This is a genomic window from Anoxybacillus sp. PDR2, assembly GCF_009834045.1.
Classification (GTDB): domain Bacteria; phylum Bacillota; class Bacilli; order Bacillales; family Anoxybacillaceae; genus Anoxybacteroides; species Anoxybacteroides rupiense.
In genome coordinates this window covers 3,292,844-3,350,514 of the sequence record NZ_CP047158.1, presented here as the reverse complement: position 1 = coordinate 3,350,514, position 57,671 = coordinate 3,292,844, and the positions used below count along the sequence as shown (strand labels likewise).

At 41.2% G+C, this 57,671-nt stretch carries 51 protein-coding genes, 1 other RNA gene and 6 pseudogenes (2 of these 58 running past the window's edge); 51 read left to right on the top strand and 7 right to left on the bottom strand.

Going from position 1 to position 57,671, the window contains the following annotated elements; translation table 11 throughout:
• The 31 genes and pseudogenes from tpiA to GRQ40_RS16020 form a co-directional block, all read left to right on the top strand.
• On the top strand, nt 1-12 hold the final stretch of the coding sequence (gene tpiA / locus GRQ40_RS16165; RefSeq protein WP_159720370.1) for a triose-phosphate isomerase. It extends 750 nt beyond the left edge of the window; the window shows 12 of its 762 coding nt (coding positions 751-762); its start codon lies off the left edge, out of view; it ends in the stop codon at nt 10-12.
• The gene (gpmI, locus tag GRQ40_RS16160) at nt 5-1,540 is read left to right on the top strand and encodes a 2,3-bisphosphoglycerate-independent phosphoglycerate mutase (RefSeq protein WP_159720369.1); all 1,536 of its coding nucleotides are present in this window, start codon (nt 5-7) and stop codon (nt 1,538-1,540) included. Before tpiA ends, gpmI begins: the two co-directional genes overlap by 8 nt.
• A 20-nt stretch (nt 1,541-1,560) precedes the next feature.
• Entirely contained in the window at nt 1,561-2,853 is a 1,293-nt protein-coding gene (eno, locus tag GRQ40_RS16155) for a phosphopyruvate hydratase (protein WP_044741431.1), read from the top strand.
• 155 nt (nt 2,854-3,008) lie between these two features.
• The gene (gene secG / locus GRQ40_RS16150; protein WP_044741429.1) at nt 3,009-3,242 is read left to right on the top strand and encodes a preprotein translocase subunit SecG; all 234 of its coding nucleotides are present in this window, start codon (nt 3,009-3,011) and stop codon (nt 3,240-3,242) included.
• 72 nt (nt 3,243-3,314) lie between these two features.
• The gene (locus GRQ40_RS16145) at nt 3,315-4,055 is read left to right on the top strand and encodes an alpha/beta hydrolase (protein ID WP_044741428.1); all 741 of its coding nucleotides are present in this window, start codon (nt 3,315-3,317) and stop codon (nt 4,053-4,055) included.
• A gap of 18 nt (nt 4,056-4,073) precedes the next feature.
• Nucleotides 4,074-6,365, top strand: coding sequence for a ribonuclease R (rnr, locus tag GRQ40_RS16140; RefSeq protein ID WP_159720368.1), 2,292 nt, complete (start codon nt 4,074-4,076; stop codon nt 6,363-6,365).
• Between the two features lie 88 nt (nt 6,366-6,453).
• A complete protein-coding gene (gene smpB / locus GRQ40_RS16135; RefSeq protein ID WP_044741426.1) occupies nt 6,454-6,921 on the top strand; it encodes an SsrA-binding protein SmpB in 468 nt (155 codons plus the stop codon).
• A gap of 107 nt (nt 6,922-7,028) precedes the next feature.
• Nucleotides 7,029-7,382: a transfer-messenger RNA gene (gene ssrA, locus GRQ40_RS16130) on the top strand.
• Nucleotides 7,383-7,561: 179 nt separating this feature from the next.
• Nucleotides 7,562-12,850, top strand: coding sequence for an RHS repeat-associated core domain-containing protein (locus GRQ40_RS16125; protein ID WP_236546350.1), 5,289 nt, complete (start codon nt 7,562-7,564; stop codon nt 12,848-12,850).
• Nucleotides 12,850-13,083, top strand: coding sequence for a hypothetical protein (locus tag GRQ40_RS19080; RefSeq protein ID WP_080862786.1), 234 nt, complete (start codon nt 12,850-12,852; stop codon nt 13,081-13,083). The genes GRQ40_RS16125 and GRQ40_RS19080 overlap by 1 nt, the downstream gene beginning before the upstream one ends.
• Nucleotides 13,084-13,121: 38 nt before the next feature.
• Complete coding sequence (locus GRQ40_RS16115) at nt 13,122-13,658, top strand: SMI1/KNR4 family protein (protein ID WP_080862784.1); 537 nt, start codon at nt 13,122-13,124, stop codon at nt 13,656-13,658.
• Nucleotides 13,659-13,703: 45 nt separating this feature from the next.
• Entirely contained in the window at nt 13,704-14,069 is a 366-nt protein-coding gene (locus tag GRQ40_RS16110) for a thiamine transporter (RefSeq protein ID WP_159720367.1), read from the top strand.
• A gap of 173 nt (nt 14,070-14,242) precedes the next feature.
• Nucleotides 14,243-14,962, top strand: a pseudogene (locus GRQ40_RS18365) (RHS repeat-associated core domain-containing protein); the annotation flags it as partial.
• Nucleotides 14,963-15,202, top strand: coding sequence for a hypothetical protein (locus GRQ40_RS16100; protein ID WP_044743717.1), 240 nt, complete (start codon nt 14,963-14,965; stop codon nt 15,200-15,202).
• A gap of 250 nt (nt 15,203-15,452) precedes the next feature.
• Nucleotides 15,453-15,698 (top strand): hypothetical protein, encoded by a 246-nt coding sequence (locus tag GRQ40_RS16095; protein WP_044743719.1) that lies wholly within the window; start codon nt 15,453-15,455, stop codon nt 15,696-15,698.
• A gap of 308 nt (nt 15,699-16,006) precedes the next feature.
• A complete protein-coding gene (locus GRQ40_RS16090; RefSeq protein ID WP_159720366.1) occupies nt 16,007-16,603 on the top strand; it encodes a hypothetical protein in 597 nt (198 codons plus the stop codon).
• A gap of 108 nt (nt 16,604-16,711) precedes the next feature.
• Nucleotides 16,712-17,719 (top strand): annotated as a pseudogene (locus tag GRQ40_RS16085) (RHS repeat-associated core domain-containing protein); the annotation flags it as partial.
• Between the two features lie 572 nt (nt 17,720-18,291).
• Nucleotides 18,292-18,584 (top strand): annotated as a pseudogene (locus GRQ40_RS18655) (transposase); the annotation flags it as partial.
• Between the two features lie 125 nt (nt 18,585-18,709).
• Nucleotides 18,710-19,363 carry a hypothetical protein gene (locus GRQ40_RS16080; protein WP_159720365.1) on the top strand — a complete coding sequence of 218 codons (654 nt, stop codon included), beginning with the start codon at nt 18,710-18,712 and terminating at the stop codon, nt 19,361-19,363.
• A 380-nt stretch (nt 19,364-19,743) separates the two neighbouring features.
• Nucleotides 19,744-20,424 (top strand): hypothetical protein, encoded by a 681-nt coding sequence (locus GRQ40_RS16075; protein WP_159720364.1) that lies wholly within the window; start codon nt 19,744-19,746, stop codon nt 20,422-20,424.
• 188 nt (nt 20,425-20,612) lie between these two features.
• Nucleotides 20,613-22,184: pseudogene (locus GRQ40_RS16070) on the top strand (RHS repeat domain-containing protein); the annotation flags it as partial.
• Between the two features lie 19 nt (nt 22,185-22,203).
• Complete coding sequence (locus tag GRQ40_RS16065; RefSeq protein ID WP_080859627.1) at nt 22,204-22,542, top strand: Imm8 family immunity protein; 339 nt, start codon at nt 22,204-22,206, stop codon at nt 22,540-22,542.
• A 280-nt stretch (nt 22,543-22,822) separates the two neighbouring features.
• Nucleotides 22,823-24,235 carry an RHS repeat domain-containing protein gene (locus GRQ40_RS16060; protein WP_236546464.1) on the top strand — a complete coding sequence of 471 codons (1,413 nt, stop codon included), beginning with the start codon at nt 22,823-22,825 and terminating at the stop codon, nt 24,233-24,235.
• Between the two features lie 15 nt (nt 24,236-24,250).
• A complete protein-coding gene (locus tag GRQ40_RS16055) occupies nt 24,251-24,820 on the top strand; it encodes a hypothetical protein (protein WP_159720362.1) in 570 nt (189 codons plus the stop codon).
• A gap of 116 nt (nt 24,821-24,936) precedes the next feature.
• Nucleotides 24,937-25,869, top strand: a pseudogene (locus GRQ40_RS16050) (RHS repeat-associated core domain-containing protein); the annotation flags it as partial.
• A gap of 133 nt (nt 25,870-26,002) precedes the next feature.
• A complete protein-coding gene (locus tag GRQ40_RS16045) occupies nt 26,003-26,431 on the top strand; it encodes a WapI family immunity protein (RefSeq protein WP_044744790.1) in 429 nt (142 codons plus the stop codon).
• A gap of 212 nt (nt 26,432-26,643) precedes the next feature.
• Nucleotides 26,644-27,354, top strand: a complete 711-nt coding sequence (locus GRQ40_RS18650; RefSeq protein ID WP_236546463.1) for an RHS repeat-associated core domain-containing protein — start codon at nt 26,644-26,646, stop codon at nt 27,352-27,354.
• A 1,604-nt stretch (nt 27,355-28,958) separates the two neighbouring features.
• On the top strand, nt 28,959-29,465 hold the full coding sequence (locus GRQ40_RS16035) for an inorganic diphosphatase (RefSeq protein ID WP_370514176.1): 507 nt from the start codon (nt 28,959-28,961) through the stop codon (nt 29,463-29,465).
• Between the two features lie 101 nt (nt 29,466-29,566).
• Nucleotides 29,567-29,803: pseudogene (locus GRQ40_RS16030) on the top strand (IS701 family transposase); the annotation flags it as partial.
• Nucleotides 29,804-30,448: 645 nt separating this feature from the next.
• Nucleotides 30,449-31,042 carry a TetR/AcrR family transcriptional regulator gene (locus GRQ40_RS16025; protein WP_159720360.1) on the top strand — a complete coding sequence of 198 codons (594 nt, stop codon included), beginning with the start codon at nt 30,449-30,451 and terminating at the stop codon, nt 31,040-31,042.
• Between the two features lie 87 nt (nt 31,043-31,129).
• Nucleotides 31,130-32,506, top strand: a complete 1,377-nt coding sequence (locus GRQ40_RS16020; RefSeq protein ID WP_159720359.1) for an MFS transporter — start codon at nt 31,130-31,132, stop codon at nt 32,504-32,506.
• Between the two features lie 284 nt (nt 32,507-32,790).
• On the opposite strand, the gene GRQ40_RS16015 is transcribed toward GRQ40_RS16020, so the two are convergent.
• Nucleotides 32,791-33,354 carry an FAD-dependent oxidoreductase gene (locus tag GRQ40_RS16015; RefSeq protein ID WP_159720946.1) on the bottom strand — a complete coding sequence of 188 codons (564 nt, stop codon included), beginning with the start codon at nt 33,352-33,354 and terminating at the stop codon, nt 32,791-32,793.
• 652 nt (nt 33,355-34,006) lie between these two features.
• On the opposite strand from GRQ40_RS16015, the gene GRQ40_RS16010 reads away from it, so the two are divergent.
• The 9 genes from GRQ40_RS16010 (at nt 34,007) to GRQ40_RS15970 (ending at nt 43,919) form a co-directional block, all read left to right on the top strand.
• The gene (locus tag GRQ40_RS16010; RefSeq protein WP_159720358.1) at nt 34,007-34,846 is read left to right on the top strand and encodes a histidine racemase CntK family protein; all 840 of its coding nucleotides are present in this window, start codon (nt 34,007-34,009) and stop codon (nt 34,844-34,846) included.
• Between the two features lie 27 nt (nt 34,847-34,873).
• Nucleotides 34,874-35,668 (top strand): nicotianamine synthase family protein, encoded by a 795-nt coding sequence (locus tag GRQ40_RS16005; RefSeq protein ID WP_066148758.1) that lies wholly within the window; start codon nt 34,874-34,876, stop codon nt 35,666-35,668.
• A gap of 30 nt (nt 35,669-35,698) precedes the next feature.
• Entirely contained in the window at nt 35,699-37,009 is a 1,311-nt protein-coding gene (locus GRQ40_RS16000; RefSeq protein WP_159720357.1) for an opine metallophore biosynthesis dehydrogenase, read from the top strand.
• 311 nt (nt 37,010-37,320) lie between these two features.
• The gene (nikA, locus tag GRQ40_RS15995) at nt 37,321-38,943 is read left to right on the top strand and encodes a staphylopine-dependent metal ABC transporter substrate-binding lipoprotein (RefSeq protein ID WP_159720356.1); all 1,623 of its coding nucleotides are present in this window, start codon (nt 37,321-37,323) and stop codon (nt 38,941-38,943) included.
• Between the two features lie 239 nt (nt 38,944-39,182).
• Nucleotides 39,183-40,115, top strand: coding sequence for a nickel/cobalt ABC transporter permease (gene opp1B / locus GRQ40_RS15990; RefSeq protein ID WP_159720355.1), 933 nt, complete (start codon nt 39,183-39,185; stop codon nt 40,113-40,115).
• Nucleotides 40,116-41,018, top strand: a complete 903-nt coding sequence (opp1C, locus tag GRQ40_RS15985; RefSeq protein WP_159720354.1) for a staphylopine uptake ABC transporter permease subunit CntC — start codon at nt 40,116-40,118, stop codon at nt 41,016-41,018.
• A complete protein-coding gene (locus GRQ40_RS15980) occupies nt 40,999-41,805 on the top strand; it encodes a staphylopine uptake ABC transporter ATP-binding protein CntD (protein WP_159720353.1) in 807 nt (268 codons plus the stop codon). The genes opp1C and GRQ40_RS15980 overlap by 20 nt, the downstream gene beginning before the upstream one ends.
• A 2-nt stretch (nt 41,806-41,807) precedes the next feature.
• Nucleotides 41,808-42,542 carry an ABC transporter ATP-binding protein gene (locus tag GRQ40_RS15975; RefSeq protein ID WP_159720352.1) on the top strand — a complete coding sequence of 245 codons (735 nt, stop codon included), beginning with the start codon at nt 41,808-41,810 and terminating at the stop codon, nt 42,540-42,542.
• 177 nt (nt 42,543-42,719) lie between these two features.
• Nucleotides 42,720-43,919, top strand: coding sequence for a staphylopine family metallophore export MFS transporter CntE (locus GRQ40_RS15970; RefSeq protein WP_066148770.1), 1,200 nt, complete (start codon nt 42,720-42,722; stop codon nt 43,917-43,919).
• A 416-nt stretch (nt 43,920-44,335) separates the two neighbouring features.
• Here GRQ40_RS15970 and GRQ40_RS15965 read toward each other — a convergent pair whose 3' ends face one another.
• Nucleotides 44,336-45,238, bottom strand: coding sequence for a MerR family transcriptional regulator (locus tag GRQ40_RS15965; RefSeq protein ID WP_159720351.1), 903 nt, complete (start codon nt 45,236-45,238; stop codon nt 44,336-44,338).
• A gap of 664 nt (nt 45,239-45,902) precedes the next feature.
• On the opposite strand from GRQ40_RS15965, the gene GRQ40_RS15960 reads away from it, so the two are divergent.
• A complete protein-coding gene (locus GRQ40_RS15960) occupies nt 45,903-46,166 on the top strand; it encodes a DUF2573 family protein (RefSeq protein ID WP_066148773.1) in 264 nt (87 codons plus the stop codon).
• 99 nt (nt 46,167-46,265) lie between these two features.
• On the opposite strand, the gene GRQ40_RS15955 is transcribed toward GRQ40_RS15960, so the two are convergent.
• On the bottom strand, nt 46,266-47,354 hold the full coding sequence (locus GRQ40_RS15955) for a GGDEF domain-containing protein (RefSeq protein WP_159720350.1): 1,089 nt from the start codon (nt 47,352-47,354) through the stop codon (nt 46,266-46,268).
• A 485-nt stretch (nt 47,355-47,839) separates the two neighbouring features.
• Between GRQ40_RS15955 and GRQ40_RS15950 the strand changes: the two genes are divergently transcribed.
• On the top strand, nt 47,840-49,573 hold the full coding sequence (locus GRQ40_RS15950; RefSeq protein ID WP_080862769.1) for an ABC transporter ATP-binding protein: 1,734 nt from the start codon (nt 47,840-47,842) through the stop codon (nt 49,571-49,573).
• 156 nt (nt 49,574-49,729) lie between these two features.
• Nucleotides 49,730-50,290, top strand: a complete 561-nt coding sequence (locus GRQ40_RS15945) for a nitroreductase family protein (protein ID WP_159720349.1) — start codon at nt 49,730-49,732, stop codon at nt 50,288-50,290.
• A 231-nt stretch (nt 50,291-50,521) separates the two neighbouring features.
• Here the strand turns inward: GRQ40_RS15945 and GRQ40_RS15940 are convergent, their stop codons facing one another.
• Nucleotides 50,522-50,689 (bottom strand): hypothetical protein, encoded by a 168-nt coding sequence (locus GRQ40_RS15940; protein ID WP_156450527.1) that lies wholly within the window; start codon nt 50,687-50,689, stop codon nt 50,522-50,524.
• A gap of 83 nt (nt 50,690-50,772) precedes the next feature.
• Here GRQ40_RS15940 and GRQ40_RS15935 point away from each other — a divergent pair, with 83 nt between their 5' ends.
• Entirely contained in the window at nt 50,773-51,360 is a 588-nt protein-coding gene (locus GRQ40_RS15935; RefSeq protein WP_066148780.1) for a CotO family spore coat protein, read from the top strand.
• A gap of 158 nt (nt 51,361-51,518) precedes the next feature.
• Here GRQ40_RS15935 and GRQ40_RS15930 read toward each other — a convergent pair whose 3' ends face one another.
• The 3 genes from GRQ40_RS15930 to GRQ40_RS15920 form a co-directional block, all read right to left on the bottom strand.
• Complete coding sequence (locus GRQ40_RS15930; protein WP_044742782.1) at nt 51,519-52,001, bottom strand: CotY/CotZ family spore coat protein; 483 nt, start codon at nt 51,999-52,001, stop codon at nt 51,519-51,521.
• A 312-nt stretch (nt 52,002-52,313) separates the two neighbouring features.
• The gene (locus GRQ40_RS15925; RefSeq protein ID WP_044742781.1) at nt 52,314-52,808 is read right to left on the bottom strand and encodes a spore coat protein; all 495 of its coding nucleotides are present in this window, start codon (nt 52,806-52,808) and stop codon (nt 52,314-52,316) included.
• A gap of 101 nt (nt 52,809-52,909) precedes the next feature.
• Nucleotides 52,910-53,191, bottom strand: coding sequence for a hypothetical protein (locus GRQ40_RS15920; protein WP_044742780.1), 282 nt, complete (start codon nt 53,189-53,191; stop codon nt 52,910-52,912).
• 604 nt (nt 53,192-53,795) lie between these two features.
• On the opposite strand from GRQ40_RS15920, the gene GRQ40_RS15915 reads away from it, so the two are divergent.
• From GRQ40_RS15915 to GRQ40_RS15885, 7 genes are all read left to right on the top strand, one after another.
• Nucleotides 53,796-54,155: a DUF1360 domain-containing protein gene (locus GRQ40_RS15915; RefSeq protein ID WP_066148782.1), complete on the top strand. Its 360-nt coding sequence runs from the start codon at nt 53,796-53,798 to the stop codon at nt 54,153-54,155.
• Between the two features lie 679 nt (nt 54,156-54,834).
• Nucleotides 54,835-54,990: a hypothetical protein gene (locus GRQ40_RS15910; RefSeq protein WP_156450528.1), complete on the top strand. Its 156-nt coding sequence runs from the start codon at nt 54,835-54,837 to the stop codon at nt 54,988-54,990.
• Nucleotides 54,991-55,123: 133 nt separating this feature from the next.
• Complete coding sequence (locus tag GRQ40_RS15905) at nt 55,124-55,447, top strand: hypothetical protein (RefSeq protein WP_044742778.1); 324 nt, start codon at nt 55,124-55,126, stop codon at nt 55,445-55,447.
• A gap of 109 nt (nt 55,448-55,556) precedes the next feature.
• Entirely contained in the window at nt 55,557-55,910 is a 354-nt protein-coding gene (locus GRQ40_RS15900; protein ID WP_044742777.1) for a hypothetical protein, read from the top strand.
• 378 nt (nt 55,911-56,288) lie between these two features.
• On the top strand, nt 56,289-57,059 hold the full coding sequence (locus tag GRQ40_RS15895; RefSeq protein WP_370514175.1) for an SDR family oxidoreductase: 771 nt from the start codon (nt 56,289-56,291) through the stop codon (nt 57,057-57,059).
• A complete protein-coding gene (locus tag GRQ40_RS15890; RefSeq protein WP_044742775.1) occupies nt 57,046-57,519 on the top strand; it encodes a hypothetical protein in 474 nt (157 codons plus the stop codon). Before GRQ40_RS15895 ends, GRQ40_RS15890 begins: the two co-directional genes overlap by 14 nt.
• On the top strand, nt 57,506-57,671 hold the 5' end (the start) of the coding sequence (locus GRQ40_RS15885) for an alpha/beta fold hydrolase (RefSeq protein ID WP_159720347.1). 875 nt of this gene lie beyond the right edge of the window; only the first 166 of its 1,041 coding nucleotides appear in the window; the start codon lies at nt 57,506-57,508; its stop codon lies off the right edge, out of view. Before GRQ40_RS15890 ends, GRQ40_RS15885 begins: the two co-directional genes overlap by 14 nt.

Here is a 57,671-nt window from a genome sequence, read left to right as displayed (position 1 = left end):
CATCATGAGTAAACAACCTGTGGCATTAATTATTTTAGACGGATTCGCTCTTCGCGAAGAAACGTATGGCAACGCGGTCGCACAGGCGAAAAAGCCGAATTTTGACCGCTATTGGAACGAATATCCTCATGCTACGCTCACGGCGTGCGGAGAAGCGGTCGGTCTTCCTGAAGGGCAAATGGGAAACTCGGAAGTCGGCCATTTAAATATTGGCGCTGGCCGGATTGTGTATCAAAGCTTAACGCGCGTCAATATTGCGATTCGTGAAGGAGAATTTGACCGTAACGAAACATTTTTAGCCGCAATGAATCATGTAAAAGAAAAAGGCACGAATTTGCACCTTTTCGGTCTTCTGTCTGATGGCGGTGTGCACAGCCATATCAACCATTTATACGCATTATTAAAATTAGCGGCGAAAGAAGGCGTGAAAAATGTATATATCCACGGCTTCTTAGATGGCCGAGATGTTGGGCCACAAACGGCGAAAAAGTACATTCATGAATTAAATGAACAAATGGCCCAGATGGGAGTCGGTGAAATTGCGACATTGTCTGGCCGCTACTATTCGATGGACCGTGACAAGCGCTGGGAGCGCGTTGAAAAAGCATACCGCGTCATGGTTTATGGCGAGGGCCCGGCTTACCGCGATCCATTAGAATGTATTGACGATTCGTATGCCCATGGCATTTACGACGAGTTCGTGTTGCCGTCTGTGATGGTGCGTGAGGATGGAACACCTGTGGCGACAATCCAAGACAACGACGCCGTGATTTTCTATAATTTCCGTCCCGACCGGGCGATTCAAATTTCTAATACGTTCACAAATGATGATTTCCGCTCGTTCGATCGCGGACCAAAGCATCCGAAAAACGTATTTTTCGTTTGCTTAACTCATTTCAGTGAAACCGTAAAAGGATACGTAGCATTTAAACCAACCAATCTCGATAATACGATTGGAGAAGTGATAGCGCAGAACGGTTTAAAACAGCTGCGCATCGCTGAAACGGAAAAATATCCGCATGTGACCTTTTTTATGAGCGGCGGACGCGAGGAAAAATTCCCTGGAGAAGACCGGATTTTAATCAATTCGCCGAAAGTGGCGACATATGATTTAAAACCGGAAATGAGCGCCTATGAAGTGACTGAAGCGCTGTTAAAAGAAATTGCCGCAGATCAATATGATGCCATCATTTTAAACTATGCGAATCCGGATATGGTCGGCCATTCCGGAAAGCTCGAACCGACGATTCGGGCAGTCGAGGCTGTTGACGAGTGCTTAGGAAAAGTCGTTGATGCGATCATCGCCAAAGGCGGTGTGGCGATTATTACAGCCGATCATGGAAATGCGGATGAGGTCTTAAATCCAGATGGAAGTCCGCAAACGGCTCATACGACGAATCCAGTTCCCGTCATTGTCACAAAAAAAGGAATCGTGCTTCGTGACGGCGGAATTTTGGGAGATTTAGCGCCAACGATGCTAGATTTGCTTGGATTAGAACAACCAAAAGAAATGACAGGAAAAACTTTGATCGTAAAATAAGAAAAAAGGAGAGATTTGTCATGTCAGTGATTATTGATGTATATGCTCGCGAAGTATTAGACTCGCGCGGAAATCCAACAATTGAAGTAGAAGTATATACAGAATCCGGTGCTTTCGGCCGCGCATTAGTGCCAAGCGGCGCATCCACAGGAGAATATGAAGCGGTGGAGTTGCGCGACGGCGACAAAAACCGTTATCTTGGCAAAGGTGTATTAAAAGCAGTAGAAAATGTAAATGAAATCATTGCTCCGGCGATTATCGGCTTTGATGTAACCGATCAAGTAGGGATTGACCAAACGTTAATGGAACTTGACGGTACAGAAAATAAAGGAAAATTAGGGGCCAACGCGATCCTAGGTGTATCGATGGCAGTCGCGCGCGCCGCTGCTGATTATTTAGAAGTGCCTTTATATCAATATCTCGGCGGATTTAATGCGAAAACATTGCCTGTGCCGATGATGAACATTTTAAACGGCGGTGCGCATGCGGATAATAACGTCGATATTCAAGAGTTTATGATTATGCCTGTCGGCGCGCCAAACTTCCGTGAAGCGCTTCGCATGGGGGCAGAGATTTTCCATAGCCTAAAAGCCGTATTAAAAGCGAAAGGTTACAATACAGCCGTTGGTGATGAGGGCGGATTCGCGCCAAACTTAAAATCGAACGAAGAAGCGCTACAAACCATTATTGAAGCGATTGAAAAAGCGGGCTACCAACCGGGCCAAGAAGTGATGCTGGCGATGGATGTCGCTTCTTCAGAGCTGTACAATAAACAAGATGGAAAATATCATCTTGAAGGCGAAGGCGTGATCAAAACATCTGAAGAAATGGTGGCTTGGTATGAAGAGCTTGTATCGAAATATCCAATCATCTCCATTGAAGACGGCTTGGATGAAAACGATTGGGCGGGCCATAAACTATTAACTGAACGCCTTGGCAAAAAAGTACAGCTTGTCGGCGACGACTTATTCGTTACCAACACGAAAAAATTAGCTCAAGGTATTGAACAAGGCGTTGGCAACGCGATTTTGATCAAAGTGAACCAAATCGGTACGCTAACAGAAACATTTGATGCGATTGAAATGGCGAAACGCGCAGGCTACACAGCGGTGATCTCTCACCGTTCCGGTGAAACGGAAGACAGCACTATTGCGGATATCGCTGTGGCAACAAACGCTGGTCAAATCAAGACAGGCGCTCCTTCGCGCACAGACCGCGTGGCGAAATATAATCAATTGCTTCGCATCGAAGATCAGCTTGGCGAAACCGCTGTTTACCAAGGCATGAAATCATTCTATAACTTGAAAAAATAATTACTGATCAAGATAAAAGGCCTAACCGCTGCGGTGCGGTTAGGCCTTTTGGGCGTTGAATAGATTAGAATCGAAACGCGTGCGGTTGTATCATCAGCCGATTTATGATACATTAAAATTATTGCAGTGTGCGTTTTTGAGAAGGAGGAGTAGACATGCATACTCTGCTTGTCACGTTATTGGTGATTGTATCGATTGCGATGATTGTTGTTGTGCTGCTGCAATCGGGAAGAAGCGCTGGACTGTCCGGAGCGATTACGGGCGGGGCCGAGCAGCTATTCGGAAAGCAGAAGGCTCGCGGTCTTGACGCAGTATTGCACCGCATGACGGTCGTTTTAGCGGTTTTGTTTTTTGTTTTAGCAATTGCCGTAACGTATTTTCAACTGTAAACTTGAAAAAGGGGGCGGTCCATGGTAAAGGGCTGCCTTTTCTGTTTGGAATCGTGAAAGGAGATGCAGAAAATGAAGATTGTTTCACCAAAACCATTCACATTTGAAGCAGGAGAACGCGCTGTACTATTACTTCATGGATTTACGGGAAACTCATCAGATGTCCGGATGCTAGGACGTTTTCTTGAATCCAAAGGATATACATGCCATGCGCCCATTTATAAAGGGCACGGGGTTCCGCCAGAAGAGCTTGTGCATACCGGTCCGGATGATTGGTGGCAGGATGTGATGAATGCGTACGAATTTTTGCGGGAAAAAGGCTATCAAAAAATTGCAGTCGTCGGTTTGTCGCTTGGCGGGGTATTTTCCCTTAAATTAGGTTACACTGTACCTGTAGTGGGCATCGTTCCAATGTGCGCACCTATGTATATTAAGAGCGAAGAAACGATGTATCAAGGAGTGCTGGACTACGCGCGGGAATATAAAAAACGGGAAGGAAAAGCACCAGAGCAAATCGAAAAAGAAATGGAAGAGTTTCGCAAAACGCCGATGAAAACATTAAAGGCACTTCAGGCGTTAATCGCTGAGGTACGAAATCATATCGATTTAATTTATGCGCCGACATTTGTGGTCCAAGCGCGTCATGATGACATGATTAATACCGATAGTGCAAATATTATTTATAACGGCGTTGAATCTCCAATCAAACAAATCAAATGGTATGAGGAATCCGGTCATGTGATTACGCTTGATAAAGAGAAAGAACAGCTTCATGAAGACATTTATGCATTTTTAGAATCATTGGATTGGTAATCCTCGAAAGGAGGAAACATGATGGAACCATTAACGGAGCGGCTGCTTGCGTTTATGCGCGATGAAGCGTATAAACCGCTCACCGTTCAAGAATTGGAAGAAGCGTTTGGAATTGAGGATGCAGCGGAATTTAAGGAATTTGTCAAAGCGCTTGTCTCCTTAGAGGAAGACGGGCTGGTAGTCAGAACAAGAAGCAACCGCTACGGTGTGCCGGAAAAAATGAATTTAGTCCGCGGAAAGGTGACGGGGCATTCGAAAGGCTTTGCGTTTGTCGTGCCCGAAGATCCGCTGCTTGATGATATTTTTATTCCGCCTTCTGAATTGAAAAATGCCATGCATGGCGATACCGTGCTTGTCCGCATCAATCCTCATGCCTCAGGCGCGCGCAAGGAAGGAACGATCGTCCGCATTATTGAACGCGGCGTCACGGAAATTGTGGGAACTTATACGGAAAGCAAAAATTTTGGATTTGTCATTCCCGATGATAAAAAGATTGTCAATGACATTTTTATTCCGAAGCATGCGGCAAACGGGGCGGTTGAAGGGCATAAAGTCGTCGTCCGTCTCACCACTTATCCGGAAGGAAGAATTAGCGCTGAGGGTGAGATCATTCAAATTCTCGGCCATAAAAACGATCCGGGTGTCGATATTTTATCGATTATTTATAAGCATGGCTTGCCCATGCAATTTCCTGAAGAAGTCATCGCGCATGCCAACAGCATTTCAGACACGATTTCCGCTGAAGATTTGCAAGACCGCCGCGATTTGCGCGATCAGTTGATTGTAACGATTGATGGCGCGGATGCAAAGGACTTAGATGATGCCGTCACGGTGACAAAGCTAGAAAATGGCCATTACAAATTAGGCGTACATATCGCCGATGTCAGCCATTATGTAACGGAAGGCTCACCGATTGACCGAGAAGCAAATGAACGCGGCACAAGCGTTTATCTGGTGGATCGAGTCATTCCCATGATTCCGCACCGTCTATCAAACGGCATTTGTTCCCTTAATCCGAAAGTCGACCGTCTCACCTTGTCATGTGAAATGGAAATTAACGAGCGCGGCGACATCGTCAGCCACGAGATTTTCCAAAGTGTGATTCGCACGGCGGAACGCATGACGTATTCGGATGTGAATAAAATCTTGGTCGACAGAGACGAAGAGCTGCGCAAAAAATATGAGCCGCTTGTGCCGATGTTCGAGTTAATGGCCGAGCTTGCCGATATTTTACGTACAAAACGAATGAACCGCGGAGCCATTGATTTTGATTTCAAAGAAGCCAAAGTCTTAGTGGACGAAAACGGTAAGCCATATGATGTGATTTTACGCGAACGCTCGGTAGCGGAGCGGCTGATCGAGGAATTTATGCTTGCGGCTAACGAAACCGTTGCGGAACATTTTCATTGGATGAATGTTCCTTTCATCTATCGCGTCCATGAGGACCCAAAACCAGAAAAGCTGCAACGCTTCCTTGAGTTTATTACCAACTTTGGCTATGTTGTCAAAGGGACCGGCAATCAAATTCATCCGCGGGCATTGCAGGAAATTTTAGAAGCGGTGCGCGGCGAACCGGAAGAGATGGTCGTATCGACGGTGATGCTTCGCTCGATGAAGCAAGCCCGCTACGATGCGGAAAGCTTAGGCCACTACGGCTTGTCTACTGAATTTTATACACATTTCACATCGCCGATCCGCCGTTATCCCGATTTAATCGTCCATCGCCTGATTCGCACGTATTTAATTAATGGCAAGATAGATAATCAAACCCAGCAGAAATGGGCGGAACAACTGCCGGACATCGCCGAGCATGCTTCCAACATGGAGCGGCGTGCGGTTGAAGCCGAACGCGAAACAGATGACTTAAAGAAAACCGAGTTTATGGAAGACAAAATTGGCATGGAGTTCGATGGCATCATCAGCTCTGTCACGAACTTTGGCTTGTTCGTGGAACTGCCAAACACGATCGAAGGATTGGTGCACGTCAGCTATTTAACAGATGACTATTATCGCTATGACGAACACCACTATGCAATGATCGGCGAACGAACGGGGAAAATGTACCGCATTGGCGATGAAATTACGGTGCGCGTGATCAACGTCAATAAAGAAGAGCGCATCGTCGATTTTGAAATTGTCGGTATGAAAGGGCGCCGTCGCAAGGAACCAAAAGCAGCGCCGGTCGTGATTAAAGGAAAAAAACGAACAAAAGAAGGCGGACGTCCAGAGAAAAAAACAAAAAAGAAATTTTATGAAGATCTTCCAAGCGCTAAAGCAAAAAAGAAGAAAAAGAAGAAGAAAAAGCGCTAAGGCGAAGCCTCTTGGGCAAAGAGGCTTTTCCTTCTTTCGCTTTTTTGATACAATAACATTTGTCTGTATAAGGGGGAGGACGAGCGCAATGCCAAAAGGTGAAGGAAAGCTGATTGCTCAAAATAAAAAAGCCCATCATGACTATTTTATTGAAGAGACATATGAAGCGGGTCTTGTCTTGCAAGGAACAGAAATTAAGTCCATTCGCGCGGGGAAAGTCAATTTAAAAGATTCATTCGCGAAAGTAGAGAAAGGCGAAGTGTTCATTCATAACATGCATATTAGCCCTTACGAACAAGGGAACCGTTACAATCACGATCCGTTGCGCACAAGAAAGCTCCTTCTTCACCGTCGGGAAATCAATAAGCTGATTGGCTACACAAAAGAGCAAGGCTATACGCTTGTACCTTTAAAATTGTATATTAAAAACGGCTTTGCCAAGCTATTGCTCGGCGTTGGGAAAGGGAAGAAAAAGTATGACAAGCGTGAGGATCTGAAACGAAAAGAAGCGAAACGGGAAATCGAACGAGCTTTCCGTGAACGCCAAAAAATGTAAATGAAGAAGTTGACAATTGAAATCAGAAGCGTTTATGGTATAATAAATAATGTCGATGCCAGTTCATTTCATGGCTTAAGCTTTTTCCGATGTCCTTTATCGAACGAGGGGACGTTACGGATTCGACAGGGATAGATCGAGCTTAAGCTGCGAGCCGAGGGGATCGTCCTCGTAAAAACGTCACCTAAATATAACTGGCAAAGAAAATTACGCTTTAGCTGCTTAATAATTGCGGCTAACTCCTCCCGCCATCGCCCATGTGGTCGGGTCAGGGGTTCATCATGAGTGGGATACGCCCAAGTTCACCGTCTGAGGACGCGGGAAGAGACGAATCAGACTAGCTGCTTGGAGGCCTGTCGGTAGGCGGAAGATGCGGCGAAAGCAAAATATACCGACTACGCTCGTAGACGCTTAAGTGGCGATATCTTTGGACGTGGGTTCGACTCCCACCGTCTCCATTTCCAACATCCGAATGGTTCGGATAAAAAATCGTTAAACCCTTGATACGACTGCGTTTGCGGTCGTTTTTTATTTTTTGAGAATCCAAAAGAATCCCATAGTTTTTGAACAAATTTTGCACGAATTCTGTACGATTCAGTACGAGATTGAATAAGTCAGTTTTTTTGGTTTTATGTTATCCATGAAGTTTTATGTTATCCATCTATCATGGAATCCCGTTCCGGGCGCAACCGGGTACAAAGTATGGATTTATAACGGGAAAGAGTATGAGTCGTTTAGTGTCGGAAACGTGACCTCTTGGAGCACGAAAGGAAAGAAGATTTGGCCGACGGCTTCAGAAATCAGCGCGGGACGCTATGATTTGCATCAGGACGGCTTAGGAACCGAATTAGCTGTGGATCCGTCTCCTGTCTATCGCCATTCAGGAGGAAGCTATCCGAATAGTAAGAACTATTGGTTCCGTGTCAGCGCGATCTTCCCTCAAGGGGAAAGCGCGGTATCAGAGGCCTATATGCCCACCATTCCGAATTTAGCGAAGCCATCCGTTCCGACAGGAAAAAGCTATACCAATGGAGATGGAACCGGCTATATAGATGTTCAATGGAACCCGGTGAGTGGCGCGACGGGATATAAAATTTGGATTTTTAATGGAGCCTCCTATGAATCGCTCAACGTCGGAAATGTGACGTCGTGGACCACCAAAGGGAAAAAATATTGGCCGACTCCGGCAGAGGTGGACGCTGGTCGCTATCAGCTGCATTTAAATGATAGCCGCGGGGCCGAACTGCCTGTGGATCCTTCTTGGACCTACGCCAACGCAGGAACGCGATATGAGAATTCAACGAACTACTGGATTCGGGTCAGTGCCTATAATTCACAAGGGGAAACGGTCTTTTCGGAGGCGTATATGCCGAGAATTCCGGACTTATCCGTACCGCCCGCCCCTTCTGGATTTGCTTACGCCAATCAGGTAGGCAGCCAATCTGGTTATGTGATGCTGGACTGGGACAAAATAGAGGGAGCCACAGGGTACAAGGTTTGGATGTTTAACGGGCTTTACTATGAAGCCTTTGATGTCGGAGATGTAGACCATTGGACGACACAAAATAAAGGAATTTGGCCGACGCCACAGGAAATTGAACAAGGCGATTCGAATACGTTAACATTGCATCATGATGGACAAGGAGTCGAACTGCCGAAAGATCCTTCGCCTATGTATGCGAAAATGGGAACCAAATACGCAACGAGCACGGGTTATTGGTTCCGGCTTAGTGCCTACAACGCCGAGGGGGAAACGATTTTCTCTGGGAACGCATTCACGGTGAAAATTCCGGAGGCGAATGAGTATTTAGGGAAGGAAGAGTACTGGTCCATTATCGATGTTCCTTACGGAAGCGTCAATGCCGCCACTGGAAATCTCATCATCGACGAAGATGATCTTTCGATTTCTGGAAGAGGCCCGGAGCTTGGAATCACAAGAACCTACAATAGTTTATCCGCATCGACCGGGTTATTCGGAAAAGGATGGCATAGCGATGCGGAAATGACGATTGTGGCTCAAGGAAATGAAGCCCGATTTATAGACGAAGATGGGACGCTCCATCGATTTACGAAATTATCCGATGGCACCTATAAAGCGCCAACAGGGGTTTACTTGGAATTAAGTGAAACGACAAATGAATATATACTGACGACTAAAGATCAAACGAAGCTATATTTTCAAAAAACAGATGGAAAGGTAACCAAAATCGTGGACGGTCATGGAAATACCACCGTCTATGGTTATGCCAATGGAAAGGTAGTGTCTATCACGGATGCGTCCGGAAGAAAACTGGATATTCAGTACAACTCGAACGGAAAAATTGAAAAAATCACCGACCCGATGAACCGGACCATCACATATGAGTATGAGAATGATCAGTTAACCAAAGTGACCCAAACGGGCGGAGAAATCACCAGATACCAATATAATGAACAGGGACGGTTGGAAAAAGTATTCGAACCGACGCATACGGAGGATAAGCCGGTTGTCAATCAGTTCGTATATGACGGAGGCCGGCTCCATCAAGTGATCGACCCGGAGAATCACACGTATACATTAAGCTACGATTCGACGAAACGGCAGCTGGTCATGGAGAAACCGAATGGCCGCAAAATCCGCTACACCTTTAATGAGGCCGCCAACCCGATTGAAATCGTGGAGGATGTCGGCGGTTTAAACATTACGACCCGTTATGTTTACGAAGGAAATAACTTAAAGGAAACACGCGATCCCAATGACCAAGGGGCGGCGAACCCTACTGAATCGTATACGTATGACGCCAACGGAAATGTGTTAACGGCGAAAGATAGTTATGGGACGGAAACCTACCAGTATAACCAAAATCATGATGTCGTCTCCATGAAAGATACGGAAGGCGATACCACCACGATTGCCTATGATGGCTTAAATCCGGTATCCGAAACCGATCAATCGGGAAAAACGTCTTCTGTAGCGAAGTACGATGCCTATGGCAACATCATTGAGGAAAGTGATACATTAGGTAGTGCGACGAATTTACTCTCTAATCCTAGCTTTGAACAGGGAACGACCGCTTGGAATTTGCTTCGTTCGAATGACTCTGGACAGTTACAGGAAGATACGAATGTCTATAATGGATTGACGGGACGGAAAACGCTAAAAATCACGGTGAACTCCACGTCGCCTGCCACCGAACTGGGCTATGTGGCGGCCACCCAAGAAATTGCGGTCAAACCGAACGTCACATATACATTAAGTGGAAAAATGAAAACGAACTTAACGAAAGCCTATGCGTTTTTTAATATCGAACTTTTAGATAGCCAAAATCGCCGGATTTCTTGGATAGACAATCGCTATAGCCAATTGACGGGCACAAGACCTTGGACGGATCGACAACTGACCTTTAAGACGCCTGCGAATGCGGTGAAAGTGCGCATCTATTTAGAGATCGAGCATAAATCACCAACCGCATCAGGGGAAGCATGGTTTGATACTGTTCAATTCGAGGAAGCGCAGGTTTCTTCGAGCTACAACCCAGTATTAAATAGCAGTTTTGAAGGAAACGTTGCGAATTGGAGCGGAACGGGCGGAAGCGTAGATAATACGGAATCGTTCGACGGGGCTTACTCCCTCAAAGTATCGAGAACGAGCACCACGCAGTCCGCGAGTGAATATAAGCAGACCGTGATCGTAGGGCAAACTTCGAGTGATACGCCGCTTCGTCTGACACTCACCGGTCTTTCCAAAGCGCAGGATGTCAAAGCCAACGGAACCGTGAGCCCAAGCGATTATTCGATTACCGCGAAAGCGTATTTTGTCGACGGAACGACCCAAACGTATACGGCAGATTTTCCGATCGGCACGCAAGAGTGGAACCGTGCCGCCGTTTCGATTCAGCCTTCCAAGCCAATGGATAAAATCGACCTATCCGCTGTCTTCCGCGGCAATTACACCGGAACGGTCTGGTTTGACGCCATTCGCTTGATCGAAGGCAACGTTGTCACGAAAAACAAGTATGACGCCAAAGGCAACTATGTGGAGGAAGAAACGGATGAAGCCGGGTATGTCACGAAAAAGAGCTATGATGCCGTAGGAAATCTGTTAAGTGAATATGATGAGAAGGGACATCAAAAACAGTACAAGTATGACCCATCCAATCGTTTAAAACAACTCCTATTGGCGAACGGAACGTCCGTCCACTATGATTATGACTTGAACGGCAATATGACTTCGAAAGTCATTCAAACGAGCAGCGGTCCGTCACAAGGATTTACCTATTCGTATGATAAGACGGGAAAACTTTTGAAAACGGTTGGTCCATTAAATGACGTAACAACCAATGAGTATGATGCCAACGGCAATAAAATCAAAACCGTCTTGCCGAAAGGCAACACGATTCAATGGACGTATGACGGAACGGAACGAGTCAAGACCATTTCCTACAACAACGTCCCGTATTACGAATTTAGTTATGATAAAAATGGGAATGAACTTTCGGTTCAATACTTAAAAGACGGCACGACGAAGACCAGAAAGTTTGATGAGAAGAACCGTGTGACGGAGCAATCCGACCGCGGCGGAGTTCAAAAATGGACGTATCCGACCACCTCGGATAAATTGCAACAGTTCCTGTTCTCGCATGGATCGTTTAGCCAAACCGTCACCTACCAATACAACGCGTTGGATCAAAATACGGTTGTTCAAGATGGAACGTATACGTACCGTTTGGATTATGACGAAAGAGGCCATGTCCGCACGTTTACCACCGGAAATGAAGCGGGTGCCACCTTTACGTATGACGACCGCGGCTTGGTGAACAGTCTGGTGGTGGGAACGGCGAACGGAACCGAGTTATTGGCGGAAACGTACCGTTACGACGAAAACGGCAACCGAACCCGAATCGAAACGTCGAACGGGGACGTCACGGTGTACAGCTATGATGAGCTCGATCAGTTGAAGACCGAACAATGGCCGGATGGAACGACGATCGCGTATACGTACGATGGATTCGGGAACCGGACGAAAATCGTGAAAACGAAAGAGGGATCATCGACGACGACGGCCGATTATAATGCGGCGAATCAATTGGTTCGTTTCGGCGATGAAACGATCACGTACGATGCGAACGGCAACCGGACCGAAGACAGTGAGTACCAATATGAATGGAACGAAGCCGATCAGCTTGTCGCTATCACTCGAAAAGGCGAAAGCGCGCCGTTTGTCACATACAAATATGACGACGACGGCCGCCGCATTCAAAAGAACGTCAATGGCGTGGTGACGAACTACCACTACCAAGGCGACAGCCTCAACGTCTTATATGAAACCGACGCGAGCGGAACTGTGGTACAATCGTATGTATACGGAGAAAACGGTCAGCTGTTGGCGATGAAAAAAGGCGGGGCGACGTACTTCTACCACTATAACGCCCATGGCGATGTCATCGCGTTAACGGATGCGCAAGGAAACGTGGTCGCTCGTTACGAGTACGACACATGGGGCCAAATTCGTTCTCAAACGGGTGCCCTAGCAACCGAAAACCCGTATCGCTATGCGGGATACCAATATGACGAAGAGACGGGACTCTACTACTTGATCGCCCGTTATTACCACCCAACCCATGGCGTGTTCTTGTCCATGGACCCTGATCCAGGAGATTCGGATGATATCTTGACGCAGAACGGCTATACGTATGCGAACAACAACCCGGTGATGCTGGTGGATCCGGATGGACATTTTGTGTGGATGGCGATTAATGCGGGATTTGCGGCGTATGATGGGTATAAGGCGTATAAATCGGGAAAAGGATGGAAAGGTGTCGCGGTCGCGGCGGCGTTTGGTTTTGTTGGTGGAGGAAGATTAAAGACAGCGAAAAAAATAATTTCCATTGCTTACACTAGGCGCAAAGCTGTTCAGGAAGCATGGGCTCTTGAAATGAAAGGCAATTAATTATTAAAACTGGAAAAGGAACAAGAAGATGGAGTAATAAAAGGAAAGCTGAGATCATTAAGACAGGTAGGGCAAAAGGATTTTACGGTCATCATATTAATAGTGTATCTTCTAGACCTGATTTAGCAGGTAACCCTGATAATATAAGATTTGTTACATTTAGAGAGCATTTTGCGCTCCATAGCTTTAATTGGCGTAATAAAACAAAGGGTAAATTAATAAAAAGAAGATAGCTACTAAAACATAGATAATTTTATTCGGAGGAATTGCCATGTTGGATAGACCTACTTTATTATCGAAGTTATCTGTCTGGAAAACAAAGGGATACAAAAAATTGAGAAATGGTACAGAATTAATAGCTATTTTAGATCCTGTGAATATGCCAGATTATTGGTTTCACGCTATCTACGCTCCTTTAACCCAAGGTGAAATTGACGAATTCCAAAAAGAGTTAGAACTGCATTTTCCAAAGCCGTACCAAAAATTATTACTACAGTTTAATGGTATTCGTCTTTTCGGTTTAGAACTATTCATATTTGGAAAAGAGCAATTCACAAAAAACATGTCCTATGACGAACAAACAAATCAACCTAAAGACTTAGAGGACGAAAGAAGCTGTTTAATAGGAGACATTCCAAATGATTTGTTTTACTTTGCTCGAAGAAGGGAAGACACATTTTTCTTTTTGAACTCTCAAGAAAAAGTATTAGGAGTAGATAATGAAGGATATCTAGTCGGGGAATGGCATAATATCGATGAATGGTTTAAAGCACAAATATTAGAATTAAATAATAAGCATACCGTATAGAAAACCAACAGCATTGACATTTAAGAGAAGAGGGGAATAGAGGAAGTGTTTGATAATAGTCGAAGAGAAGTATTATCATTCATTGCGTCAATGAAGAAAAGAGAGTTTAAATTTGAGAGTGTGGAAGTTTATATTTTTTCACCAGATGAAATAGACAATGCGCAAATAGGTTATTCTATTGATTTAAAGGGCAACTCCCTAACAGGAGAGAATAAAGGGGATTGGAAGGGAGCTTGGTTGGTGATTGGACACGATTTGGAAGGAGGAGATCCTATTTTTGTAGATTTATCTTCCCCTAACTATCCAGTTTTCACAGCTAAACATGGTTTGGGTTACTGGGAAGCCGTGTTACTTTCTGAATCATTATCCCTGTTTTTTACAGGTAGTGGATTAACTAATGATATTACTTAAATTCTTTGATAACTTTCAGGATTCCTCTATCGATTATGAACGGAAAGCTGCATTCATTTTGTAGCGTCGATATCTTAAAACTTTCTATTCAGAAGGACAGCAATTAGTCCTTCTGTTTTTTAACTCTATGTTTCTGGTATATTTTTGTTTATACTGAAATCACGTTCTCAATCGCTGCGCAAGGAAACGTGGTCGCTCGTTACGAGTACGACACATGGGGCCAGCTTCTTTCAAAATCTGGTGAGATGGCAGCCGAAAACCCATATCGTTATGCCGGATACCAATATGACGAAAAGACGGGACTCTACTACTTAATCGCCCGTTACTACCACCCAACCCATGGCGTGTTCTTGTCCATGGACCCTGATCCGGGAGATTCGGATGATATTCTGACGCAGAACGGCTATACGTATGCGAACAACAACCCGGTGATGCTGGTCGATCCGGATGGGCATTTCTTCTGGTTTGTAGTTAACGCTGGATTTGCGGCGTATGATGGGTATAAGGCCTTTAAAAAAGGCGGTTGGAAAGCGGCGGCGATTGCCGTTGGCGTAGGGCTTGTTGGTGGTGCTGCGTTTAAAGGTGCCAAAATTGCATATAGGGTGTATAAAGCTAGGCGGGCTCTAAATTTTGCTAAAGTTACTAGAAAGGCTGTAGCTGGAAAAATAACAGGATATACTAAACATGGTTTAGCACAGGCTATGCAAAGAGATGGTGGTAGAGGAGTGGCTCCTAAAGCTATTCTAGATGCAACTAGAACCCCAAAGAAAGTAGTTCAACAGTCAGGAGGAAGAACGAAATATGTGGGTAAGAATGCGGTTGTAGTTCTAAATAAAAACGGAAAAATAATTACTACTTACGCAAAGGGGTCAAAAGGTATAAGGAGGAAGTAAATGTTAAAGCTAAGCGCAGATATGTTACTTTTATTAAGAGAATGCTTGGAATCCCGTAGACCCGACCTTCTGTGGGTTTTAAATAATGAAATTAATATAAATGAAACCTTAGGTAACGAATTGAGAGATATTGTAAATGAAGAGTTTTTGGAAAAAGGATTAAATAATGATGATGAACCAAATGAGCTGGGGATAAAATTAGAGAGATTAATAGACGAAATTGGAAGGTGTTTTATGTAAGTATGTCTGCTTAAAAGGTGAGATTTCCCAGATTTACGATTTATAATCGTGAATTAATCCTTGGAAGACAAATTCTCTTGAAGTTTTTCGATTAGAGTAATAGGTATGTGTCGAAAGAGAATGTGGCATGGGACTTTGAATCATAATAGTAGAATTATACAGGTTAGACCTGATACTAAATTTACTGGTGGTGCCAAGGTTCACTATCGTTTTGATAGGAATGGGAACTATATTGGAAAGTGGTGAAAAAATGAGACAACCAACAAAAGAGGAAGTGGTTGATAAACTAAAAATGATTTTACAAGGAAAGCTAACAAGAGAAGAAGCAGCAGATTGGGCTTCAGAATATGTCATGCAGGATGAGCCAAATATATCAGATGAAACTGTTTGGGAACTTTTACAAATTGTTTCCGGAGTTGATTTAAAAGATGGTCCGGATGAATACCTACATGTAGAACAAGACGTTATGGATTGGATAACCAAGTATAGCGATTAAAAATATTAAAAAAACCTTGATTGGTTATGTGCCTTTCAAGGTTTTTCAATTTCAAGCCTAACAGATCTATCAAAGAGATGAAGGTGTTTATAATCGAGGAACTGATGAGGGGAACTACATTTTATTAGAAATTTAAGAAAGAATGGTTGGAGTTTTGAGAGAAAGGGAAGTATATTTAGGTTAACTAAAAATGGAGCTGCATACATTGTGCGTGCCAAGGACAAAAACTGGCATGGATGGACGGCAGAGTATTTTCCAAAAGGACATAAAGGCGCCGCACCTTTAAAAATTCGGTTAGGTGATAAAGAATGAACTTGAAAGAGCTATTTATTAAAGACGAAAAAGAGTATTTAGAGATAAAAGAAATTTTAAGTACAACATTTCAGCTTCAACGTGAATTGCCAGACCAAGTATTCCAAAGGGGGTATGGTAGTTTTCTTTTTGGAGAATATAACCATCTATTTAAAGAAGAGTTTTGGAATAGCATTCAAGAGTTATCTAAAGTATCAGGCGATTCATATGTCTTATTAGCAGAACTGGAAAATTACTATAACGAAAAAATGGGATGGTATGAATGTGTTAAAATTCCGATTGAACTCACTTATGAACATTATTTAGACATTTTCAACATGGAAGAAAGCGATAACGGAAAATTTGGTTTGGTTCATTATGGTTTTTATTTCGTTTTTACTTCGCCGTCTTTGCAATGGGGAATTTGGGCGGAAAGAGATATTGAAACTTATGTGTTTTCGTGCAAAGAAAATTTTAAATCTAAACTTGCTGAAATTCGATTGCCAGGCGCTTTTCAGTTAAAAGAGGTTACCAATCATATTAATTCAGTCTATTATGACGAGGAGGAGGCTAAAAAGTTTTGCGAGAAGTTATTAAGGAACTACAAAAATTAGGAATTTGTAGATAATACCATTTCAAAAATTAAAGGGTGAAGACAATTTTTGAAAAGCAGGAGAAATTCTATTCTCTTGCTTTTCTATTTTAATTATGGTGCCAGGCATGTGTCGGGAAAAGGCGAAAGCACGCCGTTTGTCACCTACCAATATGACGACGACGGCCGCCGCATTCAAAAGAACGTCAATGGCGTGGTGACGAACTACCATTACCAAGGCGACAGCCTCAACGTCTTATATGAAACCGACGCGAGCGGAAATGTGGTACAATCATATGTATACAGAGAAAACGGCCAGCTGTTGGCGATGAAAAAAGGCAGGGCGACGTATTTCTACCACTACAACGCGCATGGCGATGTCATCGCGTTAACGGATGCGCAAGGAAACGTGGTGGCCCGTTACGAGTACGACACATGGGGCCAACTTCTTTCCCAATCGGGTGAGATGGCAGACGAAAACCCATATCGTTATGCCGGATACCAGTATGACCAAGAAACAGGTTTATATTACCTGATCGCCCGTTATTACCACCCAACCCATGGTGTGTTCTTGTCCATGGACCCTGATCCAGGAGATTCGGATGATATCTTGACGCAGAACGGCTATACGTATGCGAACAACAACCCGGTGATGTTGGTCGATCCGGATGGGCATTTTGTGTGGATGGCGATTAATGCGGGATTTGCGGCGTATGATGGGTATAAGGCGTATAAATCGGGAAAAGGATGGAAAGGTGTCGCGGTCGCGGCGGCGTTTGGTTTTGTTGGTTTTGGTGGCAAGTTTAAAGCTGCCAGTAAAATTGTTAAAGCTATACATGGTAATAGTCGATTATCTAAAAGGGTTCATCATGGGTATGAAATTTACGAAATAGTCAATGGTAAAAAACGTATAGTAAAAGTAGGGATTAGTGGTGCGAAATTGAATAAAAACGGTACATCCCCTAGGGCTAACCGTCAGATTAGCAAGTGGAATAAAAAGATGGGATATCAAAGATATTATGCTCGAATTGTTAAGAAAAATATTTATGGAAGAGAAAAAGCTCTAAAGTGGGAGAGAGGAAGGGCTTATGCAGTGAGAAATGCAGGGGGTAACATGTATCTTCATGTTAGACCGTGACTGTTGATTGCAAAATAAAAATGGTTCTTACGCTCTTTTAGTGATAACTCAAAACATGAGCGAAATCAAGTAAATCTCTCATCGTGTTTCGGATGATTTACTTTCGGATGATCATGAAGAAATGAACAGTAACTTGATCATTCTAGCTGTTGTTCGTTATTTCACTAAATATTCGTAAGAACCATAAAAATACAGAGCTTTGCAGATAATTTGACTTGTGCCAGCTCTACATGGAGTGGTGGGCGTAGTATAGTAGGCTTGTTGGGTAAAGCCAGCCCTTGATATGGCTGGCTTCCTAGTCTTTTGTTTTTTTGGTCACGTCTATAGAGGTTCCATGTTAAGTTGCAATTCTCTGTAACCTTCTTTGCAAAACTCTGTATCACGCATGTTGATTATCCAATAAAATCCATATAAAACATAGAAAAAAGCACAGCCTTCCTGTAAAATGTAAGTGATCGAACCAATAAACCTGGGAAGGCGATCTCTCTACACAAACATATCACACTCGGCATTTGACGTAAAAAATGATTTCAGATGAATCTTGGTCTAATCTCCTTTTTTAACCATATCCTTCGGTTCTTGTGCATTTTACTGGTCAACCCGGAACGAAACAATCCGGATCCAAGAAAAGACATCCAGTCGTCATCTTTCAAGATGCGAACGGTTATGAGACTCGGGTGGTGACAAGCATCTAGATGTATTGGCCGAAAAGAACGCGGAGATGTATCAAGAACGTTGGAGCATGGAGGTGTTTTTTCGTTAAGTGAATCCATACTTCAACGTGCTAACAGTATTCGGTACGGCTGAAAACGCTGTGTACCATCAGCTCTTTGCGCCCTTCATCGCTTATGTATTATTAAGATGGCAGTGCCTTATTTGATAATGTCTTAATTCACAGAGGGATATGTATAATTTTGGATAATCAATAGCCATGACTCGGGATTTTTTCTATGAGGAAAGTACGTGATAACATAAAGAGGGGAGCAAGCCATGTTACTAAAAACATTCTTGTTATTAGGAGAAGAGGAGATAAGTGACGTTCAAAAAAGTTTTTCTTTTCAAACTAGATGTATTACCAAATTATATGAAAGGGTTTTTGAAAAAAAATATCAAACTGTTGATTGCAGGCAATTAAATTTTCATTGTGGTCATTATCCCGAGATGCGTCTGTTAGAATGTTTTGATGGTTTTTGTCCAATTTTAGTGCCGTATAATATTGAACAATTTCTAGAGTATCCAGATAACAGGAAGAAAGTTGAAACTCTAGAACTGTTGAAGAATAGCCTGGATTTTGTTATTGTAGAGAAAAATTGGGATCCTACTCCTTTTCGGGAAGCTTATGAGAGGGTAAAGGAGTTAAACTACATGAATGAATTCATATGGGGCAAACCAAAATTTAGTCCAAATAAAAAATATAAAGCGGAGGTAACCTGTAATCACGATCTGTATCATTTTACAATAAAGATAGTCATTAAAGAGAAAAAAGGTCAAGTATTGTTTGAGAAAGAAGTAGTATCAACTAAACCAGATGAACTTATTTATGATAGGTTTTTAGGCCATTTAAAGTGGCTAAGTGATGATGAAGTAGCACTGTACGAGAAATATTCAGAGCGATACGTTTCTGTAAAGTTAAGTGATGTGTAAACGAGGATGAGTGGGATATGATTAAAGTTGATTCATTTTTCAAGACGTAAGCAGTGTAAATTAGTGCGTTATTCCAGAACAAAATATCCATTTTTTATAAATTTAAAACAGACTTTTGCGTGTTCATCCAGCAAAAGTTTGGAGATTGTGCAAATTTCTTCCCTTCTGTTTACGGAAAAACCGTTTTAGTGGCTTAATATGGAGTCTTTGTGGACATGTTTTTAGTGAAAGGGATGAGCAGGAACCGTTATTTCTCTATAAATATATCTGCTGCTCCGTTTACAGCCTGCATGTTTTATTTTATAAGTATACTACCACCTTTCTTGCTATATAGTTATAAGCGATCACGTCCTTAGTAGACAAGAAGAAAGGGTGATTAAATGATAAATATTCATTTTCAGGATTGGGGGGAAAAACGTCCTAAAAAACACTATAATCGTATCCACGAAATGAGAATTTTTGAGTTGATCTTTTCAAATAAATTAAGTGAATTAGGAATGAAATTAGGAAAATTTGAAAACATTATCGTTTATTGTTTGGCTGATCCAAATAAGAGAACGTCTTATGAGGAAAATCATGCTTTACAATCGATTAGTGTATCGATCCCTGATGATTTTATGGATTTTTTAAATTTAGACTCTGCTAATGCCAAGTTTCAAGCTTTTTCCTATTTGGTTCATACTTATATTAAACCAATTTTAGAAAGATACTCGACATTGCCACAATTAACAGTTTCAGAATGTGTGAAGAAGGCGCTTGAACAAATTATAAAACAAAATTACGAAGTGGTTTTTCTAGTTGGAAAAACTCCTAAAAAAAGTCCAGACCGTAAGAAATTAGCGATTTTAAAAGGAATTCACCGATTAGAGGGATTTCAGTTAAGATGTGAGGTCTATAACGAGAAAGGTCTTAAAATTATGGATCAGATATTAGTTCGTGATGTTGGAAACGAAATTGTGTATTCAAGATACCTTGGGGCACTCAAATGGGAAAACGATCATCACATCGTTGTAAAATCGAGTTCAAGCAATTGGATGGCGGAGATTCATGTCGAAGATTAGAAAACCATAATTAGATAGTAACGGTTTCATGCAAAGTAAGACTGGCTCTTACGTTCTTTTAGTGGAAAAACACGAGGTAATGGAGAATTCGGAGTTAAAAATAATGATTTACACGCTCATTTTCTCCATTCTCTTCTTCCTTCACTAAGGTTACGTAAGGGCCGTTTTTTTGTCAAAAAACATGTTTTGTCCAATATTTACAAGACAGCACGACGAAGCCCAGAAAGTTTGATGAGAAGAACCGTGTGACAGAGCAATCCGACCGCGGTGGAGTCCAAAAATGGACGTATCCGACCACCTCGGATAAATTGCAACAGTTCCTGTTCTCGCACGGATCATTCAGCCAAACCGTCACCTACCAATACAACGCGTTGGATCAAAATACGGTTGTTCAAGATGGAACGTATACGTACCGTTTGGATTATGACGAAAGAGGCCATGTTCGCACGTTTACCACCGGAAATGAAGCGGGTGCCACCTTTACGTATGACGACCGCGGCTTGGTGAACAGTCTGGTGGTGGGAACGGCGAACGGAACCGAGTTATTGGCGGAAACGTACCGTTACGACGAAAACGGCAATCGGACCCGAATCGAAACGTCGAACGGGGACGTCACGGTGTACAGCTATGATGAGCTCGATCAGTTGAAGACCGAACAATGGCCAGATGGAACGACGATCGAGTATACGTACGATGGATTCGGGAACCGGACGAAAATCGTGAAAACGAAAGAGGGATCATCGACGACGACGACGGCCGATTATAATGCGGCGAATCAATTGGTTCGTTTCGGCGATGAAACGATCACGTATGACGCGAACGGCAACCGATTAGAAGACGGCCAGTATCGATATGAATGGAACGAAGCGGATCAATTGGTTTCCGTTACAAGAAAAGGCGAAAGCACGCCGTTTGTCACCTACCAATATGACGACGACGGCCGCCGCATTCAAAAGAACGTCAATGGCGTGGTGACGAACTACCATTACCAAGGCGACAGCCTCAACGTCTTGTATGAAACCGACACAAACGGAAATGTGGTGGCCCGTTACGAGTACGACACATGGGGCCAACTTCTTTCAAAATCCGGTGAGATGGCAACCGAAAACCCGTATCGCTACGCGGGATACCAATATGATGAAGAGACGGGACTCTACTATCTGATCGCCCGATACTACCACCCGACCCATGGCGTGTTCTTGTCCATGGACCCTGATCCAGGAGATTCGGACGATATCTTGACGCAGAACGGCTACACATATGCGAACAACAACCCGGTGATGTTGGTCGATCCGGATGGGCATTTTGTGTGGATGGCGATTAATGCGGGATTTGCGGCGTATGATGGGTATAAAGCCTTTAAAAAAGGCGGTTGGAAAGCGGCGGCGATTGCCGTTGGCGTGGGACTGGTTGGCGGTGCGGCTTTTAAAGCGTATAGAATTTATAAAGCGAGAGAAACAGCCAAGATTATGAAGATTTTATTGGCGGCTAAGTATGGAAAAGGTAACACTACTATAGAAGTAGGGAGAGTAAGTAAGAGACTAGCAAAAAAGGCTGGGAAAGCATGGGTTGGATCAGGGGCTAAGCCACTCTATAAAAATGGTAAATGGATAGGATATAGAAGTAAAGATAAATCTAAAGTATTTAGAATGCAGTATAAGAAAACAAGAAGGGTATATCAAGCGAATTTTGAGGAATTTTATAAGAGTCCTATCAACAAGAAGACATATAAGTTACGAAATGCACACTTGAATTTTTAGCATGGAGGGAGCCATATAAATGATAATTCCTGAATTATTTTGTTTAACGATAATGGATGAAGACTGGGGAGAGGAGGTTGATGATTTTTGGATTGAAATTGAAGCAGATATTGGTATAAAGGGGGACTCAGATTCTGCTGAAGTATTTACTGTCTATGTTACAAGTCCAAGAAGGTTAAGGGATATGGTGGAAAAGTCAGGGTTGGAGATAGCTAGGGGATTGTTTATAATGAGAGACTTTAATATAAAAAGTGTAGAGGAGCGTCTCAAAAAAATACTTGCACATTGTTCAAGAAAAACGTGGAACGAAACAGCTTTAGCTATTAGTCGGTACGCTATTTGGGAGTATGAAAACTAAGTCGAAGTATAATGGGGAATTTTTCAGATATATAAATCCAACCTATTTTCCTAACATGTCGTCTTGTTAACGTGAGGGTGCTTTAAAGATAGCATTGTTCAAGCCTATCTTGACAGAAACACAGAATATTGATGGAGCCTTTTTATGAAAAATTTTCATTTAGAGCTCACAACCTACTTTAAGGTTTGTGAGCTTTTATTATCTGAGAGTGAGAAAGAATAACAACTAACTAGAGAAATGTAACCAAACAAAAAACATGGATTATGACGAGAGAGGAAACATTCGCACGTTTACCACCGGAAATGAAGCGGGTGCCACCTTTACGTATGACGACCGCGGCTTGGTGAACAGTCTGGTGGTGGGAACGGCGAACGGAACCGAGTTATTGGCGGAAACGTACCGTTACGACGAAAACGGCAACCGAATCCGCATCGAAACGTCGAACGGGGACGTCACGGTGTACAGCTATGATGAGCTCGATCAGTTGAAGACCGAACAACGTCCAGATGGAACGACGATCGAGTATACGTACGATGGATTCGGGAACCGGACGAAAGTCGTGAAAACGAAAGACGGATCATCGACGACGACGACGGCCGATTATAATGCGGCGAATCAATTGGTTCGTTTCGGCGATGAAACGATCACGTACGATGCGAACGGCAACCGGGTCGAAGACGGTGAGTACCAATATGAATGGAACGAAGCCGATCAGCTTGTCGCTATCACTCGAAAAGGCGAAAGCGCGCCGTTTGTCACATACAAATATGACGACGACGGCCGCCGCATTCAAAAGAACGTCAATGGCGTGGTAACGAACTATCATTACCAAGGCGACAGCCTGAACGTCTTGTACGAAACCGACGCGAGCGGAACTGTGGTACAATCATATGTATACGGAGAAACCGGCCAACTGTTGGCGATGAAAAAAGGCGGGGCGACGTACTTCTACCACTATAACGCCCATGGCGATGTCATCGCGTTGACCGATGCGCAAGGAAATGTGGTGGCTCGTTACGAGTACGACACATGGGGCCAGCTTCTTTCAAAATCCGGTGAAATGGCAACCGAGAACCCGTATCGCTATGCGGGATACCAATATGATGAAGAGACGGGACTCTACTACTTGATCGCCCGTTACTACCACCCAACCCATGGCGTGTTCTTGTCCATGGACCCTGATCCAGGAGATTCGGATGATATCTTGACGCAGAACGGCTACACATATGCGAACAACAACCCGGTGATGCTGGTCGATCCGGATGGGCATTTCTTCTGGTTTGTAGTTAACGCTGGGTTTGCGGCGTATGATGGGTATAAGGCGTATAAAACTGGTCGGGGATGGAAATACGTAGCTAAGAAAACCGCCCTCGGTGCGATTGGTGGGGGAAAATTAAAACTTGTTAGACATACAGGGAAAAGCCTTAAGTTTGTATGGCTTCTTGGCAAAAATGCTAGAAAACATCGGACTAGGATTAATACCGATTTACCTGGTGGCAAAGCAGTAGCTAAAAGTATATTTAGGCATTTAACAAAAGGGAAAAAAGTCATTCAAAAAAGAGATGGAAATTCTGTGAGAAGGTATACATCTGATAATAAATATCAAATTCGATATAAAAAGCGAAAAGACGGAACATGGAAGATAAATCTAGATTTAAAACGTGGTGGAGTTTATGAGGATATACATTTTTAAAAGGGAGGGGTTCCATTGTCATCGGTACCACATTACCTGATTCCGATCCAAGCAAAGCTTGATGATTTACGTAGGATTTCCCAATCACAACATATACGAGTATTTGTAAGTTGTTCGGATTTAGATCCTGACTATCGGGAAGCTTTTAGCTGCACGCAAGTCGTACTGCAGGTGAATCATCAGGAATGTTATGTAGTGACGGCGGAGCAAACAGAAATCGCTTATAAAGCGGAGATTGACCATCTGTTCATCAAAAAGGAAACAGAAATGCCAACATTACAATCGTTCAATCCTAAAGAGAAATTAGAGTTTATCCAGATAAAAGAAATGCAATCTCAAAATGGATTTCAGCTTAGCACTTTTTTAGAGGATGCATACTATTATAAAACGAACTCTAATAAGCTAGATTTCACTTTTGAAGCAGGAGCAGCTCTTATGTTAGCCAATCATAATGAAAAAATTTTCATTAGCCTTGGAAACACTCCGTATGTGCTCCTTACGACCTCAAACATTGAGGATATTCATAAGATTTTATTAAAAAGGGAGTTAAAGCCTTATACATTACAGATGAAACCTAGTATTTAAAAAAAGAGGAAGCGATCTTTTGGTTAGCATCGCAAGAACGGCGTCAAAGTGTTTCTTGGTCAGAGGTTATCCCGGGGTTTCGGGTATAACCTCTTTTTGTTATAAAAATACGATGACGCATTCAAAAGAACGTCAATGGCGTGGTGACGAACTACCACTACCAAGGCGACAGCCTCAACGTCTTATATGAAACCGACACAAGCGGAACTGTGGTACAATCGTATGTATACGGAGAAAACGGCCAGCTGTTGTCAATGAAAAAAGGTGGGGCGACGTACTTCTACCACTATAACGCGCATGGCGATGTCATCGCCTTAACCGATGCGCAAGGAAACGTAGTGGCTCGTTACGAGTACGACACATGGGGTCAAATTCGTTCCGAAACGGGCGCCCTAGCAGACGAAAACCCGTATCGCTACGCCGGATACCAATACGATGAAGAGACGGGATTGTACTACCTCATGGCCCGTTACTACCACCCAACCCATGGTGTGTTCCTGTCCATGGACCCTGATCCAGGAGATTCGGATGATATTTTGACGCAGAACGGCTACACATATGCGAACAACAACCCGGTGATGCTGGTCGATCCGGATGGGCATTTTGTGTGGATGGCGATTAATGCGGGATTTGCGGCGTATGATGGGTATAAGGCCTTTAAAAAAGGCGGTTGGAAAGCTGCGGCGATCGCCGTCGGCGTGGGACTGGTTGGCGGAGTTGGATTTAAAGCAGGTAAGGTACTATATCGAGCTTATAAAGTGAAGTCAACTGCTAAAAAAATGAGATTTGATAGCACGGCATTTAAACATATGCAAAATCGGGATCGCTATGTTCCAAGACAGATTTTAGCAAGGGCAATCGTTTATAGGAAGAAATCTAAAGATGGGGCCAAAGGCTATAATAAATATACCGTAGCCATGCATAAGTTAGAAAAAGCAAGACACTCCATAGGCGACCCTAGAAATTATAAGTATAAAAAATATAAGTTGACAGTTGTGTATAATAAGAGAGCTAAGAGGGTGCGTCATTTTCACTATGAGCCATATTAAACAACGAATATAAATTATAAGTATAAAAAATATAAGTTGACAGTTGTGTATAATAAGAGAGCTAAGAGGGTGCGTCATTTTCACTATGAGCCATATTAAACAACGAATATAACCGGCAGAAAGGATGTAAAGCATGAAAATATTTGTATGCGAGGAAAATCCGGACCGAAGTCTAGAGTTAATTATCACAAACTTTGAAAATGAAGGAGATCCGTTTTTTGGTGGTTGCTATTTTACAGGAAAAGTAAAGCTAAAAGGTAGTGGGTTTGCAGCGGAAACGGTTCACTTCCATTTTGACAATCATAATATCTTTCGCTTCTATGAAAGTTTAAGGAAAATATACAGAGAACAAGAAGGTAAAGCAGTTTTTCATTCAGAATCTAAAGAACTAAATGTGACAGTGCATATTCATAATAGTGGTGAAGGAATTGTACAGATTCAGTTTAAGGATTTGCACAGCGATGATTCCTTTAGTAGCAGCTTATATATCCATCTTTCTACATTACCATATATTCTTGAACAACTGCGGCACCATTTAGATATTTTTAAATACTGTTCATAGTTATATCCTTACGAGTATCCTGATGAAATTAGACACTCGATAGAAGAACAAGTTTGACGACACGCTTATTTTATATTATAGCGTTGTCGTCTTTTTAGTTAGACCATTGATAATAAAAAGGAAAATAAGACTAGTACGTTCTCTATGAAACCGAAGTCAGTGATGCTCTGTTAAAATGATATGTATACAGAGAAAACGGCCAACTGTTGGCGATGAAAAAAGGCGGGGCGACGTATTTCTACCACTACAACGCGCATGGCGATGTCATTGCGTTAACGGATGCGCAAGGAAACGTGGTCGCTCGTTACGAGTACGACACATGGGGCCAAATTCGTTCTCAAACGGGTGCCCTAGTAACCGAAAACCCGTATCGCTATGCGGGATACCAATATGATGAAGAGACGGGACTCTACTACTTGATCGCCCGTTATTACCACCCAACCCATGGTGTGTTCTTGTCCATGGACCCTGATCCAGGAGATTCGGACGATATCCTAACCCAAAACGGCTACACATATGCGAACAACAATCCGGTGATGATGGTCGATCCGGATGGGAAATATGCTATAGTTCGTAAGTATATAAATAAGTATGATAGGGAATTTACAAGATGGAGCAAAAATAAGTATGTATCTAGAGAAGTTGGTAAGGGTGCTGCTAGCGGTGCGGTAAAAGGTGCAATTTTCGGAGGTTTAGCAGGTTCTGGATGGAGTGCGTTTATTAAATACATTAAAGTGGGAAAAGCTTTCGGAGGATTAGTCGGTAAAAAGACAATACCAAGAGTGGGGGCTATGGGAGGAGCTGTTATAGGTTATCATTTAGGAGCATCTAAAGGAGCTATTGGGGGTTATGGAAAACACTTGTTCGGGAAATTTTATGTTTGGAGCAAAAGTAAATATAAAAGTTGGAGAAAAAATAGATAGGATCTTAAAAATTGTAAAGTAAGTAATCAAGGGGAGTGTATATGATTAAAATAAGTATACGAAAGGGTGAAGGGATTGTATTTACTAATATTTTGTTTCCTAAGTATAGGGATTACTTTGACTACTGTTTCTATATATAAAGTTATACAGGAAATCAAACGAGAAGAATCTAGGATTGGAAAATTACAAACCTTTCTACTAATCATATTTGATATATTGATTGAAAATCCAATCTCTGGTACTGCAATTGCCTTTTTATTTGGTATGGCATCACTAGCTGCGGGTTTAATTTTTTTTGTTATTAGTTATGTTTGATATGGCTGTATAACTTTAAGTAATCTAAAAACTGCGAAAATGATTTGTCTCAAAGTCTTTTCACAAAAATATTAATTAGGAGAGGAAAAGAAGTAAAGTTCTTTTCTAGTTATTCTATTATAATTATTAATGCACCCATTGAGGGTGCTTTTTCTTTATTTACAACAAAAATAGATTTTGATATGAGATATGATATGAATTATATCATAGTACAGATTTGTGTGGTTAAATTAACATTTCTGAAAATAGAATAAGCGGAATGTTAACAACGATTTAAAACTGGTTCTCCTGCAATTTTGGTGGAGAAATCAAGCATAGATGATGTGGTTGTCAATATTTTTATAAAAAATGTTAAATGGATTGATAAAGAACTCTTTTGCTGAGCAAATCGAACTTGGCTTCTCCCCCATACATTTGCCGTTTAATGACTAGTCGATTTACTTGTCGCTAGTGCTGCCACATTTGTTATAGGAAGCAGGAGGGAAGTTGCAGGGAAGGTTTTATGTAAGGGTATACGTAAATCACCTAGTTCTTTACTAAAAGGACCATCTAATACCCACGTATATGTTGGAGTAAGGAATGGTAAAATTAATTACGTTGGTATTTCTAAGAATCCGGCTAAGAGGGCAGCACAACATGGTAATAGATTTGACCGACTTGATGTTTTAACACATAAACCATTAACAAGAAGGCAAGCAAGAGCTATCGAGCAAGCTTTAATAAACAGGAATCCACATTTCAGTATAAAATAAATAGTATTAGTCCAAAACGAAGCTGGTATAAAGAGGCAGTAGAATGGGGAGAAGCTTGGTTAAGAAAGCGTGGCTATTAAGGAGGTACATGCAATGGAATTAATAAAAATGAAACCTTCTGTGACCGTCAAGTAAAATTGAACAGTTTTCGCTAAATAAGAGTGAACACTTTTCTGGAAATTCCAGCGTAATCCCTATCACTTGACATGGAGCCTCTGCGTACAAGATATTTCCTAAAAAGCGAGCAACAACAAGAATCAGCCGCATGAAACGAGGCTATCATGTACGCCACTCCATGTAAAGTGCACGCTTCTAACTGGTAAAAAACTGTTCAATTTAATCAATCGAATTCTGTTCAGTTTTATTTAGCGGTCACAATTGCCTAATTAAACATTCATAATGGGGAATTTCATTTCGTTGAAATTGTTTTAAATCGTTGTTGACAATATCCATTATCAATTAATATGTACTAAAATTATATATTGTGATACAATTTTATCCAGTTAAAAAATTCGTTAGCTAAAATGCTTTAAAGAGGTGGCTGAAATGGAAAATGTAGTTGAAGTAACTATTGAGGTCCCACGTGGAGAACAAAATAAGTATGAATTTGATGAATCCACAGGGAAAATTAAATTAGACCGTGTACTATTTTCCCCTATGTTTTATCCTTGCGATTATGGCCATATTGAGAACACACTAGCTCTTGACGGCGATCCATTAGATGTATTAGTACTAACTACAAACCCTACCTTCCCTGGATGCGTGATTGATACGCGTATTGTAGGAGCACTTATTATGAGCGATGACAAAGGACAGGATGAAAAACTAATAGGTGTTCCGCTTTCTGATCCACGATGGGAAAATGTGCATAGTCTTAAAGATGTTAATCCTCATACCCTTAGGGAGATTAAACATTTTTTTGAACGATACAAGGAACTCGAAAATAAAGAAACAACTATTATTGGATGGGAAGGGAGAGATGTTGCTCTTAAGTTGATTAAGAGTTGCCAAGACAGATTTAAAAAATATACTGTAGCTGAGTAAAATAAAAAATGACATAAATTTATAACAAAAAAGGAGACATGAACCTGATTCCTTGGTTAGAATAGATACGCAACTTATTCACACAAGGAGGTTCATGTCTCATGAATAGATTAGCACATCATCGAGGAATCCATAGGTTTTTCGAAATGTTTGGATTGACGCTTTATTTCTCGAAACCGGTCATGAAGCCTCTTGTTTATGTGGTGTGGATGCCATGATCATGAACGGCTTTGCGGGAGCGTTGACTGGGAGTTTTCATCCGAACCATCGAACGATAACTGAGCCATTTTTCATGAAAAGCCTATGATGATGAAGAGACGTTGCTTCGCAAGCTCCAATAGTGCATGCTTCGTCGTATCGAACGTATCGCGAAACGGGAGAATCAGCCTCTTTTTGTTTTGCAGGAAAAGATACACATTCCGTTAAATGAATTATGTAGTAACACCAATAGCTATAATTATTTTGACATTAACAATGAAGAAAATAAAATTGATTTCTGGAAAAAGTTATATCGAGCCAGGGTTATTTATAAAATATCTAATTTGAAAAATATCCGATAAAAAAGGTTATGAAAATATATAATTGATATAATTTGGAAGTTGATATTAACAAAACATTTAATAAATCATTAGACACATTAGAACGAGAATGGAAAGATTATTTAAAAACTAATGTTAAACCACTTTCACGTAAAGATAAAGAAAAAACAAAATTGCATTTTCAAAAGAGAAAACTTTCTCGATATGGGTAGTCCTCACATCTCATACCGGATTTCTACAGCCGAAAGACATTGATCTATTGAAAGATGGTGCTCTATTTTATCACTTTTAACTATCCCCTTCGAAACAATACGAAACTGGAAAGATAAGAAAACATCGCGCTGTCTCTCCGCTCTAATCCCTTGACGAAAACAAAGCCAAGGAGTAAAATGAAATCACTTAAATGACAGTCAGTACTGACAGTCAAAAAGAGGGTGAAAATGGATGGAGAATCGCGATGTGATGAATAATAAAGATAAATTAATGCAGGCAGCGATCGATTTGATCGCTGAACGAGGGTATCACGGGGTGACCACACAGGAGATTGCGGCCGCTGCGGGTTTAAGCGAAAAGACCTTATTTCGTCATTTTGGAAGCAAACAAAACTTATTAGAATCCGCTTTTGACCGTTACCACTATGCAGCGGAAATGAATGACTTATTTCAAGGCGGCCTGAATGGGGATTTATACGAAGATTTGCTTCGCATCAGCCGCGCTTACCATGAAATTATGTTTCGAAACCGCAAAATGATTAAGATATCCATTGCGGAAGGCCATCATTTGCCTGGCTTTCGGGAGAGAACACATCAGCATCCACAGCAGTTAAAGAAACTATTGATCGATTACTTTACGGAGATGGAAAAGCGGGGCAAGGTGATTCACACCGACCACGAACAAACGGCTGTTTCTTTTATGCTTATGCATTTCGGCGCGTTTATGAATTATATAGATGCGACGGATACGACAGTGCTGAACGTCTCGTTAGAGCAAATGATTCAACATAGCGTACAGTTGTGGACTAGGGCTTTGTCTCCCTAGTTTTTTTACCTTGACGATTGACAGTCAGCACTGACAGTCATGAGTGGATCATGAAATATGACAAAATAAAGAGGAGGTCTAATCAAGATGGATGCCCCGTTTTCTCGGCAAGAAGGCATGAAATTGATGCGTGTGGTGATGTTTACCTTAACTCTGTCGTCTATGAGTATTCTGATGTTTAATTTTGTTCTGCCAGAGATCAGCGAGTCGTTTCATTTAACGACAGCCCAAGTCAGCTGGGTCACGTCCGCTTACTCCCTCATTTATGGAATCGGAACCGTGATATATGGAAAGCTGGCGGACCGCTACAAATTGAAAAACATCTTGACCGTTGGCTTGCTTGTACTGGCGGCAGGTTCACTTCTTGGTCTTGTAGCTCAATCATTTTCGATGGTTCTTGCTGCTAGGTGTTTACAGGCGTCAGGGGCCGCCGCAATCCCAGCGTCAGCCATGCTGATTCCTTTACGCTATTTTCCTCCCGAGCAAAGGGGACACGCGATGGGAACGGCCTTTGTTGGCTTAGCCCTAGGGAGCGCACTTGGTCCGATTATTTCTGCTTTAATGATCAGCATGGTCCATTGGCGATGGTTATTTTGTATTCCTGTGTTTCTCTTATTGACTTTGCCGTTTTATCGCCAATACCTTGGCGATGAAGAAGGTTCATCGGCCCATATAGACTGGATCGGGGGATTTTTGCTTGCTGCATCCGTCACTTTATGGTTATTAAGCGTCACCAATGAATCATGGTGGCTGTTGTTAGGAGGGATGATTGGATTGGGGGTGTTCAGTTTGCGTATTCTGACGGCTCGCCAACCTTTTATTCAACCTCAGCTTTTTAAGAATAAACAATATACAAGGCGATTAGCGATTGCTTTTATCGTGAGCGGAATCGGTTTTTCCCTTTATTTTCTGAGCCCTTTATTTTTAGCCGAAATTCATCATCTGCCTCCCGCTTGGATCAGTATGGCTATGGTCCCGGCCGCGCTAACAGCCGCTTTGCTCGGACAAAAAGGAGGAAAGTTAGCCGATAGAAAAGGTAACACTTATTTGTACTCTATTGCCTCAAGCTTATTAATTCTCTGTTTTGCCTTACTCTCTACTTTTATAGGCATCTCTCCTTTATGGATCGCTTTCTTTTTGGTGATCGGTCAAGTGGGGCAAACGTTTATCACGATTGCCATATCGAATGCCGTTTCGCTGACCTTGCTGAAGGAATATTCAGGAGTCGGCATGGGACTGTTGTCTATGTTAAATTTTATTGCCGGCGGAATGGCATCGGGGATTTATGGGAAAATGATCGATCTTGGGGCTGATGTTGCTTGGAACCCTGCCAATGTCTATACAAACGGAGCTGTTTACAGCAATCTCTTCTTAGTTCTTGCGGTGATCCATGTCCTGACCCTCATGTTTTATTTAGCAATCGCCAAAGAATCATTTCCGCTAAACAGTGATGGAAGAGAGTAAGTGATATTGCGTCTCTTTTAAGCCATCATCAAAAGAGCGGTGTTTCTTTTCAGAAAAGGGTGTGATACCATTCGATACCACCCCAAGACAACAAGTACTTCGATTTGATCTCGTACGATGTGCGTATATTCATTTTTTATAATTTTCCGGTTAAGAGAGACATTTTTATATCGAAAGCTGATTTCTATTTAGAGAGAGGTTTGCTCGTACAAGGAGGGGATCTTTCTAGGCACCATAAAGCAATCAAAGGGGCAGCGTCGTTTTGAAGGCTGCCCCTTTGAATTTTATGATTGGAGAACATCATGATCAACGTAGCGCGCGCCATTTAACTCGCTAATGAGATTAATGGCAACTTTGGCTCCATCGCCAGCGGTGATGATGGTATGCACGCTGACGCCAGCCACTGTGCCGGCGGCCCAAATCCCTTCTACATTGGTTCGTCCTAGCTTATCTACTTCAACGATCGTTTTAATTCTCGGTTCAGTTCCTTGTTTTGTTTTGACTCCAATTTTTTCTGCGAGGTCTGTTGCTATACCGGTTGCTAGAATAATATGCTCAGCCTCGAATGTTTGCTCGGCTGCTTCAATTTGAAATCCTTTTTCTAGCTTTTGAATGCTGGTCACTTGACCGCTTATGAGTTCTGCGCCAAATTTAGCCGCTTGCTTCTTTCCTGTCTCTACTAAATCGGTTCCCGTGATCTCCATGACACCGTAATGATTTTCAACCCAAGCCCGCTTTGTCATACTTTTTCCATTGTCAATTAATAGCGTTTTCTTTCCGGCTTTTGCGGTGAACAGAGCGGCGCTTGCGCCGGCTGGTCCAGCACCGATAATCGCTACATCATACATCATTTGAGACCTCCTTATGGAAATTTCTACATGACCCATTATAACATGGCGGCACATATAACCATAATGATATGTTTTGAAAATTTCTATCATTCTTTCTTTTTATAGGCGTTATATGGGCTTAATGAGACATATAGCATGATAAGAATGGACATAAGCCAAACAATCTTTATGGCTATGATTCTTTAGCCGAGGGTTCGCTTCAACCATTTGGGCAACATCAATAAAGCTTAGCGTGGCTCCCTTCATATGAGTCTCCATTGCGTGAGGATTTCGCAAAAAAAATATACCATCTACTTATCTTTTTATAAATATGGTGCTTAAGGAGGATTTTTTGACGGCCAAGTAGCCAAACTACGCTCATTCACAGAGCCACCAACGAACCTGAAAGCAGCGTTGTTTAGGAATTTCGACGCGCAGAAAACACCATCCACCGAGAAGTCTCCCAACTCTAGACAAAGTGAAAGGGGAGGTTCATTCACCAAGAGAATATCCTCTCTTTATGCACAATTCGTGTTCACTAATATAAAAAATATAACAATATTGACAATGTTTAACCATATGATATAATTTGTTCTAAAATGAAAATCATAATCATTACGCTTTACAAAAGATGATTATGAAGCAAATATAAGTGTAAAGGGGAGCTGCGATGAAACAGGAAATCGATTTTATTAAATTTAATCCAACACAAAATATGACCGTTCTCGTAAAAGCTAATCAACCAGTTGAGGAGTATGGACGGATCGCTTCAAAAATTATGTCATATGACAATGTATATGCTGAGCAGGTAGGTTTTATAGAAAAGCCGAGAAATCATCAAGCTGCTGCCCATCTACAGATGGCCGGAGGTGAATTTTGCGGCAATGCTTGCATGGCGTTGGCCGCTTATATTGCATCTGAAAAAGGGCTAAAGCAGAATGATTGGATGGAACTTTTATTGGAAGCCTCGGGCACGGACAGATTAATAATGTGCCAAGTAAAAAGGGATTCAGATGAATATTATTGTCAAGTTACTATGCCGATTCCTAAACAGATCGAACAGAAAACGATTCAGTATGACGGAGACGATTTGGATATTGTGATCGTGAGATATCAGGAGTTCATCCATATTGTGATAGAAGTGAATGAATTTAGTAGTGCCGTGAGGGAAAAAGCTCAATCATTAGCAAGATTGCTTGGGATCACTATCGGAGCTAATTTGATCGGCATTTTATTGTATAAGTCGAAATCTGATGAATTGGCTCCCCTCATTTACGTTCCTCATCTAGACAGTATGGTTTGGGAAAGAGGTTGCGGCTCAGGTACGGCGTCCTTAGGAGCCTATTTAGCATGGAAAAATAAGAATAAAAGAAATGTTGCTGCAACGATTAGGCAGCCCGGAGGCACTATGAAGGTAGTGGCCCATTGCCATGAGGGAATATTAACAAATCTTAAGATTGAAGGATGTGTCGGGATAGTCGCACAAGGTAAGGCTTTTATTAATGTTTAGTTACCGCATTGTATGGGGGTGAAATGAATGATTGTCTTAAAAACTTTTCAAGAATCTTTAAGCTACTTTTTAGAGAAGTTTGATGAGTTGGCCAAAAAGTATGATCATACAATCAATCATTGTTCAGAATTAGAGCTTTTAATAGATGACTACTCCAAATTTATAACAAATGAGAAAAATCAAGAGGCTTGGGAGCAACTAGAACTTCACGAATCCAGCGAATGGAGTCAGCTTGTGGCGAATTTGAGGAAAAAATCAGCCCTTTGCGTGGCGATTATGGAAAAATATCGTGCCTTAAAATTGCGAGATGGACATGTTGAAATAGCCGATTATTTTAAAAATATCGAATCATGCATTGAAGAAGAGTTTGGCAGTTTCCGAATCACTTCTGAATCAAAAGTATTATTAGTAGGCTCGGGTTCATTCCCGATGACCCCCTTATTAATTGCTAAACGAACTGGGGCGGAGGTTGTTGGCATAGATATCGATGATGAGGCTATTCAACTTGGCCGAAATGTCGTGGAAAGACTAGGGAGCGGATTAAACATAAGATTAGAAAAATTATCAGTGGAAGATCTTGATTTTACGAAAGACGTCACCCATGTCATCTTCAGTTCAACTGTTGAAAGTAAATACGACATATTGGACCAATTATATGAATTAACCAATGACCATGTAGTGGTGGCTATGAGGTATGGTAATCAATTAAAGTCTTTATTTAATTATCCATTACGAGAAGTAGATGAGGAAAAATGGAAGTTAGTTGAGCATATCATACGCCCAGAGCACGTATTTGATATAGCGCTGTACAAAAAAGTATAGCTTATTCGCTTAATAGAAAGGGAGGTTTTTATGAGCGGCTTTAAACGAGTCTTGTTGTTAGGAACCGGACCAACATCCATTCAGCTTGCTGCCACTTTAAAAAAACAGTTGAATTGCTATGTGGGGATTTCCGGGAGAGAATCTGTTCGTTCGGAAAAAGTCTTTGCGGCTCTTAAGCAAAGTGGCCATCTTATTCGTGTGAGCGTTCAAAATGAAAAGCATCAAGCTATGGCAGGGGAATGCTTTATTGATCAAGTGTTTAAAGGATATGGAACAATTAAAGGGGACTGGGATACCATTATTTTTTCCGTAACAACAGATGCTTATATGGACGTATTAAAGCAAATGAATGATGAGCTATTAAAACAAGTTAAATGTATTGTTTTAATTTCTCCAACTTTCGGTTCAAATAGCTTAATCAGAAACTATATGAAACGTATAAATTCAGATGTAGAAATTATTAGTTTCTCCACCTATTACGGCGATACGCGATGGATACATAACCAGCCGCCTAATCATGTTTTAACAACAGGTGTGAAGAAAAAAATTTATATAGGATCGACACATGATCCGTCTGAGAATATCGACAGACTGTGTCAGCTATATGAAAAGTTAGGCATTGCCTTAGAAAGGATGCAGTCCCCGATTGAGGCGGAAACAAGAAATATTTCTTTATATGTCCATCCGCCGTTATTTATGAACGATTTTTCATTACAAGCGATATTTGGGGAGTTAGATACGAAGAAATATGTATACAAAATTTATCCTGAGGGGCCTATTACGCAATATTTAATTCGTGAAATGCTGGCTCATTGGAAAGAAATTATGAATATGATCGGGAAAATGAATATACAAGGTATCAATTTGCTTAAATTTATGATCGATGATAATTATCCGGTAAGACCGGAAAGCTTATCACGCGAGGATATTGAAAATTTCAATCATTTGGAGCCTATTCATCAAGAGTATTTATTGTATATCCGTTATACTTCCCTATTGATCGATCCTTTTTCAGAACCAGATAAAGAAGGAAAATATTTTGATTTTTCTGCTGTTCCATTTAGGAAGGTATTTGTCAACAAGGAAGGGTATTGGGAGATCCCAAGAATGCCTAAGGAAGACTATTATCGCATAAAAATCATACAAGGGATCGCCAAATATTTAAACGTGGATTGTCCAACAATCGATACATTTATTGAAAGATATGAAAGGAAAATCGAAACATTTACTCAATCTCATAGAGAAGAATTATTGTCTCATGCATTTACCGTTCAACATTTTGCGGAAGATTTGCAAATGATATGCAGTGAAATCGGAAAAAGCATAACAGCGAAGAGTTGAAAGATACCGAATGCCTTAGATGATATAAAGTAGTATGTTATATAAATCGTAATCAATTCGATTTAATCCGATGATAATGATTGGAAAATAGATTATATTTTACATGCGAAAGTGAGTTGTGTTCAATTTTGTAGCTGTCGCTTGACATGTTCGTTTTTGCATCGATATGGAGCTGGAACGATGATCGGGTGTTGAACAGCGCCGTTTGACAGAACCATAAACGGATCAGCGGCGTTGTTCAGACCTGCGCTACGACAATGTTCCAGCCGGATAAATGGTATATAAATAAGACTTAAGGGGAGAAGAAATACATGATAGTAAAAAAGTTGAAGATAGTGGCTCTTATGTTTTTAGTCTTATCTATGCTAGTTGCTTGCTCTGCCCATTCGACGAACTCTGATAGCAATAACAAGAAAAGAGGTGCTTCTAATAATAGAGAACTAGTGATTGCAACAACGAAAGACATTAATGATATGAATCCGCATTTGTATGCAGGCTCAATGCCAGCTCAAGGGATGGTATATGAATCATTAGTGGAAAATACCAAAGACGGAATCAAGCCTTTGCTCGCTGAATCATGGGAAATTTCGAAGGATGGAAAAGTATACACATTTCATTTAAGAAAGGGCGTGAAATTCCATGATGGCGAACCATTTAACGCAGAGGCAGTGAAGAAAAATATTGATGCTGTGCAAAACAATGCAGAAAAACATGCTTGGATCAAACTATCAACCAAAATAGTCAGTTGCAATGTAATAGACGAATATACCGTTGAGTTAGTGCTATCGGAGCCCTATTATCCAACGTTGCTTGAACTATCTTTGACTAGACCTTATGTATTTATGTCACCTAAAGATTTTACTAATGGGGGCACAAAAGATGGCGTAAAAGGCTATCATGGTACAGGACCATATGTTCTCACTGAACATAAAGTTGATCAATATGCAACGTTTGAAGCCAATCCAAACTATTGGGGCGGCTCACCTAAAATGAAGAAAATTACTTTTAAAGTTCTTCCTGCAGGTGAAACAACATTTTTAGCCTTACAAAAAGGAGAAGTCAACTTTGTTTTCACAGATGATCGAGGTGTAGACAGCATTGACATTGAAGCAATGAATCAATTAGTGGATTCAGGCAATTATCAACTTGTTAAAAGTGAACCGATGAATACGAAGATGATCGTAGCCAATAGCAGCAAAGTGGATAGCCCAGTCAGTGAAACCGCTGTTCGTGAAGCCATTTGGTACGCAATCGATAGAAAAACCATTAGCAAAGATATTTTAAATGGCACTGAAACAGTAGCTAATACCCTTTTTTCATCTAATGTTCCGTATGCAGATGTTGACTTGAAGAAGCGGGGCTATGATTTAGAAAAAGCAAAAGAAATTTTAGAAAAAGCAGGCTGGACATTAGAGGAGGGAGCTGAAGTGAGGACGAAAGATGGCAAAAAATTGGCCGTGAAATTGTATTATGATAGCAACTCTCCTTCCCAAAAAGCTGAAGCTGAATTGATTCAAAGTTCCTTAAAAGAGATAGGAGTCGAGCTGGAGATCATTGGTGAAGAATCCACTTCAATCGCTAATAGAAGAACAACAGGTGACTATGATTTATTATTCAACCAAACATGGGGATTAGCATATGATCCTCAAAGCACAATTGCCGGCTTTACTTCGGAGTCTGCTTATTTGCATACGACGAGCGGCATCGCAGAAGCAGATGAACTCTACAAAAAAATTAAAGAAGTGACAGGGTCCACTGATGAGGAAACGAGAAAATCGTTGTATGCGGATATCTTAACCATTGTTCATGACGAGGCCGTCTTTATTCCAATTACAAACGGCCGAATCACTATAGTTGCGCCAAAAAATGTAAAAGGCATCTCATTTAAACAAACACAATTCGAGTTGCCATTTGAACAAATGGATGTTGAATAGCCATTGCGATAAAAAGGTGAATACTGATTGATTACTCTTATGAACTAGCAAAACAGGGGAAAATGATGGTTTCTTAAAGAGCAAATTTCACATGCGTGAAGCTTGGGCGTTTTCCACTGTGGAAGGCAAGGCGGCGGACTTGCCTTCCGACTATAAATTTTTTAGCGCTGTCTTTCTAGATCATGGTAATGATTGCGAGTGTGCTTTCGAACGATTTTGTCACGTAGAAGGAGGTTTCTATGGGAAGTTACATGATGAAGAGGATACTGGTATCCATTCCCTTGCTTTTGATCATTTCGTTTTTGACGTTTGTTTTCATGAACCTTTCTCCTCAAGATCCGGCCGAAGTGGTGTTGCATGCGCAAGGCGTCCCTAAAATAACCGATGAATTAATGACTCAAACGAAAGCAGAACTGGGACTCGATAAACCATTTATCGTAAGATATTTCGATTGGCTTGTGGCATGCTTGCAGTTGGATTTTGGGAATTCATACGTGACAGGACAACCAGTTTGGTCATTAATAGGTCCAGCTTTTCTTAACACATTAAAGCTAACGGTCGTTTCGTCTGTTGTGATTATTATTTTATCCATCTTATTAGGTGTCGTTTGCGCGTTGAGAGAAGGAACCATCATTGATCAATCGGTAAGAGGATTTTCCTTTTTCCTAGCAACCATGCCGTCCTATTGGCTTGCGTCGCTGATGATTTGGTACTTTGCTGTTAAGTTGGACTTGTTACCGACAAACGGAATGGATTCATATAAAAGTTATATTCTTCCGGTGGCTGTCATTGCGATTAATTACGCTGGCATTTATTTTCGGGTGGTGAGAAGTTCGATGTTAAACCACTTAAACGAAGACTATGTCCTATATGCAAGGGCATGCGGTGTACCTGAGAGGAAAATTACCATGCATATCTTAAGAAATTCGTTACAAGTTGCTGTTTCAATATTTTGTATGGCTATTCCTATTATATTGGGGAGTACGGTAGTGATCGAGAATGTTTTTGCATGGCCAGGATTAGGAAGTTTAAGTGTTAGATCTATTCTAAGCCGAGACTTTCCGATTATCCAAGCTTATGTTCTTATACTGGCGGCCGCTTTTGTGTTATTTAACACGCTTTCTGACATTATCAATGCGGCGATGAACCCTAAATTAAGGAAGGGATTATAAATGACAATATTAAGAAACTTAAGTAAAGATCGATTGGCCGCTGCATCTTTTATCCTCATTGTTGTGACGATTGTTGCTGGTATATTGGCTCCTTACATCGCGCCGCATGATCCTAATGAAGTAAATATGAGACTTCGGTTTGCGGCACCCTCTTGGGAATACCTATTAGGCAACGATCACTTGGGGAGATGCATTTTATCCAGATTAATTTATGGCATTCGTCCCAGCGTTTTATGGGTTTTAGGAGCATTATTCATATCTGTTTTAATTGGAGCTATTGCCGGTTTTATAGCGGGTTACTTTAGAGGAACAGTCGATTTCTTTATGATGAGAATTTGTGATATTATGCTTTCTTTCCCAGGGTACGTTATGACATTGGCGGTTGTCGGTATTTTGGGGATCGGGCTTAAGAATATATTGATTGCGTTTATTTTGATGAAATGGGCATGGTTTGCTCGAGTAATCAGAACGGCTGTTATGCAGTATGCGGAATTAGACTATGTCAAATTTTCTAAAGCAACTGGTATGAGTGACATACAAATTATCTGGAAGCATATTGTCCCTGTTACACTTTCTGATATTGCCGTTGTTTCAAGCGGTTCGATGGGTTCCATGACTTTGCAAATATCGGGATTTTCATTCCTAGGTCTGGGAATTCAAGCCCCAAATGCTGAATGGGGAATGATGCTCAATGAGGCAAGGCAAGTGATGTTTTCAAGACCAGAGCTAATGCTAGCGCCCGGATTAGCGATCATTATTGTCGTATCAGCATTTAATTTCTTATCTGATGCGCTTCAAGTTGCTTTAGACCCGAAATTAATACGTTCTACTAATAAAATTCAGAAACAAGAGGTGGAAACAGAAATAAGAGGTGGAAAAATTCATGAATATACTAGAAGTTGAAAATTTGCAAGTGACGGATATGAACACGGGCCAAATCATTGTTTATAACAGTTCATTCCATTTAAAGCAGGGAAACTGTCTTGCCATTGTTGGGGAAAGCGGAAGCGGAAAGTCCGTGACTTGCAGGTCGATTATGAGACTAAATAAACCTTGGATTCACCAATCAGGGGACATTTTCTTTAAGGGGGAAAATGTAAACCATCTTTCTGAAAAAGAAATGAGAAAGAAAAGAGGAAAAAACCTTTGCATGATTCTGCAAAATGGGATGAGTGCATTCGATCCCTCTTGTGTGATCGGCGTTCATTTAAGAGAAACACTTGCTGCACATTTCGGATGGAGCAATCAAGAAATAGAAACAAAAATGAAAAAGGCCATGGAAAGTGTCATGCTGAAAAACCCGATAGAGACGATGAATAAGTATCCACACCAATTATCAGGCGGAATGCTGCAGCGAATCATGATTGCATTGGCCCTAGTATTAGAGCCCGACATTATGATCGCTGATGAACCGACAACAGCGCTGGATACCATCTCGCAATTTGAGGTCATTGAACAATTCATTCAATTACGTGAAAGAATGGGATGCTCGATGATCTTTGTTTCCCATGATTTAGGTGTTGTGAAAAAAATTGCGGATGACGTTTTAGTCATGAAGGATGGAAAAATTGTTGAAAGAGGAGATATCTCAACAGTTTTTTCCAAAGCAGAACATGAATATACAAGATATTTAGTATCGACAAGACTTGAGGTTAGTAACCATTTTAGAAAAATAATGGGGAGAGTTTAAAGTTGCTGAAAGTTGATTGTGTGGAGAAAAGCTATAAAAAAGGTGGATTATTCTCGAGGGAAAAACAGAAAATCTTGAAAAATGTCAGTTTTGAATGTAGAAGAGGTGAATGTCTCGGCATTATCGGAGAAAGTGGAAGCGGAAAATCAACATTGGGCCGTTTAATTCTTGGAATTGAAAAGCCGGATCGCGGAACTGTTTTATTTGAGGGGAAAAACATACAGGATAGAAAAGTGAGAGTAGGGAACATTAGTGCTGTATTTCAAGACTATATCTCCTCAATCAATCCGTTTTTTACTGTGGAAGAAGCCATTATGGAGCCTTTAAAAGGGCAAAAAGAGATTCAAAGCAAGATTGATCATCTATTAAATCAGGTTGGATTAGACCCATCTTATAGAAAAAAATATCCCCATGAATTATCTGGAGGAGAAGCCCAAAGAGTGTGTATAGCAAGAGCTATTTCAACAGAACCGAAATGCATTTTATTAGATGAGGCAACCAGCTCTTTAGATGTATCTGTTCAAACCCAGGTGCTGGATTTATTAAAAAAGTTAAAGAAAAGCTACAATATGAGTTATATTTTCATAACCCATGATATACAGGCCGCCGCTTATATTTGTGACAGGGTCATTTTTTTTAGAAACGGTCAAATCGAAGAGATCGTTAAAACTGAACACTTAAAGGATGTTCAGTCAGAATATGCTAGAAAGTTATTACAAATGATTATCACTTTTTAATAACGGTTGGCATGGCAACCATAGCCATGAAGTTCGGCATGTTTTTCAATGGTTAGTGGGGGCTTGCCACCATCCATGGGCTTAAAAGGAGAGTGCCGTGGTAACAAAAAGCCAGAGTTGTGGACGCGCCTTTCGACCGGACCGTGAATATTTGTAGTTATATAGGAGGAGAAAATATTGCGAGGAGCTATGTCTTGGCCTTTTCTGCGTTTATATATGTTGGTTTTTCTTTATTTTAGTGCCAACTCTATTTTGAATGTGATTATTCCGTTACAAGGGGAAACGTTGGGAGCAAGCAATACAACCATTGGCATGATCATGGGAGCCTATCTGTTTACTACCATGTTCTTTCGGCCATGGGCCGGTTATATGATCCAAAAGCATGGACCGATAAACGTGTTACGCATCATTCTTATTATCAATGGACTTGCTTTAATCCTCTATACGTTTACTGAGTTAGGAGGCTTTCTGGTTGCCCGGATGTTGCAAGGGGTGTCGACCGCTTTTTTTTCAATGGCATTACAGATAGGGATTATTGATGCGTTGCCAGAAAAGGATCGCTCCCAGGGCATTTCATTATATTCTTTATTTTCATATATACCAGGCATTATTGGTCCCATGCTGGCATTAGGGATTTGGCAAGGAGGGATGGATTACTTTACAGTGGTGATGATCGCCATTGCCATCTTTACAGGGCTGTTTGGATATAGTGCAAAGATGGATAAAAAAGAAACTCAGCCTGCTGCCAACCATGCTGGACAAGGGGCAAGGATGCTTCAATCGTTTAGCCAGTTAGTAAAAAATCCATTCTTATTTAAATGTAGCGTACTGATGCTAGTGGCATCTATTGTATTCGGAGCTATCACCACTTTTATCCCACTATATGCTGCGCAATTAAAAAGCGGTAATGCGGGAATTTATCTTATGCTTCAGGCGGGTACTGTTGTTTTTGCTCGTTTTGCTTTAAGAAAAAAGATTCCTTCAGATGGCAAATGGCATTCTTCTTTTATCATGGGAACGATGTTGATTTTAGCCGTAGCCGCACAGTGTGTAAGCTTTTCTATAATCGGCGGAGCGATATTTTTCTATGTTGGTGCCATTTTGATGGGGATCGCTCAAGCCCTTCTCTATCCAACGTTAACAACATACTTAACCTTTGTCCTGCCGGAGATGAACCGCAATGTATTATTGGGATTATTTATTGCTATGGCCGATTTAGGGGTTTCATTAGGTGGGGTCATTATGGGACCGGTAGCTGACCTCTCTTCATACTCATTTATGTATATGATTTGTGCGGGCCTAGGAGCAGCAATGATTCTGTTTGCCTATGATCGCAGAAAAATATTTGTTGAAGGAATATCAAAGAAACATTCATAAGAGAAGCTCCTATAAGCCTTAACATTCTAAAAGATATTTACTTTTATGGGCTGTGAAATAGGGGGGATGAGCTCGCTCTTTTTCGTGTGAAAAGATGATTACAGATTGACCCTATCCATCTAGTATTCATTTTTTTTCCAAGTTTCTATCAAAATGATTTCATATACCTATGAAGAGATCTCCCACCTCTTAATAATATAAATCCCCTCTAAGAGAAAACGAATGGATTTTGGGAAAGACAGAGACAGGGACAAGTGCGCAGCAGGGGAAGGCAGAGCCGCTTGCAGTCCCGTGTTCGGGCTGTGAAGCGGCTCATAATGTTGACATCTGATCGTTTCTTTCCATGTCAAACATCTATCGCTCTTTTGCTCATTCATTAGTGAGCAAAAGAAACGGGGGAGCTTTGTTCCTTTGCTTTAGCGGTCTTTTACAAGGCTGAAAATGTCATCGGTCATTTGTAAATTTGGAGCTGTTCCTTCTTGGATATACGATGTTGTATCAGGGGACACAATATAAAATGAAATGTGCGGATAATGTTTGGCAACATGATGACATTTTGTAAGAAGATCGCTATTTTGTTCCAAGGAAGCCGTTGTATAAGCTGACAGCACCACTTTTTTTGGTGTTAATTGCTGAACGGCCGACTCGATGACATCAAAGGCAGAAATTCGTTCAAGCATGATCGTCTTCCAGCCGCAAAGCAAAGATTCTAATAAAATGATTTGCAGCCAAATTTCGTGCTGTTCCTGAGGAAAACATGCACCCAGCAGCAATGGCGCATGTTCATGGCAAGGGAAGTTGCGGCGTATTTGGATGAGAACATCGCGAACCACTACACTTGCTAACATTGCTTGATCTTTTCTCCAATGCCCCTGATCCCTGCGCTTTTCTACCTCTTGCAAAAAGGGAATGACGATGGAATGGAGGAAGGGCTGCAACCCATAGATCTGATATGCTCGTTGTAGAGTGCGATAGATAGCTGCTTCATGATAAAGATCTCCCTCATGAAGTAATGTGCAAACAGATTCATGAGCCCATGAATGCGTGTCATCCGCCTGTTCGTTCAAGTTTTTCTGGTTGAGTGCCGCTTTTTCTTTTAGATGCAGCGCTGCTTGTTTGACAGACTGGCCTTTCTCTACTAAAGATTTCACATATAGAAGCTGTTGCACTTCTTCATCGCAGTAAATGCGGTATCCGTTGTCAAGCCGTTTCGGCTGAACGATTCCATACCGTTCCTCCCATTTGCGGATGACTTGCTTAGAAAGCCCTGTTATGGCGGCTACTTGCTGAATGTTATATGTCATGTCATTATTCGTCATTTTCACATCATCCTTTTTTGGCAGTATGGCTTATCCAATGTGATCGGAGTCATGAATGATTTTCTTCATAAACTATATAACATGTCCCTTGATTTGTACAATAGGGGACAATCAGCTCTTCGATAAAACGGCTTGTCTGACGATAGCTTTTCTGAGATTATTCGTTTCCTCTGCGAGTGATAGTTTTCATGATGGTGGAAAATAAATGGATGCATTTGTTGTTCTTGTGCCGTGTAAATACGATGAGTAAATGATATCTGTAAAAACCAACAGTTAAAATCGGTTATCACCTGCTCACTTCTTAAGGAATATTGCCGTATCAAGTTGTATTCATCATATAGTAGCAAACATAGTTGCGAGCAAACCGGGCGCATTTTTTGCGATGTTGGTAAAATTTTGTTTATAATGGATACAACATGCGGCAAGATTCTCGGCCTCTTTTTTAAAGAACAAGGAAGCGGGACGATGGATCGCTGTTGAGAATATGGAGTTAGGGATGGAACATCAAGCACCTGTTGTCGTTTAATTTTTTTAAAGTAGTCGCCGCTATATGGTTTAGCAGCTGAACAAGTGGCACTTATTGGCTTGCTGGGCTGAGGTAGTGAAGATGGCCTCTTTTATGTTAGCTGATGAACAAATAAAGGATATCGGAGGGAGATAAAAAATGAATGAATCCTTTATCGAACAGTTTGAAGCACTTATTGAGAAGTATACAGAATTGCTGCTTGGACAAAGCAATCATGAGTTAAAAGAGAAGGTCAAGGTTTGGATTCTTTATTCCCATATTGCCAAATCTATGCCCGCGCTTGGACAACACTGGAATCAATTGTATCCTGATGCGAAGGAACAAGTAAAAGTGATGATTCAGGAAATTAAGCATTTAAACGAACGGGAGCGCGCGAAAAAAGAAGGAGATCGCCGCATCTAAGCTTCGTTCATAGTCCTTCTACTGATTGAGCGAGCCATTTCAGCTTCTACGCATAGCGTAAAGGAAAGCGGGACCCGTTCAAAGGAGAGAGAAATGGCATTACGATGGAATAGTGGGTTGTTGAAACACAATTCGATTGCGGCCAATTTGCTTGGCTATATATAAATATTGATCAGCTTGTTCGATTGCTTTTTCAATCCCCGTTTGCCTATTTAATCGCGCAAGACCGATGGAGACGGTGATATGCGGCATTTCTGTTCCATCTATTGTATAGAAAGTGTGCTGGGAAATGGCAATCCGAAGGTTTTCAAGCAGTGCAACCGCTTCCTTTTCATTATATACCATGATGCAAATAATAAATTCCTCTCCCCCGTAACGTCCAGCAATGATTCGCTCTGGAAGAACCTCCTTAATGATGGCCGCTAGTTTTTTTAATACTTCATCCCCGTTTTGGTGCCCATATGTGTCATTAATTCTTTTAAAAAAATCGATATCAAGCATCGCGATATAATAAGACGGTCCTTGTTTTTGGCTGTTGACGACCTCTACAAATTTTCTCATGTTGTATAAATGGGTAAGGGGATCGTGGTCCGCGTAAAATCGAAGCTTTCTTATAAGCTGGAGCTGTTTTTTGCCCAAATAAATGAAGAAAAGCAATAGAAGTGCTCCTAATTGAAAGGAGAGAAAATGAATGAATGTTTCCTTTTGAAATATCTCTCCATTAAAAGGAGAAAAAAGAATGATCGGAAGCTGGGAAATTAGCCAAATGGAAGAAAAGAGGAAGAAAACTTGGATGTAATGAAATCCTTTTTTGAGCTTGAAGCGATAATATGAAAGGGATAAAAAAGTAGGCAGCATCCATTCAAATAAAATGCTTGCAAAGGTACCTTCTCCTTCTAATATCCACCTCCACGCAACGACGAAGCAAAGGGCAGGAAGAGCATAGCTTGTACCATGCAGCATAGCTAAAATGACAAGGGGGAGCGTTTGCCAATTCCAGTTCTGTCCGCTGTTTATAGCCAGCAAATCAAACAAGCTGATGGCTGCCAACGACACGATCAGAATATGCAGCCATTTGACTTGGTTAGCAGAGAAATATTTCTCTTCATCATTTTGCAAGTAAAGGGCTTGAATGAATAAGTGCATCAGCAGCAGGATACCTATATTCGCTAGTATGAATAGAATCATTCGCCTCACCTCAAATGAATAAAATAATAGACTTTTGAAAATTATAGAAAAAAACAAAAGGAAAAGATAGAGGGATTTTAATAAATTTTTATTATATAAGATGAAACGAATGCTTTCTGGAATCGCCTGTTGGAGAAAGTCTTATGACAGGCTTTTGTCGCGTGTTCAAGCGGCGAGGGTGGGTTCACTCTATAGAAAGGGTATGTTTTAAATGATTGATCCAGCAGGATCTTTAAAAAAAGAGGCGACCGCAGCACCAATCCAGACGTTTTCTTTTATTGACAAGAGCTTGATTGTAAATTTATAATCAAAAACGATTTTCATTATCATTTATTGGGTGTCCGCGATCTATTTTTAATGGGGTGTTATCGATAATTGAAAATTGATTCGAGTTTGGAAGGCGATAGAGAGAAAGAGTGAATGGCGGGGAAGCGCTGAAGTCTGTACAATGTATATAGAGCTTCGATGAAAAGGGGGCAGTAAAGATGATTCGAAGGTTTTTCGCTTATTATAAACCATATAAAAGATTATTTTTGCTTGATTTTTCTTGTGCTGTATTAGCAGCCATTATTGAATTAATGTTTCCGCTTGCGGTGAATCAAGTGGTAGACGATCTATTGCCGAGCGGGAATTGGAGCCTAATATTATGGGCTTGTGTAGGACTGTTGTTCATTTATCTTTTGAATGCTTTGCTCAACTACGTTGTTACGTATTGGGGCCATAAATTAGGGATCAATATTGAGACAGATATGCGCAACGAATCGTTTCAGCACGTTCAAAAGCTTTCTTTTCGCTATTTTGATAACACAAAGACGGGACATTTAGTCTCACGCATGACGAACGATTTAATGGATATTGGAGAAATGGCTCATCATGGTCCAGAGGATTTGTTTATTGCCATCATGACGTTGCTTGGCACATTTGGGATTATGCTTGCGGTGAACCCCAAGCTGGCCGTGATGATTTTTATTCTCGTTCCGATTATTATGCTGTTGACGATTTATTTTGGGAAGCAAATGTCCGCGGCGTTTTCGCAGCTATTTGGCGATATTGCAAACTTTAATGCACGTGTTGAAAACAATGTAAGCGGTATTCGTGTTGTGCAGTCCTTTACTAATGAAGAGCATGAAATTGCGAAATTTAAAGAAAGCAACGATCTCTTTCGTTGGACAAAACTGCGCTCTTATCGAATTATGGCCAATAACTCATCCATGAATTATGTTTTAACGAAAATTCTTTCCTTGTTTGTGCTGCTGGCAGGAGCGTGGTTTGTGATTGATGGGCAAATGACATATGGTGAATTTATCGCTTTCTTATTATTAGCCAACGTGTTGATCGGGCCCATTCAAAAAATTAACGCGGTCATTGAAACATATCCAAAGGGCATTGCCGGCTTTAAACGTTTTATCGAGTTTTTAGAGACAAAACCAGAAATTACGGACCCCCCTCATGCGCTTCAGCTGTCACATGTCCATGGGGAAATTCGTTATGAGAATGTGTCGTTTTCCTATAAACATGATAAACGTGTGCTGGATCACTTAAATCTTCATATTCGTCCGGGAGAAACCATTGCATTGGTAGGGCCTTCAGGTTCGGGAAAATCGACGATTTGCCATCTCCTGCCGCGATTTTATGAGCGAGATCGTGGCCGCATCATGATTGATGGAATCGATATTCAGGATATTTCTTTAAAGTCTCTGCGTTCACATATCGGCATTGTGCAACAGGATGTCTATCTTTTTGATGGCACCATCCGCGATAATATTGCTTACGGCAAATTAGATGCAACAGAAGAAGAAATTTGGGAAGCCGCAAGAAAAGCGCAATTAGAAGATGTGATCTACAGTCAAGCGGATGGATTAGATACGTTGATCGGGGAGAGAGGAGTGAAGCTGTCAGGCGGGCAAAAACAAAGAATCGCGATCGCAAGGATGTTTTTAAAAAATCCGTCTATTCTTATTTTAGATGAGGCTACATCCGCTTTAGATACAGAAACCGAACAAGCTGTGCAAGAAGCGTTGGATCATTTGGCACAGGGAAGAACAACCATTGTGATTGCGCATCGGCTGGCGACTATTAAAAAGGCTGATCGGATTGCAGTGGTAGCGGATCAGCGGATTATTGAAGAAGGAAGCCATGATGAGCTCATGCGGCGGAAAGGAGCTTATTATCGTCTTTATATGGCACAATTTGGTGATAGAGCCTCAGCAGGCATCTAAGGGAGAAGTGCTGCAATGATAATAGACGCAGGTGGGGGAATTCATATCTAATGAGGAGCAAGGTGAAGAAAGGGCTGAAGGGAAAGACATTTACAAATTCCTTCAATTTTGAAATAATTGTAATTGAAAATCATTATTATTTATAAGGAGGCATAAATGATCACCATGCGGCAGGAATACAAAGTAGCTCATACCATTAAAGAGCGTCGGTCGATTAAGGAGTTTAAAGAAGATCCCGTTCCAAAAGAAGTGATATGTGAATTATTAAATACAGCGGTTTGGGCGCCTAATCATGGATTAAGAGAGCCATGGCGTTTTATACTGTTTGTGAATGAAGGAAAAGAAAAACTGATTGATGCGATTGCTCAAGAATCCAATAATGGAAAGAATATTGATCTATTAAGAGAAAAGCTGCAACCGATTCCAGCGCATTTATTAGTCGTCATGCAGGAAGATCCGCGTCAAAAGCAATGGGAGGAGGATTTAGCGGCAACAAGTGCCTTAATCCAAAATTTCCAACTGGCTGCATGGGAAAAAGGAATTGGCGTTATATGGAAAACAGGAGCCTATATTTATTCGCCATCTTTCCGCAAAAAAGTAGGAGTAGAGCCGGGAGAAAAAATTGTTGGGCTATTACATATTGGCTACCCTGCTTCGATCCCACAGGCCAGACCGCGGACAAAAGCGGAAGAAAAATTAACCGTCATTGAATCATAACGAGATATAGGAAAAAATCATGTGTGCTGGCGATGGATCTTATATAAAGTCGTTTAAAACATATTCATCGAGAAGTCTCCCGCCTCTAAGTTGAAGTGTAGGTGGGAGACTACCATTGGTAAGAAGCGCGTGGATGATCCGCTGGCCGAACAACGCCGTCCCTTGAAATGGAGATGAAAGCGGCGTGGTTTGGGCTTCTGTCACGCTGACGAAAAAGCGAGTGAACGAGATTCATGCGACCGTAGCTGTTTGCATATGCCGTTTGTTCGATCCTCCAGAAAAACGTTCGTATTTTGCCAGCTGATGAATGGTTCGGTTTCCGCTTCTATCGATAGATTGATCAGGCCTCTCTAATTCCTCCTCTAAGCAACAGACAAGACGAAACGCTTGTGACTTCATGCACAATCCCTCCTGTTCACTTTCTGGTCATCAAAAAAGAGAGGGAACGCATAGAATAAACATGAACAGGAGGTGAAAATTGCATGAAAAGAAAACCATCACCTAAGCCATTGTTGTATATTGCGCAGCCGGGCTTTCAAAGAATGAATGCTCCGATGCAAAAAGTTGTTATAAAAAAGGAAAAGGATGTTTCGGAAACACCATATAAAGAAAAGAAGGATGAGACAGAGCAACATGTTGAAGAGGTAAAAGATGAAGTCAAAGATGTAGAAGAAGTGGAAGAAAAGTATGAGATGGTGGTTGAAGAAGCTGAGGATGCTACACAAACTGAAGCAGAGACGGAAGAGGAGAAAGCGGTGACGGAGCAAGAAGAAGTGACGGAACAAGAGGAAGAGGCAGAGCAAGAAGAAGAAACATGGAGCGATACGGATATACGTGAGCATCGGAAACGATTTACGGAGATGACGGTTGCCGAGAAAATCGATTATTTAACGAACTTGCCATCTTATGTACCTAAAGCGCTATGTATCATTGAAACAGAATCAGAAAACATTCGAGGTGTGATTGTAGAGAGAGAAGATAACAGAGTGAAAATTAGAAGAAGCGGCGATTTACGGTTATTGGAATTTGCGCAAAATGAAATTTTGAATATTCAAATATTAAGCTTCTGAATAAAATATATTCTGCAGGGTAAAAAATTTTTTTGGCCATCTTCTTGTTTGCTTCTTTCTTTATTGTATGAAAATAGACTGCCTCGTTGTATTGGGCAGTCTATTTTTAGGAACTTGACAGAAAAAATGCTGGTAGAACCAGCAGCCATTTTCCTTTCTTAACCGTGGTGATGGTGTTTTTTTGTATCTCTCGCACGGCCTACTAAATCAGGAGGTAAGCATTGAATAGCAGTGAAGTTCTGCAAGTCGACTTCGATGCAATAATTCGTTTTTTCGAGACCGAAGAAATCTGGATCGCAAGGATCGCAGACACTAATGGTTTCGCCATCTCCATCAACCGGTCTTAATAAAGATAACGTTGCGCAGCAGTCTTTAATATTTTCAACACGGAAGAAAATCGTTTTAAAGCATGCCATATCGCCAGTAAAGCCGCCCACATTTCCGAAAATAGTGAAAGGATCTCCTTTTTTTGTATAGAGGATAAAAGGAACGGTATCTCTTCCTGGAGAAATAGCAGGGTTTAACAAGTTGCTGAAGCAGCTAGTCGGGCACTGTTCTTCAATGGCTTCTTGCGCATCAAAAATTTCTTCAACCGCTCTGCATACGCAATTATAATCTTTATGATGCTTATCGTGGCCCATTTAATTCAACTCCTTATAACTGGTTTTATTGACCTTCTGTCCCTAACAGAGTATGTGCGTTCATTTTATAGTGTGTGGGCATTTGTCTAAAAATTAGGGAAAATATTCAAGAAAGAAATGTGTTTATCATGGAAAAGATTTGCTTTTTATGTTATAGATTTGCCTAAGAATGTTGGATTTGAAATGACAGATGAAAAGAAAATCTCAAGAGCCAAATGATAAAACACTGATTCATAATCGATGATACAAAAGCAATCGTGCTGGGAGAGGAAAGGTACAAAGGCGAGGGCGAATACCCTCGCCTTGACAGATTTAGAGAATGTCGATTTGTACAACAAGCGCGACGAGAATTTGAATCAATACTTGGAGGGAGATAGCAACATCAGTATCTGTAGTAGTAACAACGACGTTTTTAGAATTTTCGATGATCAATTTTTGTTTGTTTGCTTGAGTAATCGTTGCTTTTTGTAGCAATTCTTGTGTGACTGCCTCAGCACGGATGCTGTCAGCGATTGTTAAGTTAATGACTAATGCGATCGCTACTTGAAGAACAACTTGTAGAGCGACAGCTACTTGTGTTTCTGTAGAAGAGATTTCGATGTCGCAAGAGTCCTTAACGATAATGGTTTCTGACGATAATTGCTCTGTGTCAGCTCTCTGAACCGCATCCTGCATCACTGTAGAATTGTTGTCGCTATCATCACAGACGTTAAATCTGTTGTTATAGTAATTATTCGGCTCAAACCGTTTTTCAATGGGATGACATGCGGAACCGTGAGCCTGCCACGAATATGGTCTGGCTTCCATAGTTATTTTCCTCCTTTTTCTTTTAATACTATTAAATGCGGAAAGGATTTTTTTGTATATGATACTTGCCCTAGGGGATTGACCCATTTATTGCGTACTTGTCACGATTTTTTTCTGTTTTTTAACATATCTCTTAGAGTGGTGTTTTTTGGGGGTTCAGGAGTTTTGCTGGCTTTCGCGATTTTTGGTTGGTTTTGCTTTTCGAGAAATTCATTTACTTGGTTTTGTAAATTTCCTACTAGTGCTTTCAGCTGCTGTTTTTCGTCATCTGAAAGCTGCCGTCTGTGCTCGCTGCTTACGTTGTGCTTATTAAATGCATCTAAAATAAACAGTTTGGCTAAGCTTGATGAGATTTGCTCCAGGTTTTTTTTGTTATCAGACAAATGGATTCTCCTCCTTTCAATGTGTCACAGTGTCGGTCCTCAGGGCCGTTTTTTCTTTTGAGATGAACTGTTTTTTCAATTGGAATGCGGCAAAATGGAATAGAAACGTGGTAAATATCCTCCTTTCCTGTATACATATAATGCAAATGTGCCGATTTTTGATTGGATAAACATACAAATGCCTGTGCCCATTTTTTCTATTTTGCTTCACTGGGGCCGGCCATTTAGGATTCGGCCGTGTGAAGATCGGTTATTGCTGCTTTATTCTTATAAAAATAGGACTATTCTTTGATGGCTGTTTTTGTTGTTTATGGACAGGAGATATAGATGGAACTTGGCATGTTGATGTATCGATAATTTCAGGGGAGATGAGGTTTTAGATGTTCACATTTGCATCTTTTCAGAGCTTGGATTGACTGTCGATTGTCCGATGTCCAAGAGCCGATGGCTTTGCAGGTTCATATTGGCGTGGGAAAGAAAGTCCACAGATTTGGCTTCGAACGCCCATTCTATAGAGAGGATTGATCCATTCCCAAGTTCGCAGTTGGCTGAACATAATTGATTCCTCCCTGCATATGATGATAAGGAAAGTGAGGGGAAAGGGATGCTGAACAGTATTTCATATATAGAACTGTTCGTTTTTTCGTTTGCTGTTTTTCGGCTGACTAGATTGTTGGTATACGATCAAATAACGAGTTTTATTAGAAAACCTTTTTTAGAGGAAGTTGTAGAAACAAATGATGAAAATGTGACAGAAACATATGTGGTCATTAAAGGAAAAGGGATTCGTGCCTTTCTAGGAGAGCTTTTAAGCTGTTACTGGTGCACAGGAATTTGGTGTGCGGCAGGATTATTTTTGGGAGGGTGGCTTTTTCCGGCAGTTTTTGAACCGGTGATCATGATCCTGGCGATTGCGGGAATGGCTGGAGTGATCGAAGCCATTGTAGAAAAATTAGTAGAATAGTTGATTTTGTTAACCATTATCAAAGAGTGAACATAAGATTATATAGAAATAGCTTGGTATTTCGGCTTTTCAAACCATTTATTGGGCCGTCCGGCTGGACATGAGTGCTCCCTCCAAGCCTTCTTTGGGAATAGACGAACTGATTTTTTGAACAGCGAAGAGCTGAAATTTCAAGTTAAATTTATTTGTAGAAGGGGGAGAAAGGATGGCACGAGAAAAGCATAAGAAGTCTGCAGAACCGGCTGAAAAGAAAGAGAAAGAAAACAAAAAAAAGAGAAGAGGCTGTGGATGCGGAAGAAGACGAAAAAAAGAATAAACATAAAGGTTTTGTTAGTAGGGCTCCTTTTCCTGAAGAATATAAAACAGGAAAATGGAGCTTTTTTTCATATTAGAATTTCTCTCCCTTATTAAAGAAGTAAGGCGCTGTCTAGCTTCAAACACCATCGGCTCGAGTCGCGTCGACTCACACTGGAAGGGGGCTTTGCGCTTTTTTTATTCCTGATGTCGAGGATAGCCCATATCAATAAAGTAAATATGTTACAACAGACAAGCCGTTGAAGAGTCATTTTTGATAGATGTGGCTTTTAGCGTTGCCATCCAGTACAGATGATTTCACTATATCAATCCAATAGGGTGTGTTGACATTTGATTTTCATCCTGAATAAGCAAGGAGTCTATCATGTTGTTCAGCTTTTGGTCACGTTTTGACGTGACACGAGCCATTCGCCGATTTTCCTCCCATCATCGAATGAGCGATCTTTCTTTGGAGCGGCTATTATTGGATCGCCGCATCATCTCTATACGGATTGTCGGAATTTGTCCTGTACTCGATTGAGTATGGATATTTGTTTCGACTGTGAGCTGAAAAAATAGTTAATAGTTGATACAAGAGCCATTACAATCGCACACAACAATGATGATGGGAAAAAATAGAATATAATAACTTGCTTGAAAGGAGGAAAAGCAGAATGGCGAAAAAACTCGTTTTAGCGAATTTAGGGAGCTTCACAGATACACAGGTTCAACTGTTAAGACAGTTTAAAAATTTATTAGCGGCTTTGCCAGACAGTCAAAATATTTCTTTGAATTTGAATCCGACAGCTCAGCAGGACGTAAGTGCGCAGCAGGTTGGAGAAGATCTCGGTTTAACGATTACTTTAACAACACCTCTAGGAACCATCTCGTTTTCAATTGGTTTGGATTTACCGATTGAAGACTTGTTGAATACGATTTTAAATGTTGTGACAGCGATCATTTGTGCAATAGACCCAGATTTAGACATATGTTCCTAAATCTATGTTGAAATAGCATATTTTTTGAAATCTATTCTCTTTACCTACAGCATTTTCAATCAAAATGAGTACAGTATAGAGAAATCTAATAATAGGGGGAAAATAAATTATGAAGCTTAACCTTGGCGGGCTAGGAAATTCTGCGCAAGCAGCCGAGCTCATTAACCGAATTAACGAGGCTGTCAAGTCATTGGGAAATGGGAAGCTTACGACTAATAATACAGCGAGCACAGCGGCTCCATCAACAGCTCAAGCTAGCACACAGCAAGTAAGCGCACAACAAGTAATTGATCCAGACTTTGGATTGAGCATTTCGCTTACCACTCCGCTTGGTACGATTAGTTTTTCTTTTGATTTAGATCTTCCAGAAGTTGATCTAACAGAGATATTGAATATTTTACTAAGTGTCATTGAAGCAGTGCTCTGCGCCTTGTTCCCAACTTTAGATATTTGTACTCCTTAATTTAGCATCTCTTCATTAAGGGCTATATCTATATAGATGTAGCTCAACCTTCTTCGTAATTTATATTGGATATGGAGTTCAGATTGTTTTTCAATGGTGAGATGGCCGAACAACGAATCGCTTCACAAAACCATCAATGCGGCTGAAAGCGGTACAGTTCGGATCTTTGTCACGTGAATGAGCGACAGGGGAAGGTTAGTGAACTTGCCTTCGGCCGTTCACGTTTCAGAGATCCGTTATTCCATCTTTCAATTGCATTTGTATCGTAATCGATTGTGCAATGTAAAGAAAGCCATGTAAGATCATTCTGAGCGAAGCGAGGAATGAACGAGAGCATGGCTTTCTTTTGCGAAAAAAGCAGTAGAGAAGGGAGAAGCAATGATGCATCGATTATTTGATTTAACAAATAAAACAGCCATTGTTACAGGCGGAGGTACCGGGTTAGGAAAGCAAATTGCTATTGGGCTGGCAGAAGCTGGAGCGAGTGTAGTGATTTGTTCACGCAAGCTGGAAAAATGCGAGGAAGCATGCGAAGAAATTCAACAATTAGGAGTACAATCCATGGCTCTTGCCTGCGACGTGACTCAAGCGGATGATATCAAGCGGGTTTTACAACAAACAAAGGAAAGGTTTGGAGCGCTTGATATTCTTGTCAACAATAGCGGAACATCATGGATGGCTCCATTTTTCGATGTTCCTGAAGACAAATGGAAGAGAGTGATGGAGGTTAATGTCAAAGGGATGTTTTTATTTTCGCAAGCGGCTGGAAAAATGATGGCTGAGCAGCAGTCAGGGAAAATTATCAATATTGCTTCCATAGCCGGCATGTACGGACAGCAAGCAACATTGATGGATGCATGGCCCTATTCGACAAGTAAAGGTGCCGTGATTGCGCTGACAAAAGATTTAGCGGCCAAGCTAGCTCCTTTTCATGTACAGGTCAATGCGATTGCCCCAGGTTTTTTTCCTACAAAACTAACGTCTGCATTACAGCATGTCCGTGATGATCTTTTGGCAAAAACACCATCGGGGAGATTGGGGAATGCAGAGGATTTAAAGGGAGCTGCGATCTATCTTGCATCTAAAGCATCGGATTACGTGACAGGCCATATTCTTGTAGTGGACGGTGGAATGAGTGCGACCATATAACATAGAGGTTCAAATCAATAAAAATCTTTTCAAAGCTCGCAATTTAGATGCCATATATAAACAATTAAAAACAAAAAGCTTTCAGCTTGAAAACAAGGGAAATGCATCTATTCAGCAATTGTTGAATCATGAAGCATGGGTTCGGTTATTCGCTGTTTTAGAGCCGCTTATTTCTCGGCAAGTAGGGAAAATAAAAGCCCATCAGGAATTGCTATCCAATGTATTGAATCTTCCTTTAAAAAGCGATATGGCGAATATTGCCCAACTTGTCGTGGATACACAAGAAAAAATTGATGCCCTTGAAGAGCAGCTTTGGCCGCTATCTGATGTACGGCAACAAACCATACTTAATGAGAAAATCAACAAAATAGAAGCAGAATTAGGGGATATTCGAGAAATGCTGGCGAAGGTTGTTCACTCTTTGAATGAAGGGAAAGACATGAAAAATGGAGCAGAATGAATTAGTAGGGCATGTCCACAAAGAAATCAGCCGCTGGCGCAATATATGGACGGTACGATCAGATGCGGAGCGTGCAAATGAAACAAAACGAATTTCGATTTGGAAAAAAAACAAAGCTGTGCTATGGTATTATCCTTCTCCAGATAAAAAGT

Bases quoted from the DNA above. Each gene is read 5' to 3' on its own strand.
- rnr (WP_159720368.1), top strand. From the start codon at position 4,074: ATGATGGAACCATTAACGGAGCGGCTGCTTGCGTTTATGCGCGATGAA.
- secG (WP_044741429.1), top strand. From the start codon at position 3,009: ATGCATACTCTGCTTGTCACGTTATTGGTGATTGTATCGATTGCGATG.
- GRQ40_RS18650 (WP_236546463.1), top strand. From the start codon at position 26,644: ATGAAAAAAGGCGGGGCGACGTATTTCTACCACTACAACGCGCATGGC.
- opp1B (WP_159720355.1), top strand. From the start codon at position 39,183: ATGGGAAGTTACATGATGAAGAGGATACTGGTATCCATTCCCTTGCTT.
- opp1C (WP_159720354.1), top strand. From the start codon at position 40,116: ATGACAATATTAAGAAACTTAAGTAAAGATCGATTGGCCGCTGCATCT.
- GRQ40_RS15915 (WP_066148782.1), top strand. From the start codon at position 53,796: ATGCTGAACAGTATTTCATATATAGAACTGTTCGTTTTTTCGTTTGCT.
- GRQ40_RS15980 (WP_159720353.1), top strand. From the start codon at position 40,999: ATGAATATACTAGAAGTTGAAAATTTGCAAGTGACGGATATGAACACG.
- GRQ40_RS15900 (WP_044742777.1), top strand. From the start codon at position 55,557: ATGAAGCTTAACCTTGGCGGGCTAGGAAATTCTGCGCAAGCAGCCGAG.
- gpmI (WP_159720369.1), top strand. From the start codon at position 5: ATGAGTAAACAACCTGTGGCATTAATTATTTTAGACGGATTCGCTCTT.
- GRQ40_RS16025 (WP_159720360.1), top strand. From the start codon at position 30,449: ATGGAGAATCGCGATGTGATGAATAATAAAGATAAATTAATGCAGGCA.
- GRQ40_RS16020 (WP_159720359.1), top strand. From the start codon at position 31,130: ATGGATGCCCCGTTTTCTCGGCAAGAAGGCATGAAATTGATGCGTGTG.
- GRQ40_RS16065 (WP_080859627.1), top strand. From the start codon at position 22,204: ATGATAATTCCTGAATTATTTTGTTTAACGATAATGGATGAAGACTGG.
- GRQ40_RS16005 (WP_066148758.1), top strand. From the start codon at position 34,874: ATGATTGTCTTAAAAACTTTTCAAGAATCTTTAAGCTACTTTTTAGAG.
- nikA (WP_159720356.1), top strand. From the start codon at position 37,321: ATGATAGTAAAAAAGTTGAAGATAGTGGCTCTTATGTTTTTAGTCTTA.
- GRQ40_RS15950 (WP_080862769.1), top strand. From the start codon at position 47,840: ATGATTCGAAGGTTTTTCGCTTATTATAAACCATATAAAAGATTATTT.
- GRQ40_RS16115 (WP_080862784.1), top strand. From the start codon at position 13,122: ATGTTGGATAGACCTACTTTATTATCGAAGTTATCTGTCTGGAAAACA.
- GRQ40_RS15935 (WP_066148780.1), top strand. From the start codon at position 50,773: ATGAAAAGAAAACCATCACCTAAGCCATTGTTGTATATTGCGCAGCCG.
- GRQ40_RS15905 (WP_044742778.1), top strand. From the start codon at position 55,124: ATGGCGAAAAAACTCGTTTTAGCGAATTTAGGGAGCTTCACAGATACA.
- GRQ40_RS16015 (WP_159720946.1), bottom strand. From the start codon at position 33,354: ATGTATGATGTAGCGATTATCGGTGCTGGACCAGCCGGCGCAAGCGCC.
- GRQ40_RS15940 (WP_156450527.1), bottom strand. From the start codon at position 50,689: ATGAAGTCACAAGCGTTTCGTCTTGTCTGTTGCTTAGAGGAGGAATTA.
- GRQ40_RS16090 (WP_159720366.1), top strand. From the start codon at position 16,007: ATGAACTTGAAAGAGCTATTTATTAAAGACGAAAAAGAGTATTTAGAG.
- eno (WP_044741431.1), top strand. From the start codon at position 1,561: ATGTCAGTGATTATTGATGTATATGCTCGCGAAGTATTAGACTCGCGC.
- GRQ40_RS15945 (WP_159720349.1), top strand. From the start codon at position 49,730: ATGATCACCATGCGGCAGGAATACAAAGTAGCTCATACCATTAAAGAG.
- GRQ40_RS16145 (WP_044741428.1), top strand. From the start codon at position 3,315: ATGAAGATTGTTTCACCAAAACCATTCACATTTGAAGCAGGAGAACGC.
- GRQ40_RS15910 (WP_156450528.1), top strand. From the start codon at position 54,835: ATGTTGTTCAGCTTTTGGTCACGTTTTGACGTGACACGAGCCATTCGC.
- GRQ40_RS15895 (WP_370514175.1), top strand. From the start codon at position 56,289: ATGATGCATCGATTATTTGATTTAACAAATAAAACAGCCATTGTTACA.
- GRQ40_RS16045 (WP_044744790.1), top strand. From the start codon at position 26,003: ATGAAAATATTTGTATGCGAGGAAAATCCGGACCGAAGTCTAGAGTTA.
- GRQ40_RS16075 (WP_159720364.1), top strand. From the start codon at position 19,744: ATGATAAATATTCATTTTCAGGATTGGGGGGAAAAACGTCCTAAAAAA.
- GRQ40_RS16125 (WP_236546350.1), top strand. From the start codon at position 7,562: ATGAAGTTTTATGTTATCCATCTATCATGGAATCCCGTTCCGGGCGCA.
- GRQ40_RS15965 (WP_159720351.1), bottom strand. From the start codon at position 45,238: ATGACGAATAATGACATGACATATAACATTCAGCAAGTAGCCGCCATA.
- GRQ40_RS15930 (WP_044742782.1), bottom strand. From the start codon at position 52,001: ATGGGCCACGATAAGCATCATAAAGATTATAATTGCGTATGCAGAGCG.
- GRQ40_RS16000 (WP_159720357.1), top strand. From the start codon at position 35,699: ATGAGCGGCTTTAAACGAGTCTTGTTGTTAGGAACCGGACCAACATCC.
- GRQ40_RS15960 (WP_066148773.1), top strand. From the start codon at position 45,903: ATGAATGAATCCTTTATCGAACAGTTTGAAGCACTTATTGAGAAGTAT.
- GRQ40_RS16095 (WP_044743719.1), top strand. From the start codon at position 15,453: ATGAGACAACCAACAAAAGAGGAAGTGGTTGATAAACTAAAAATGATT.
- smpB (WP_044741426.1), top strand. From the start codon at position 6,454: ATGCCAAAAGGTGAAGGAAAGCTGATTGCTCAAAATAAAAAAGCCCAT.
- GRQ40_RS15925 (WP_044742781.1), bottom strand. From the start codon at position 52,808: ATGGAAGCCAGACCATATTCGTGGCAGGCTCACGGTTCCGCATGTCAT.
- GRQ40_RS15955 (WP_159720350.1), bottom strand. From the start codon at position 47,354: ATGATTCTATTCATACTAGCGAATATAGGTATCCTGCTGCTGATGCAC.
- GRQ40_RS16100 (WP_044743717.1), top strand. From the start codon at position 14,963: ATGTTAAAGCTAAGCGCAGATATGTTACTTTTATTAAGAGAATGCTTG.
- GRQ40_RS16010 (WP_159720358.1), top strand. From the start codon at position 34,007: ATGAAACAGGAAATCGATTTTATTAAATTTAATCCAACACAAAATATG.
- GRQ40_RS16080 (WP_159720365.1), top strand. From the start codon at position 18,710: ATGTTACTAAAAACATTCTTGTTATTAGGAGAAGAGGAGATAAGTGAC.